The sequence below is a fragment of the Oerskovia sp. USHLN155 genome, from assembly GCF_037145535.1.
Lineage (GTDB): Bacteria > Actinomycetota > Actinomycetes > Actinomycetales > Cellulomonadaceae > Oerskovia > Oerskovia rustica.
In genome coordinates this window covers 571,619-629,289 of sequence record NZ_JBBCXG010000001.1, presented here as the reverse complement: position 1 = coordinate 629,289, position 57,671 = coordinate 571,619, and the positions used below count along the sequence as shown (strand labels likewise).

Genomic DNA, 57,671 nt, shown 5'->3' with positions numbered 1-57,671 from the left:
GGCACGGCGTCCCCGGAGCCGGCCGTGGCGGCTGCCCGCAGCGACGCCGGAGAGTCGTGCGTGACCCGCACGAACGTCCCCGACCACGCGTCGAGCTCGCCGGCCGCGATCGCGACGATCATCTCGACCGTGCGCTCGACGGGCGTCCACTCGGTGCGCCCCACGTGCATGTCCATCGACGCGGTCAGGTCGGTCTGCACCACTCCCGGCGAGACCTCGAACGTCCGCAGCCCGCGGGTCCGGCCCGACAGGTGCAGGTTCGACCCGATGCGCAGCAGCGCGGTCTTGCTCGCGTTGTACGCGGTCGCGCCGTCCATGTCGTGCGACCCTGCGCCCGAGTTCAGGTCGACGACCCGTCCCCCGCCCCGCGCGAGCATCCCGGGGACGACCGCCCGCGCGAGCAGGAACGGCCCGCGCACGTTGGTCTCCATGACGGACCACCACTCGTCCGGGTCGGCCTCCCACAGCGGGACCTCGGCGTCGATGCGCCCGGCGTTGTTGACCAGGAGGTCGATCCCGCCCAGCTGCGCCTCGGCCCGCGCGACGGCCGCGTCCACCGCGGCTGGGTCGCCCACGTCCGCGACCAGGCCCACGGAGCGGCGACCCAGCGCGCGGACCTGCGCGACGACGTCGTCCACGCGGGACGCGTCCCGGCCCAGGACCGCGACGTCGAGGCCCGCACCGGCGAGCCCCAGCACGACCGCGCGGCCGATCCCGCGCGCACCACCCGTGACGAGGGCGGTGCGCGCGGGGACCACGGTGGTGACGTCAGCCACGAAGCTCGGCCCCGACCTTCTCGTGCGCCGCGGCGACCGCCGCGGCGCGCACGGCCGCGGAGTCCTCCGCGGTGAGCGTGCGGTCGGTGCCGCGCAGACGCAGCGAGAACGCGAGGGACTTCTTGCCCTCGCCGACCTGGGGGCCGGTGTAGACGTCGAACAGCGCGAGCTCCTCGAGCAGGTCGCCCGCCCCTTCCTCGATCGCGGCGCGCACGGCCGAGGCCGGCACGGAGGCGTCGACGACGAGCGCCAGGTCCTCCTTCGCGAGCGGGAACGACGAGACGGGCTCCGCCTGGACGGGCTGGCCCGGGGCGGCGGCGATCAGCGCGTCGAGGTCGACCTCGAACGCGACGGTCCGCGCGGGCAGGCCAAGCGTCTCGAGCACCTTGGGGTGCAGCTCACCGGCATGCCCGACGACGGTCCCGTCCGCCAGCTCGAGCCTCGCCGTCCGGCCCGGGTGCCACGGCGCGTGGTCGTGGTCGGCCACCACGCTCACCTGGGCGCCGACGCGCTCGGCCACGAGCCGGGCGGCAGCCAGGGCGTCGGTCCAGTCGGCCGCGCGACCCGCACCCCACCAGCCCGAGGCCACGCGCTGACCGGTCAGGACGCCCGCGACCCGGCGGGGCTGGGGCGGCACCGCGGCCTGCAGGGTCTCGAGGTCCTGCTCGCTCGGGCGGACGCCGCCCGGGAGCTGCGGGGCTGCCGGCGCACCGGCCACGGGGCGTGTCACGAGGCCGATCTCGAAGATCGCGAGGTCCGCGTTCCCGCGCCCCACGTTGCGCTTGAGCGTGCCGAGCAGCGTCGTCAGCAGGTTCGTGCGCATCTCGGGGTGGTCGTCCGCGAGCGGGTTGACGAGCCTCAGCGCACGGCGACGGTCGTCGTCCGCGGGCAGGCGCAGGTCGTCGTGCGACTGGGGGTTCACGAACGGGTAGCTGAGCGTCTCGACGAACCCGGCCTCCGCGAGGGCTCGCGCGACCGAGCGACGCAGCCGCTGCGAGGTCGTCAGCCCGCGACCCGCCGGGGCGGGCGGCAGGATCGACGGGATCTTGTCGTAGCCGACGAGGCGCGCGATCTCCTCGACGAGCTCTGCGGCACCGGTCAGGTCGGGCCGCCAGGTCGGCGGGGTGACCTCGAGGGTCGTGCCACCGTCGAGGTCACGGACCGTGCAGCCGATCTCGGCGAGCACGCCGCGCACCTGCTCCGAGGTGTACGCGACGCCCACGAGGCGCTCGGCCTCGTGTATCGGGAAGACGATCGGTGCGACGGGGGCGACCGCGTTGAGGTCGCTCACGGCGTCGTCCGCCGTGCCGCCACCGAGCTCGACGAGCAGGTCGACGACGCGCTGGGCCGCGACGGGCGGCAGCGCCGGGTCGGCACCGCGCTCGAAGCGCTTGGCCGCCTCGGACGGCAGCTTGTGACGGCGTGCCGAACGGGCCACGGTGATCGGGTCGAAGTGCGCGGCCTCGACCAGGACGTCGGTCGTGGTCTCGCTGACCTCGCTCGAGGCACCGCCCATGACGCCCGCGATCCCGAGCACGCGCGAGCCGCGCGTCCCCTCGGGCGAGTCGGTGATGAGCAGGTCTTCCACGTCGAGGCGACGGTCGACGTCGTCGAGCGTCGTGAGCCGCTCCCCCGGCGTCGCGCGGCGCACGACGATCGGCCCGGCGACCTTGGCGAGGTCGTAGGCGTGCAGGGGCTGACCGAGGTCGAGCATGACGTAGTTCGTGATGTCGACCGCGAGCGAGATGGGTCGCATGCCCGCCTGGGTCAGTCGGCGCTGCATCCACGCCGGGGTCGGCGCCTGCGGGTCGATGCCGCGCACGATCCGCGTGACGAACCGGTCGCAACCGGCCACGCCGTGGATCGGGGCGCCGTCCTCGACCTCGACCGGGAAGCCGTCGGGCGTCACACCGGGCAGGTCGCCCGTCGGGAGCCCGCGGTCCGTGAAGGCCGCACCTGTCGAGTGCGAGAACTCACGGGCCACGCCGCGGTAGGAGAAGCAGTACCCGCGGTCCGGGGTGACGTTGATCTCGAGGACCTCGTCACCCAGGCCCAGGAGCTCGAGCGCGTCCGTGCCAGGCGTCGTGTCGTAGCCCGTCTCCGGGGAGTACCCGTAGCGGTCGAGCACGATGATGCCGTCGTGGTCCTGCCCCAGACCCAGCTCCTTGGCCGAGCAGATCATGCCGTCCGAGACGTGGCCGTAGGTCTTGCGGCTCGCGATGGGGAACGGTCCGGGCAGCACCGCGCCGGGCAGCGCGACGACGACGCGGTCACCCGGACCGAAGTTGTGCGCGCCGCAGATGATGCCCCGCGGGGTCCCGCCCTCGGCGACGGGGACGCCGTCGACGTTGTGCGTCCCGACGTCGACCTGGCACCAGTTGATGACCTTGCCGTTCTTCTGCTCCTCGGGCTGGACCGAGACGACCTGGCCCACGACGAGCGGACCGGTGACGGACGACCCGTGGATCGCCTCCTCCTCCAGCCCTACCTTCACGAGCGCGGCGGCCAGCGTCTCGGCCGTCAGGTCGGCCGGCAGCTCGACGTGCTCGCCGAGCCAGTCGATGACGATGTTCGGCATCAGATCCCCATTCCGAACTGGGTCGAGAAGCGGACGTCGCCCTCCACCATGTCGTGCATGTCAGCAATTCCGTGGCGCAGCATGAGCGTGCGCTCGATGCCCATGCCGAACGCGAAGCCCGAGTAGACCTCGGGGTCGATCCCCGCGGAGCGCAGGACGTTCGGGTTGACCATGCCGCAGCCGCCCCACTCGATCCAGCCGGCCCCGCCCTTCTTCTGGGGGAACCACAGGTCCATCTCGGCGCTGGGCTCGGTGAAGGGGAAGAACGACGGGCGCAGGCGCGTGCGGGCCTCCGGGCCGAACATCGCCCTGGCGAAGTGGTCGAGCGTGCCGAGCAGGTGCGCCATGGTCAGGCCCTTGTCGACCGCGAGGCCCTCGACCTGGTGGAAGACGGGGGTGTGCGTCGCGTCGAGCTCGTCGGTACGGAACACCTTGCCGGGGCACGCGATGTACACGGGCAGCTCGCGCTCGAGGAGTGTGCGTGCCTGCACGGGCGACGTGTGCGTGCGCAGCACGAGGTTCGACGGCTCGCCGGGCTCGCCGTCGGGTCCCGTGGGGGCCTGGAGGAAGAACGTGTCCTGCATCTGCCGGGCCGGGTGGTCAGGACCGAAGTTGAGCGCGTCGAAGTTGAACCACTCGGCCTCGATCTCCGGGCCCTCCGCGATCTCCCAGCCCATGGCCGTGAAGAAGTCGGCGGCGCGCTCCTGGAGCGTCTCGAGCGGGTGACGGGCGCCTGCACGTGCGCGGTCGACGGGGAGCGTCACGTCGACCGACTCCTCGACCAGGACGCGCTCGTCGCGCTCGGCCTCGAGGACCTGGGTGCGCGCGGCGAGCGCCTGGTTGAGGCGGCCGCGGATCGGGCCGAGGAGCTTGCCCGCGGCAGCCTTGTCGGCGGGCGCGAGCTGGCCGATCTGGCGGTTCGCGAGCGCGAGGGCGCTGCGGTCGCCGGTGTGCTCGAGGCGCACCGTCTTGAGCTCGTCGAGGTCGCGGGCGGCCTCGACGGCGGCGAGGGCCTCGGAGAGGACGGCCTCGAGCGCGGGGCCGTCGAGCGGCGAGGGCGCGGCGGGCTGGACCGGATCAGGGGTGGACATGCGTGCCTTCCTGGCGGGATCGGGATCGGACGCGCAGAGGTCACCTCGCGCGTCCAACTGAAGATTCTAGAGCGCCCGCCGGGGCACGACCGGTCGATCCGAGGCCACCGCGCGGTGTCCTGTGGTCGACGTGCGCAGCGTCAGCCGCGCGGCCCTCGAGCGGGCCACGTAAATCGGCGATCATCGCGCTGCATGTCCTCATGGTCCCACATCGCCGCCTCGCGGGCGTGGGAGAGCCTGGGCATCCCGGGCGGACCACCCGGCGTGTCGAACGGTTGCGTCAGCGATGCTCGCCGAGACCGAACGTCCGCACGACCTGGTACAGCGGGCCGCCGCTGCGCCCCGCCCCCGGGGTCGACTCGACGAGGCAGAGCTCGTCCGCGGTGAACCGCGGCCCCTCGTAGACGGCCAGGGCGTGGGCGAGCTCGCCCAGTCCTGGGCCGGTGGGCTGCGGGTCGGACCTGCGACGGCCGGTCCTGCGCGGGCCGGAGGCGCGCGCCACGGTCAGGTGAGCGCGCTGGCGGGGCCTCCGGTCGAGCCGCACCCCGACGTCGGAGGCCGCCTCCGCGGTCGCGGCGCTCAGGCGTCGCAGGGCTTCCGCGTCGCCGCCCACGCCCGCGAACAGGATGCGGTCCTCGAACGTCCCGGCACCGCGCAGGTGCAGCGACAGCGGTTCCGCGTCCCGGGCGACCTCGTCGAGGGCCCCGGCCAGGTCGTCCGCAGCACCCTCCGCCACCTCTCCGAAGAAGGCGACCGTGAGGTGCATGAGGTCGCGAGGGGTCCAGCGCAGCGAGGGCCGCCCGTCGTCGAGGGCGACCGCGCCGAGGGCGGAGAGCGCGAGCCCCAGGTGGTCGAGTGCCTCGTCGGAGGGGTACAGGGCGGCGAACAGTCGCGCCGACCGTCCCCTCACAGGGTCCCGTCCGCGTCGCCGACGGTGGTGGTCGGGGCGGACGTGCCGACACTGCGCGGGCGGTGCGCGCGGCTCGACGCGTACAGGCAGACCGTGGCAGCCGTCGCGAGGTTGAGCGACTCGGCCTGGCCCCGGATCGGGACGCTCACGACCGCGTCGGCGAGCTCGCGGTCCTCGGGCGGGAGGCCCCAGGCCTCGTTGCCGAAGATCCAAGCGGTCGGCCGCGAGAGGTCGGGAGTCTCGCCAGGGGCGCTGCCGGCGACGTCGAGCAGGCCGTCGAGGTCGTGGTCCCCGGCGCCGTCGGCGGCCAGGACGGCCAGCCCGGCGCCGCGCAGCGCGTCGACCGTCTCGGCGAGGCTCACGCCCGTCACGACGGGGACGTGGAACAGCGAGCCCGCCGTCGAGCGCACGACCTTGGGGTTGTGCACGTCGACGCTCTCGCCCGCGAGGACGACCAGGTCGGCGCCGGCGGCGTCAGCGGCACGGATCACCGTGCCCGCGTTGCCGGGGTCGCGGACGGTCGCGAGGACCGCGACGAGCCGCGGCGAGGCGGAGACCGCGTCGTCGAGCGTGAGGTCCTGGGTCCGGACGACCGCGAGGATGCCCTGGGCGTCGGAGCTCATGGCCTCGAACGCGTCGGGCGTCGTGAGGTGCACGTGCAGGCCCTCGGCGAGCGCGTCGTCGACGATCTCCGCGTAGCGGTCGGCGGCCGACGACGTCACGTACACGTCGCGGACGAGGCGCGCGCCGTGCCGGACGGCTTCACGCACCCCCTGCGGTCCCTCCACGAGGAACTGCTGGTGGCGCGAACGCGCCGGACGCCCGGACAGTGCCCGGACCGCCTTGACCCGGTCGCTCCGAGGGTTCGAGACCTCGGGAACGCGACGGAAGAACGGTACGGGGCGACCTGAGGACAGATCGTTCACTGTGCGGGCGTCCGGTGAGAAGAGTCGCTGCTCGATGATCAGGCAGCAGCCTTCGGGGCGTTCACGTCGGCAGGCAGAGCGTCCTTCGCAGCCTGGACGAGCGCGTTGAAGACCGTGACGTCGTTGACCGCGAGGTCAGCGAGGACGCGACGGTCGACCTCGATGCCAGCAGCCTTGAGGCCCTGGATGAGGCGGTTGTACGTCAGGCCCTGCGCGCGGGACGCAGCGTTGATGCGCTGGATCCACAGACGACGGAAGTCGCCCTTGCGCGCCTTGCGGTCGCGGTAGGAGTAGACGAGGGAGTGGGTGACCTGCTCCTTCGCCTTCCGGTAGAGACGCGAACGCTGGCCGCGGTAACCCGCAGCGCGCTCGAGAGTTGTACGGCGCTTCTTCTGGGCGTTGACCGCCCGCTTCACGCGTGCCACGTGATGCTCCTTGCAGTTCGGGGCTCAGGTAGGGACTCAGCGGTGGTCAGCGCCAGGGGCGCGACCACCAGGCAGATCACTTACCGAGCAGCTTCTTGATCTTCTTGACGTCAGCGGGGGCGACGACCTGGTCAGCAGACAGGCGACGCGTGCGGGTGCTCGACTTGTGCTCGAGCAGGTGGCGCTTGTTGGCCTGCTCGCGCATGACCTTGCCGCTGCCGGTGATGCGGAACCGCTTCTTGGCGCCGGAGTGCGTCTTGTTCTTCGGCATGGCTGCCGTTTCTCCTTTGTCTGGTCGAGATCCCGGGAGGGACCCGACGTGTTCGGGCCGTGGCCGGTGGGCCTGGCTCGGTGTCAGTTGGTCAGCTGGGCTTGCCGCCGGGCTTCGGCTTGGCCGCGCTCGGCTTGGGCGCTGCCGGCCGGGGGGCCGGAGGCTTGGGCAGTGCGGCCGGCTTGGGCACCGCGACGGGCTTGGGAGCCGTCGCGGGCTTGGGAGCCGTCGCGGGCTTGGGCGTGGCCGCAGGTGCTGCGGGAGCAGCGGCCTTGGGCGCGGCCTTCGGGGCGGACGCACGGGGTGCGGCCTTGGGGGCGGCAGCCTTGGGCGCTGCTGCCGGAGCAGCGGCGGGGGCCGGCGCGGGCTCGGGAGCGGCAGCAGCCTTGGCCGCGGCAGCGGCCTCGGCCGACGCGACGAGCTCGGCGGCCTCGGCGACCTGCACCTCGAAGGGCACGTCACCGCCGTCCGCGGGCTCCTCGGAGACCTCGACCGGAGCGGACTTGGCGGCCGACTTCGTCGGGCGGGGCTCGGCCTCCTGAGCACGCTTGCGCTGCTCGCTCTTGGCCTCGGCCTTCTTCTTGACCGGGCCGAGCACCATGACCATGTTGCGCCCGTCCTGCTTGGGCATGCTCTCGATGAAACCGAGCTCGGCGACGTCGTCGGCGAGGCGCTGCAGGAGACGGACACCCATCTCCGGGCGCGACTGCTCACGGCCACGGAACATGATCATGACCTTGACCTTGTCGCCCGCGGCGAGGAAGCGCTCGACGTGGCCCTTCTTGGTGCCGTAGTCGTGCGGGTCGATCTTCAGACGGAAACGGATCTCCTTGAGGACCGTGTTCGCCTGGTTCCGGCGAGCCTCACGGGCCTTCATGTCCGACTCGTACTTGAACTTGCCGTAGTCCATGAGCTTGCACACCGGCGGGCGTGCGTCGGGGGCGACCTCCACCAGGTCGAGGTCAGCGTCCTGGGCAAGGCTCAGGGCGACCTCAATGCGGACGACGCCGACCTGCTCCCCACCTGGGCCGACAAGTCGGACCTCGGGGACACGGATCCGATCGTTGATGCGAGGCTCGCTGATGTGATGCTCCTAGGAAGTCGTCGGTAGACCACCAGGAACGGGAAAGGCCCCCGTCCCAGAGCGCAGGGAGGAGGCCATCGATCGGGTCGTCGCGGGTGCGACGAACACACCGTCGCGCCACCGTGAAGAACGGCGACGCTCCGGACCGAGACCCGGCCTCTGTCGTGACGATCGTCAGCAGTTGAAGCTCAGGTGGGATGGAATCCACTTTGCGCACCCGCAGTTCGCTCTCCGAAGCACCTTCTGGAGCCTCGACGAGAACCTACGGGTCGGTCAGCCACCAAGAATAGCACGCACGTCCGGGGAGCTCCGCGCACCCCCGGATCATGCACCGACGGCCGCGGTCGCCGCGCCCGACGCCCGACGCCCGACGCCCGACGCGGCGCACCCTCCCAGCACCCGCCGTCCACCGGCGCGCCACACGCTGGACATCCTCCATCATTGGAACTCTTCCAGAAAATGTGGGTAGAGTGAGGACGTGCCCACCGAGAAGACGGTCCGCCCCGCGGACCACGAGACCGAGCTCCGCGACAGCGGGCTCCGGGTGACCGCCGCCCGCCTCGCGGTCCTCGACGTGGTCACCCGGCAGCAGCACGCCGACGCGGACGACGTGCTGCGGGCGACGCGCGAGGTCCTCGGCACGGTGTCCGTCCAGGCCGTCTACGACGTCCTGAACACCCTCACCGAGCACGGCCTCCTGCGCCGCATCGAACCCGCGGGCCACCCGGCCCGCTACGAGCGACGCCTGGGCGACAACCACCACCACGTGGTGTGCCGCTCGTGCGGCGCCGTCGCGGACATCGACTGCGCGGTCGGGCACGCGCCGTGCCTGACCCCGAGCGGGAACAACGGCTTCACGATCGACACCGCCGAGGTCACGTACTGGGGCCTGTGTCCCGACTGCGCGGACTGACACCGGTCGACCTCGGACCCGGGCGCGTCCCGGCCCGACCTCCTCACCTCCTCACCGCTCCCCCGGAGCACCTGTCCCTACCGCCCCCTACCCACATACAGGCCCCAGGGCGCTCAGAGCCCTCACCTGAAGGAGAAGACGATGACGAACACCCCCTTCACCACGACCCAGACGGGCACCCCCGTCCCGAGCGACGCGCACTCGCTGACGGCGGGCGCAGACGGCGCGACGGCGCTGCACGACCGCTACCTGGTCGAGAAGCTCGCGCAGTTCAACCGCGAGCGCATCCCGGAGCGCATCGTGCACGCCAAGGGCGGCGGCGCGTTCGGTGAGTTCGTCGTCACGGAGGACGTGTCGGCGTACACCCGTGCGGCCGTGTTCCAGCCGGGCGCGCGCACAGAGACGCTGCAGCGCTTCTCGAGCGTCGCGGGCGAGCAGGGCTCCCCCGACACCTGGCGCGACGTGCGCGGGTTCTCGGTGAAGTTCTACACGACCGAGGGCAACTACGACATCGTCGGCAACAACACCCCCGTCTTCTTCATCCGCGACGGCATCAAGTTCCCCGACTTCATCCACTCGCAGAAGCGCCTGCCGGGCTCGGGCCTGCGCGACGCCGACATGCAGTGGGACTTCTGGACCCTGTCCCCCGAGTCCGCGCACCAGGTCACCTACCTCATGGGCGACCGCGGCCTGCCGCGCTCGTGGCGCGAGATGCCGGGCTTCGGCTCGCACACCTACCAGTGGATCAACGCCGCGGGCGAGCGCTTCTGGGTCAAGTACCACTTCACGTCGAACCAGGGCAACGTCGAGATGGAGGGCTCGGAGGCCGAGCTCATCGCGGGCGCCGACGCCGACCACTACCGCCGCGACCTGTACGAGGCCATCGAGGCCGGCGACTTCCCGTCGTGGGACGTGCACGTCCAGGTCATGCCGTACGAGGACGCCAAGACGTACCGCTTCAACCCGTTCGACCTGACGAAGGTCTGGCCGCATGCGGACTACCCGCTCATCAAGGTCGGGACGCACACGCTCAACCGCAACCCGCAGAACTTCTTCGCGGAGATCGAGCAGGCGGCGTTCTCGCCCGCGAACACGGTCCCGGGCATCGACATCAGCCCCGACAAGATGCTCATGGCCCGCGTGTTCTCCTACCCGGACGCGCAGCGCTACCGCGTGGGCACGAACTACCACCAGATCCCGGTCAACGCGCCGCACGCCGCGCCGGTGCACAACTACTCGCAGGACGGCGCGCAGCGTCACGGGTTCAACGCGCCCACGACGCCGGTCTACGCCCCCAACAGCCTGGGCGGCCCCGTGGCCGACGAGGCACGTGCGGGCGTCGGGTCCTGGGAGTCGGACGGTGAGCTGACGCGCGCCGCGGCGACGCTGCATGCCGAGGACGACGACTTCGGCCAGGCCGGCACGCTCTACCGCGAGGTCTTCGACGACGCGGCCAAGGCGCGCTTCCTCGAGACCATCACGGGGGCCGTCGGCGGCGTGCAGAGCATCGCGATCCGCGAGCGTGCGATCCAGTACTGGACCAACGTGGACGCGACCCTGGGCGCCGCTCTGCGCAGCGCCCTCGAGGTCGCCCCGCTCGCGGCCGACGAGCCCGGCGTCACGTCGGAGCCCGCGCACTCCTGACGCCCGCGCTCCTGCCCGGCGCGACGTCGTCGGGCAGGAAGGCCCCGTCGTCGAAGCCCGGAGGCCGGGTCCGCTCCTCGCGGGCCCGGCCTCCGGGCATCTTCGTGACCGCCGCCCGCCCACAGCGCCGGGCGGCGTCGAACGACGTCGCTTGGCACACTATTCGTCTCCCGCTCCTGGCCCGACGCCGAAGCGACCCGTCAGGCCCCGTCGCACCCCGCGTCCGGCCCGGCCGGGCGCCCCGCACAGGTCCCGGGCGCACGTTCCCTCTGGAAGGATGAGCACATGACTACCGAGAACGACCCCATCGCCCAGGACGCCACCCGGGACATCGCCGACGTCGCGGCCGTCGAGGTCATCACCTCCGCCGCCGTCCACCTCATGAGCGCCGCCGCGGTCAAGTGCGGCCTCGCCGAGGACGCCGTCGAGAAGGAGCACCTGGACCTCGACGAGGCGCGCAAGCTCATCAACGCCCTCGCCGCGCTCGTGACCGCCTCCGCCCCCGACATCGGCAACCAGCACGCCCGTTCGCTCCGCGACGGCCTGCGCTCGCTCCAGCTCGCGTTCCGCGAGGCCTCGGTCTACCCCGACGCCCTGGGCGAGGGTCCGGGCGAGAAGTACACGGGCGCGGTCAGTTGAGCACCCCGCCGGGCGGGCAGCCGACGCCTCCCCCGCCGTCCAGCGCGCACGGGGGCGACGGCGTCGTGCCCCCGCCCGGCGGAACTCCCGGCCCGCCGCCCGCTCCGCCGACGTTCACGCCGGGCGCCACGACCTCGCTCCCGCACGGGCCCGCCCCGCAGACGCAGGCCTACCTGTCCGCCGCGGACAGGACGGGACCCGACGCCGGACCCGCACGGCCCCGGCCGGGGCGCGGAAAGACCGTCGCGATCGTCGTGCTCTCTGCGGCACTCGTCGTCGCACTGGGCCTCGCGGCGTACCTCCTGGTCACGACCCTGAGCTGGCAGGACCGCAGCGCGCAGTGGGAGGAGGAGTCCCGTGAGCTCGGCCGGCAGGTCGCCCAGCTCGACGCCGACCTCGACGGCGCGAACGCCGAGCTCGAGTCCGCGCGTTCCCAGCTCACGACGGCCCAGGACCGGATCACCGCGCTCGCGAACGAGAAGGCCCAGCTGGGCGACGAGAACGTGGCCTCGCAGCAGTACCTCGACTACCAGGCACGCATCTCCGAGGCCGCCGGCACCGTCGCCGGTGCCCTCGGCCAGTGCACCACCGCCCAGGACGAGCTCATCGGCTACCTCAACAACCGTGACGCCTACAACCCGGACGACCTCGCGCGCTTCGCGACCCAGGTCGACGACCTGTGCAACGCTGCGACCGCCGCCAACACCGAGCTCCAGAAGGAGCTCGAGAAGTGAGACGCACGCGACGCCACGGGCGCCGGTCGGCCGCCCGCCCGGTGACAGCGGCCGTCACCGTGTCGCTCGTCGCGGCCCTGGCCGGAGGGTGCGGGGTCCTGCCGGAGCTGCCCGAGCCCATGCCGACCTCGGTCGTGCCCAGCGTGGCCCCCCAGGCCGATCCCGTCGGGTCGGAGAACCTGTCCCCCGACGGCTTCGACGCCGTCAAGCGCATGGCGGTGCGCATCCGCAACGTCGGGTGCTCGTCCCTCTCGACCGGTTCGGGCTTCGCGCTCGACGACCGCACGCTCATCACCAACAAGCACGTGGTCGAGGGGTCGAAGTCCCTCCAGGTCCTGACGTACGACGGCCGCGACATCCAGGTCGAGACGGCGAGCGCAGCCGGGCTCGCGGACCTCGCGATCGTGCGCACGAGCGACGACCTCCCCTCGGCCCCGACGCTCGCCGCCGCCGACCCGGCCCAGGGCGACACCGTGACGGTCGTCGGCTACCCCGAGGGTGGTCAGCTCACGGTCACGCAGGGCAAGGTGGTGGGGACCGCCACCGATCCCCTGCACGAGAACCTCGGCCAGGTGCTCGTGACCGACGCGCAGGTCGAGCCCGGCAGCTCGGGCTCGGCCGCGCTCAACGAGGCCGGCGAGGTGATCGGCGTGGTCTACGCGAAGTCGACCGACGCGTCGCTCCTCGTACCCGTCTCGACGCTGCGCGCGATGCTCGACGACTCGTCAGCCTTCGCGACCCTGCCGCCCTGCTCGTAGGCTGCGAGGCATGAGCAGCGACAGCAGCAAGGACGCGGCCGGTCGGCCCGAACCCTCCTTCATCACGCGCGCGGCGAGCGACGCCTTCTCGGTGCGCAAGGTCTTCGGCGACGCCTACGAGCGCGACGGGACCCTCGTGATCCCCGTGGCCAAGGTGTGGGGCGGCACCGGGACGGGCTACGGGTACGGCGTCGGTGCGCTCGACGGGTCCACGGGTCCCTCGGCCGACGACGCCGGGCAGGGCGAGGGCTCGGGAGAGGGAGCCGGGGGCGGCGGGGGCTACGGCGTGCACGTGCGTCCCGTCGGCGTCTACTCCGTGGGCCCCGACGGCACGCGCTGGCACCCCGCCCTCGACCTCAACCGGGTCATCCTGGGGGGCCAGGTCGTGGCCATGGTGGTCGCGCTCGTGGGCGGCTGGGTCCTGGGACGCCGTCGCCGCTGAGGCACCGCGTGCGCGAGCTGCGCAGCGCGAGGCGGGCTTCGTCGTCGGGCGCCCGCGGGGCACGCATGCCCCCGCAAGGCGCCCGACGACGCCACGCCCGCAGGTCAGTCCGCGCGCCCGATGCGCAGCTCGAGCGAGTCGACCCGCTCCGAGACCACGTCGTTGCCCGCGAGGGCCGCGTTGACCTGCGCCAGCACGGCGTCCAGGCCGCGCCGGTCGAGCCCCGAGTCGATCGAGAGCACGACGGCGACCTCGGCGCTGCGACCCGTCTCGGCGCGGACCGCCGCGACGTGCTCGATCCCCGAGACCGCTCCCGCGACCTCCGCCGCGACGTCGGCCGCGACCACGCCGTCCGCGACCGCGGGCGCCCACTGCTTCCCCTGCGCGAGCGCCCACACCGCGGGGCGCGGGACCAGGACCGTGACCGGTCCCGACGGGTCGAGGACAAGCAGGGACCAGTCCTCGCTCACGGCTGACAGGGCGGCGCGTGGCGCGTCGACCGGGACCGGGCGAGCGTCAGGCCGCCAGGCGGCCATGCTCGCGACGCTCGAGAACACCGGGAGCGCCCGCCGTCCGTCGGGAGCCTCGAGCGCCACGACGCCCGCCGAGGCCTCCTTGTCGACCTTCTGCCCGTGCTCGCCGACGCCCGACTTCTCGAGCTCGGCCAGGATGGGGATGAGCAGCCGCGTGCGGCCGAGCCGGGCGACGACCTCGGTGAGGCCCACCGTCCCCGCCGAGAAGTCCGCCAGGACGCTCGTGAGTGCCGGGTCGGCCGAGCCGTCGTCGTCCGAGAAGCCCGAGGACGGAGGCAGCGCCTTGCCCGTCCCCTCGCCCGCCGGGCCCTTCGAGAACGGCGACGCGCCGTGCGCGTGCCCCGCGTGCGGGTCCTCGGGAGCCGGGGAGGGCGAGGTCGACGAGGTCACGGACGGCCTGCAACGTCGAGGGCCTGGGGCAGCGTGAAGGCGCCCGCGTACAGGGCCTTGCCGACGATGGCCCCCTCGACGCCCTCGCCCACGAGCGCGCGCAGCGCCTCCAGGTCCGCGAGGCTCGAGATACCTCCCGACGCGACGACCGGGGCGTCGGTGCGCGAGGCGACCTCGCGCAGCAGGTCGATGTTCGGGCCGCGCAGCGTTCCGTCCTTGGTCACGTCGGTCACCACGTAGCGCGAGCAGCCGGCGGCGTCGAGGCGCTCGAGGACCTCCCACAGGTCCCCGCCCTCCTGCGTCCAGCCGCGGGCCGCGAGCGTCGTGCCGCGCACGTCGAGCCCGACCGCGATCGCGTCGCCGTGCTCGGCGATGACCTTGGCCGTCCACTCGGGGTTCTCGAGGGCCGCGGTGCCGAGGTTCACGCGCGAGCAGCCCGTCGCGAGCGCACGGGCCAGGGACTCGTCGTCCCGGATGCCCCCGGAGAGCTCGACCTTGACGTCGAGGCGCGCCACGACGTCGGCCAGGAGCTCGGCGTTCGAGCCGCGACCGAAGGCCGCGTCGAGGTCCACGAGGTGCACCCACTCGGCGCCGCCGGCCTGCCAGTCGAGCGCCGCCGACAGCGGGTCGCCGTACGAGGTCTCCGAGCCCGCCTCCCCCTGGACGAGGCGCACCGCCTGCCCGGCGGCGACGTCGACGGCGGGCAGCAGGACGAGACGATCGGTCATGAGGTGGTCCTTCCGAGGATTCACGAGTGGGTGGGGCGCGAGCGCTGCGCGCGGGCGCCGGGTGACGCGTTGGAACGGTCGGTCAACGGGCGGGGCCGGCCCCGCCCGCACGGGAGGTCAGAGCGAACGGACCCAGTTCTCCAGGAGTCGGGCACCGGCGTCGCCGGACTTCTCCGGGTGGAACTGCGTCGCGGAGAGCGGACCGTTCTCGACGGCCGCGACAAACCGGCCGCCGTGGGCGGACCACGTGACGAGCGGGGCGCGGAACGCCGCGCCCACGGGCTCGTCGACGCCCAGCGAGAAGTGGCGGGCCGCATAGGAGTGCACGAAGTAGAACCGCTCGTCGGCGACCCCGTCGAACAGCACCGAGCCCTCGGGCACCTCGACCGTGTCCCACCCCATGTGCGGGACCACGGGCGCCTCGAGGCGGTCGACGATGCCCGGCCACTCGCCGAGCCCCTCGGTGAGGGTGCCGTGCTCGTCGCCCTCGTCGAACATGACCTGCATGCCGACGCAGATCCCGAGCACGGGACGGCCGCCCGCGAGGCGGCGCTCGACGATCTGGTCGCCGCGCACGGCCTTGAGCCCCGCCATGACGGCGGCGAAGGCCCCGACGCCGGGCACGACCAGCCCGTCGGCCTCCGACGCGCGCGCACGGTCCGCGGTCAGCTCGACGCGCGCGCCGACCCGCTCGAGCGCGCGCACCGCCGAACGGACGTTGCCGAAACCGTAGTCCAGGACGACGACCGAGGGCCCCTCGCTCACTTCTTGCGCGCCTTGCGGGCGGAGGCCGTCAGCAGGCGCATGGCCTTCCAGCGCGAGATGTCCGAGCTGGGGACGACGCCCTGGAGGTCCGCGACGGTCGCCTGACCCGTGACGAGGTCCTCGAGCTCCTCGGGGGCACCGCCGAGCACGAGGCCGGGGGCGAGGGTGTCGCCCTCGACCCCGTCCTCCCAGCGCGTCGCGGTGAGCTGCTCGCCCCGACGCGTCAGGAGGATCAGGGGCACGCCCTTGACGAGAGTCGAGATCGCGGCCGCCGCCCGCTGCGGGGCGTCGCCCGACAGGTCGCGCAGGACGGCGAGCGCACCGATGCCGGTGGGCACTGCGTCGACCTCGATCTGCGCGATCGAGCACGCCGCGGCGAGCGGCTCGGCGCCCGCGATCTGCGTCACGAGGACCGCAACCTCGGGGTCGGAGGACGGGGTGAGCAGGCTCGAGATGTCGTCCGGGATCTCCAGGTCCAGCTCGGGCTCGTCGGCGGGGTTCTGCGGGGTGGTCATGTCGTCCGTCTCGGTCGTCCGCGGGTCGCGGGGGTGATCGCCGTGCTCAGGCCCGTCGGGCTGAGCGGGGGTGGTCGGCTCGGAGGTCACAGGGCGCCCTTGGTCGACGGGATGCCGTCGACCCGGGCGTCGGGCGCCACGGCGAACCGCAGCGCGCGGGCGAGGGCCTTGAACTGCGCCTCCACGATGTGGTGGGGGTCGCGGCCCGAGAGCACCCGCACGTGGATGCAGATGGCCGCGTGGTGCGCGATGGACTCGAGCACGTGGCGCGTGAGCGACCCCGTGAAGTGGCCACCGATCAGGTGGTACTCCTGCCCCGCGGGCTCGCCCTCGTGCACGAGGTACGGGCGGCCCGACACGTCCACGACCGCGAGCGCGAGCGCCTCGTCGAGCGGGACCATGGCGTCGCCGAAGCGCGAGATCCCGGCCTTGTCGCCCAGCGCGATCCGGAGCGCCTCGCCGATCGTGATCGCGACGTCCTCGACCGTGTGGTGCGCGTCGATGTGCGTGTCACCCGTGGCCTTGACCGTGAGGTCGATGAGCGAGTGCTTGCCGAGGGCCGTCAGCATGTGGTCGTAGAACGGGACGGTCGTCGAGATGTCCGTCTTCCCGGTCCCGTCGAGGTCCAGCTCGACGAGGACGCTCGACTCCGACGTCGCGCGCTCGATGCGCGCGGTGCGCTTCACAGTCCTGCCACCTCCACCAGGGCGTCCTTGAACGCCGTCATCTCCTGCGGCGTGCCGATCGACACCCGCAGCCATCCGTCGGGACCAGTCTCCCGGATGAGGACGCCTCGATCCAACAGGCCCTGCCAGATCGCGTGGCGGTCCGGGAAGGTGCCGAACAGGACGAAGTTCGCGTCGGAGTCGGCGACCCGCAGGGGCGCGCCGCCCAGGGCGGCCGGGCGCTGGGCGCGCAGCCAGGCGACCGTGGCGTCGCGCTCGGCCCGCAGGTCGTCGACCTGGGCCAGCAGGGACGTCGAGTGCTTGAGCGCCGCGCGGGCGACCGCCTGCGTCGCGGCCGACAGGTGGTACGGCAGGCGCACGACGCGCAGCGCGTCCACGAGCGGGCGCGACGCGGCGAGGTAGCCCACGCGGGCCCCGGCCAGCGCGAACGCCTTGGACATGGTGCGCGTGACCGCGAGGTTCGGGTAGCGCTCGAGCAGCTCGAGGGCCGAGGGGACACCGGCGCGACGGAACTCGCCGTACGCCTCGTCGACCACGACGACCGCGGACGTGCCCGGCTCGGCGCCGCGCGGCGTGACCGCGAGCGCCGCCTCGCACACGGCCTCGACGACCTCGCGCGTCAGGGCGGTACCGGTCGGGTTGTTGGGGCTGGCGAGGAGGATCACGGACGGCGCGTGCTCGACGATCGCCGCGCGGGCGGCGTCGGCGTCGAGCGTGAAGTCCTCCTCGCGGCGCCCGGTGACCCAGGCCGTGGAGGTGTCGCGCGCGTACTCGGGGTACATCGAGTAGGTGGGCGCGAAGGACAGCGCGGTGCGGCCCGGTCCGCCGAAGGCCTGGAGCAGGTGGAGCATGATCTCGTTCGAGCCGTTCGCGGCCCAGACCTGCTCGGGAGCCACGCGCACTCCCGACTCCCCTGCGAGGTAGTCGGCGAGGTCCTGGCGGAGCCCCAGGAAGTCGCGGTCCGGGTAGCGGTTGAGGGTCGCGGCAGCAGCGGCGACGTCGGCGGCGATGGTCGCGACGACCTCGGCCGAGGGCGCGTAGGGGTTCTCGTTGACGTTGAGCAGGACGGGGACGTCGAGCTGCGGTGCCCCGTACGGCTCGATCCCCGCGTGCTCGGCCCGTACCGGCAGGTGCACCTCGGAGGCGGCGTGCGCGCGGGGCTGCGAGAAGGAGGCACCCGCCTGGGGTGCGCCGTCCGGGGACTCGAGGAGTGGAGTGGTCACCAGGACAGTCTACGAAGCCGTTCGTGCGGGAGCGGTGGACGTCCGGCAGGCGGGCGGTGAGGCTGCCCGCGGCGGGCGGTCCCGGCGGCCGCGTGACGGGGCGCCGCGGCCGGGGCCAGGAGCGCGTCAGGTCGTGACGACGTCGGTCCCGCTCACCGTGACGGCGAGCCGCGGCAGCGGCGAGGGCGCCGGGCCGCCGAGGACGTCGCCCGTGCTCAGGTCGAAGCGGGACCCGTGGCAGGGGCAGTCGAGCTCGCCGTCCCCCGGCGCGACCGTGCAGCCCTGGTGCGTGCAGATCGCGCTGAAGGCCTCGAACGTCCCCTCCTCGGGCTGGGTCACGAGGTAGGGCGCGCCGTCGACCTGGACCGACGCCGCGCCGCCCACGGGCACGTCGCCCGTGGCGGTGACGACCGTGCCCGACGGCGCCGCGGACGTCGCGCTCGTCGCCCCGCCCTCGCCCGTGGTCCCGGCGGTCCCGCCCCCGCCGCCCGAGCAGGCCGCGAGGACCAGCGCACCCGCGCCCGTGCCCGCGGACACGAGGAGCGAGCGCCGCGAGAGGAGGTCGTGCGGGGGTGTCGCTGCCTGCGGGGGTGTCGCCGCGTGCGCCGAGGTCACCTGCGTGGTCGAGGTCCTCATGGTCACCCTCCGCCGTGCGTCCCGGGTCGATCGGTCCTTCAATTGAAGCATCGGGCTTCGTGCCGCGCGCGAGCGCGGCACCGCCCGCCCGGCACGGGCACCCCGCCCGCGCCGGACCACGCAGCCCACCTGCACCAGAGCACTCGGAGCACCTCATGGACGCGTCCGGACCTCCTCCCGCCGACGGCTCGACCGGTTCGACCGGCTCGACCGCAGGGCGCTCCCCGGCGTCGGGCACGCCTCCCGTGCCTCCGCCGCTGCCGCGCGGCGCGTGGCTGCTGCGCGGCGTGACGGCCGCGGGGCTGCTGCTGTCGGCCGACGTGCACCTGTTCCTCTACGTCCAGGGCTACCAGGACATCGAGGTCGTGGGTCCGTTGTTCCTGCTCAACGCCGTCGCAGGTTTCGCGCTCGGGCTCCTGGTCCTGGTGTGGCGCCACTGGCTGCCGCTCCTGGGGGCGATCGGGTTCTCGGTCGCGACGCTGGGCGCGTTCTACCTGTCGACGACTGTCGGCTTCTTCAGCGTGAACGAGACGGTCGGCGGGGTCCAGCAGGTCACGGCCGCGGTCGCCGAGTGGGTCGCGCTCGTCGGTGCGCTGCTGGCGCTCGTGGTCGAGCGCCGTCGGGCGTCAGGGCGGTCGCGGAAGCATGTCTGACCTGCGCAGACATCGCATGTGACGCTCTTCGCGACCCCGCCGCGCGCGCTCCCCCGCGCTCGCCGCGCACCCGCAGACCCCCTCGGATACGGTCGAGGAGCCGGACATCCTCGGACGCGCAGCGCGTCCCGTCGCGCCTGACGCGCCAGTCGACGGCTCGACCCACCCCCGGTGTCCGCTCCTGGAGGAGAGTCATGAGCACCATGAAGGCAGCCGTCGTCCACACGTTCGCCGCGCCGCTCACGATCGACGACGTCGAGGTCCCCACCCCCGGACCCCACGAAGCGCTCGTCAAGGTCGACTACACCGGCGTGTGCCACACCGACCTGCACGCCGCCCACGGCGACTGGCCGGTCAAGCCGTCCCCGCCGTTCGTGCCCGGCCACGAGGGCGTCGGCACCGTCGTGGCCGTCGGCGACCAGGTCACGCGCGTCGTGGTCGGCGACAAGGTCGGCAACGCCTGGCTCTGGAGCGCGTGCGGCGAGTGCGAGTACTGCGAGACCGGCTGGGAGACCCTCTGCCCGAACCAGAAGAACGGCGGCTACTCGGTCGACGGCTCGTTCGGCCAGTACATGCTCGTCGACTCCCGCTACGCCCCGATCATCCCCGACGGCGTGGACGACTCCGCGGTCGGCCCCATCCTGTGCGCGGGCGTCACGGTCTACAAGGGCCTCAAGCAGACCGACACCCAGCCCGGCGAGTGGGTGCTGATCTCCGGCATCGGCGGTCTGGGGCACATCGCCGTGCAGTACGCCGTGGCCATGGGGCGCCGCGTCGCCGCGGTCGACGTCGACGACGACAAGCTCGCCCTGGCCCGCAAGCACGGTGCCGAGGTCACGGTCAACGCCGCCACCTCGGCCGACGCCGCGGCAGAGATCCAGGAGAGGACCGGCGGCGGCGTGCACGGCGCGCTCGTGACGGCCGTCAACGCCCACGCCTTCCCGCAAGCCGTCGGTGCGCTGCGCCGCGGCGGCACCGTGTCCCTCGTGGGCCTGCCCCCCGAGAAGTTCCCGCTCGACATCTTCACGACGGTCCTGTTCGGGCTCACTGTCCGCGGCTCGATCGTGGGGACCCGCAAGGACATGACCGAAGCGCTGGACTTCTTCGCGCGCGGCAAGATCACCCCGACCTACACCGTCCGGCCGCTGAGCGACGTCAACGACATCTTCAGCGAGATGGAGAAGGGCGCGATCGACGGGCGCGTCGTGATGGACATGCGCTCCTGAGGAGCCCCGGAGAGGGCCGCTGGCGGACCCCCACCCATCGCTGAGGGCCCGGCGCGAACGGCGGACTCCCGTCGGACGCGCCGGGCGCCACCTGTGCACGACCGCGCACTGTCCCACCCAGCGCCTACGATCGCTGGGTGACCTCGTTCCCCCGTGACCAGCACGACCCGTACGCCGATCTCCCTGCCGACTTCGCGTCGGAACCCCCCGCCGACCTCTACGACGAGCCCCCGGTCCCCGACGACGCGGGAGCCGCTCCGGTGCGCCGGCCCGCTGCTCCCGGTGCGGCCCCGGCTCCCTCCGTCGCCCGGTCCGACACGCCCGCGGCGGTGGACGCGGCCGACCCGGCGTCGGCCCCCGATGCCGCCGATGCCGCGCGGCTCGCCAAGGTCGCCATGCTGCGCGGGCTCCTCGAGGGCAAGGACCTGCGCGAGGAGGCCGAGGCCGCGCTCCGCAAGCTCGTGGGCCGTGAGGACGCCGCGCTGCGCGACGACCAGTGGCTCGCGATCGAGGCACTGGTCGCGTTCCGCCGTCGGGCCCTGGTGGTCCAGCGCACCGGCTGGGGCAAGTCCGCGGTCTACTTCGTCGCGACCTCCCTGCTCCGCTCGCGCGGCGCGGGCCCCACGGTCATCGTCTCGCCGCTGCTCGCCCTGATGCGCGACCAGATCTCGGCCGCGGCCCGCGCCGGGATCCGCGCCGTGACGATCAACTCCTCGAACATGACCGAGTGGGACGAGGTGCACGCCGCGATCGCCGCGGGCGAGGTCGACGTGCTGCTCTGCTCGCCCGAGCGGCTCAACAACCCCGGCTTCCGCGACGAGGTGCTCCCCCGGCTCGCGGCCGACGCGGGCCTCGTCGTGATCGACGAGGCGCACTGCATCTCCGACTGGGGCCACGACTTCCGGCCCGACTACCGGCGCATCCGCACCCTGCTCGCGGACCTTCCCCCGGGCATCCCGGTGCTCGCGACGACCGCGACCGCGAACGAGCGTGTCACCGCGGACGTCGCCGAGCAGCTCGGCGTCACGGGGGCGTCGGTCGGCACGGGAGCCGAGGGCACCGTCGCCGGTGCGGCCGGTGGCCCCCGCGAGGACGTTCTCGTGCTGCGCGGCGGCCTCGACCGCGAGTCGCTGCACCTGGCCGTCCTGAACCTGCCGGACCAGCCGAGCCGCATCGCGTGGCTCGCGGAGACCCTCCAGGACGTCGACGGCTCGGGGATCGTCTATTGCCTGACGGTCTCGGCCGCCGAGCAGGTCGCGAGCCAGCTCCGCGCGACAGGCCTGGCCGTGGCCGCGTACACGGGCCAGACGGACACGACCGAGCGCGAGCAGCTCGAGGCCGACCTCAAGGAGAACCGCGTCAAGGCGCTCATCGCGACCTCGGCGCTCGGCATGGGCTTCGACAAGCCGGACCTCGCGTTCGTCGTGCACCTCGGCGCGCCCTCGTCCCCCATCGCGTACTACCAGCAGGTCGGTCGTGCCGGACGTGGCGTCGACAGCGCGGTCGTGGTGCTGCTGCCCGGCGAGGAGGACCGGCGCATCTGGGAGTACTTCGGCTCGCTCGCGTTCCCCGCCGAGCGTCAGGTCCGCGAGACGCTCGCAGCCCTCGAGGCGGGCGGCGGTACGCAGTCGGTCGCGGCCCTCGAGACGCAGGTCGACCTCAAGCGCTCGCGCCTCGAGACCATGCTCAAGGTCCTCGACGTCGACGGCGCGGTGCGCCGCGTCAAGGGCGGCTGGGTCTCTACGGGGCAGCCCTGGGTCTATGACGCCGACCGCTACGCGCGCGTCGAGCAGACCCGGCTGGCCGAGCAGCGCTCCATGATCGACTACGAGGCCACGAGCGGCTGCCGCATGGCGTTCCTGCGCGCGACGCTCGACGACCCCGAGCTCGAGCAGGGCTGGACGTGCGGACGGTGCGACCGCTGCGGCGGCGTCGACCTGCCCGCCGCCCCTGACGCCGAGGCCGTCTCCGCGGCGCGCGCCGACATGGACCGCCCGGGTGTCGAGGTCGTCGCGCGACGCCAGTGGCCCACGGGCCTCGACCGGATGGGGCTCGACCTCAAGGGCCGCCTGTCCCCCGAGGAGCTCGCGTCCCCGGGGCGCGCCGTCGCGCGCCTCGACGGGCTGGGCTGGTCGGGCCCGCTGCGTGAGCTCTTCGCGCCCGGCGTGCCCGACGGCGAGACCCCCGTCGCGCTGCGGCGCGCCGCCGCGCGCGTGCTCGACGAGTGGGACGCGCTGTACGCGGCCGCGCCGACGACCGACGGCGCCGACGTGACCGGGGCGGCCGACGGCGTCGCGGCGGCGGACGGGCCGGCCGACGAGACGGCCCCCGCACGCCGACTCCTGCTCGACGGCGTGGTCTCCGTCCGGTCCGCCACGCGCCCCCACCTGGTCCAGCACCTCGCCGGCGGGCTCGCGCGCTACCTCGACCGCCCGCTCGTCGGGTCGGTCGGTCCTGTGCCGGGCCGCGAGCAGCCCGGCCGGCACGACGTGAACTCGGCAATGCGACTGGCGGGGGTCGTCGAACGGCTGCAGCTCGAGCTGTCCGGGCCCGCGCTGGCCGGGCTCGCGGGGCGCCGGATCCTCCTGGTCGACGACTACACCGACTCGGGCTGGACCCTCACGGTCGCCGCCCGCCTGCTGCGCCAGGCGGGTGCCGCCACGGTCTACCCGTTCGTGCTCGGGGTGCGCTGAGGGCCCTGACGGCACTGCCGACGCCGCACGAGAGCGGGGGGGGGGGGGGGGGGGGGGGGGGGGGGGGGGGGGGGGGCGCGCCCGGGGCGGCGCGCGGGCGGGGCCGGGCGGGGGGGGGGGGGGGGGGGGGGGGGGGCGCCGGCCCCGGCCGCCGCCCGGGCGGGGGGGGGGCCGGCCCCCCCCCCCCCCCCCCCCCCCCCCCCCCCCCCCCCCCGCTCTCATCGCCTCGGGTGGTGCCGCGACTACTGGAAGCGCGCCTTGATCGCCTCGCCGTGCGCGGGCAGGTCCTCGTCGTTCGCGACGGCCACGATGCGGTCGGCCAGCTCCTGGAGCGCGTCGGCCGAGTACTCGACGACCTGCACCGCGCGCAGGAAGCTGTGCACCCCGAGCCCGCTCGAGTAGTGCGCGCACCCGCCGGTCGGCAGGACGTGGTTGGACCCCGCCATGTAGTCGCCCAGCGGGACGGGCGAGTACGGGCCGACGAAGATCGCGCCCGCGCTCTGCACCCGCTCGGCGACGGCGGCGGCGTCGGCCGTCTGGATCTCGAGGTGCTCGGCACCGTACGAGTCGACGACGTCGAGGCCCTGCTCGAGGTCGTCGACCACGATGATCGCGGACTGCGGCCCGGACAGCGCCTGCGCCACGCGTGCCGCGTGCTTGGTCTCGGGGACGAGGTCCACGAGGCGGGCGTCGACCGCCGCGGCCAGCTCGACCGACGGCGTCACGAGGACAGCTGCGGCGTCGGGTGTGTGCTCGCCCTGGCTGATCAGGTCGAGCGCGACGTGCGTCGGGTCCGCGCCGCCGTCCGCGAGGATCGCGATCTCTGTGGGACCAGCCTCGGAGTCGATCCCGACGACACCACGCACGAGGCGCTTGGCGGCCGCGACGTAGATGTTCCCCGGACCCGTGATGACGTCGACGGGCTCGCACAGGAAGTCGCCGTCCTGCGGCTCACTGCCTGTGGCGCCGTACGCGAACATGCCGATCGCCTGCGCACCACCGACCGCATAGACCTCCTCGACACCCAGCAGCGCGCACGCCGCGAGGATCGTGGGGTGCGGCAGGCCGTCGTTCTCGCGCTGCGGAGGCGAGGCCACCGCGAGCTCGCGCACACCGGCCTCCTGGGCCGCGACGACGCTCATGATGACCGACGACGGGTAGACCGCGATCCCGCCGGGCACGTAGAGCCCGACGCGACGCACGGGGATCCAGCGCTGGCGGACCTGCGCCCCGGGGGCCAGGTCGACCGAGAAGGGCTGGGGGCGCTGCGCGGCGTGCACCGTGCGGACACGGCGGATCGCCTCCTCGAGACCGTCGCGCACGAGCGGGTCGAGCGTCTCGAGCGCGGCCGACAGGCGCTCGGTCGGGACCCGCAGGTGGACCGGTCGCACGCCGTCGAACCGCTCCGAGAGGTCCCGCAGCGCGGAGGCGCCGTGCAGGCGGACGTCATGCAGGATCGGGGCGACCTTCTCCGCGGCGTCCTCGACGCCGATCTCCGGACGAGGCAGGATCTCCGTGAGCTCACGGGGAGACAGGGAACGACCACGCAGGTCGATGCGATTGATCACCGACCCATCGTAGGCCGGGCCGCGAACCGACCTCCAGGCCATTCAGCAGGTGGGCAGTTCTCCGGCACGCCCCGGACGCGAGAGAATGGCTCTCATGACCACGACACCCACGGTGGAGATCACCGACGACGTCATCCGCCTCGGCCAGTTCCTCAAGCTCGCGAGCCTCGTCGAGTCCGGCGCCCACGCGCGCGACCTCATCTCCGAGGGAGAGGTCCAGGTCAACGGCGAGGTCGACACGCGTCGTGGGCGCCAGCTGCACAAGGGCGACGTCGTGACGGTCGACGTCCCGACCGGTCAGATCGGCGCGATCGTCGGCTGACCACGGTGCACGGGGCCCCGACCGTCCGCGGCCCGGTCAGAAGGCCATGTAGCTCGAGCTCATGACCTTGTCCGCGACGATCCGCAGGACGACGCGGCGCGGGTTGACGCGCGGCTCCTTGTAGCGCCGCGTGTACCGCCGCACGGCCTCGGCGACCTCGTCGGGGTCGCGCGAGACCGAGACGGTGCCCTCGAGCGTGATCCAGCGCCCGCCCTCGACCTGGCACACCGCGGCCCGGGGGTGGGCGCCGTCGGAGGTGAGGCGCTCTGCGTTGAGGGCCTTGACCGACGTGTCGTTGGTCGTGATGCGCACGACCCCGGTCTCGGGGTCCCACGTGAAGCCCACGGGGACGACGTGCGGGCTGCCGTCCTCCCGCAGGGTGGTCAGGGTCGCCAGGTGGCGCTCGGTCACGAAGACGCGCTGCTCGGGGGTCAGGTGGATCACGACCGCGAGTCTACGTGTCCTCCGGGGCCTCGAAACCGTAGGTCGTGACGGGTGGCACGACGCCTCGCGCGAGAGCGTCGAGCACCACGGCCTCGTGCGGCACGAGGGGCTCGGGCAGGTCCGACAGCGCGAACCAGCGCAGGTCGGCGGCTTTCTCCCGCTCCTCGATCACGGGCTCGCCGGACCACGTGCGGCACGTGAAGAAGAAGTCGACCCGCTGCTCGACCGGTCCCCCGTCCGGGCGCGTACGGTGCATGACCGTGAGCGGCTCGAGGTCCGTCGTCGCGACCTCGATGCCCAGCTCCTCGCGCGCCTCACGCCGGGCAGCCGCCAGCACGCTCTCCCCCTGCTCGACGTGCCCGGCCGCTGCCGCGGCCCAGTGACCGTCCATGTACCCGGTGTTCTGCCGGAGCTGGAGCAGGACCTCGTCGCCGCGGCGCAGCAGCACGTAGGCCGCCGGGACCACCTGGAACCGCCCCGGCGAACCGTCCGCCGCCGGGACGTACCCGCCCGCGTCCTCCCGGCCCACGTCCGGGCTCACACGGTGAGGCACGTCGGGCCGAGCAGCGCCTTGAGGTCGCCGTACAGCGCCGGGCTCTTCGCGACCCGCAGGGTGTCCTCGAGCCGCATGACCTTGGTCCGCCCGGGGCTCGTGAGCTTGAGGTGGACCTCGGTCACCCCCGGGTGCGTCGAGAGGATCTCGCGCAGCTTCTCGACCACGGGCTGGGTGCAGCGAGACTCGGGCAGGCTCACGAGCACCGGCGTCTCGGCGACCGTCGAGATGTCCGGGAGCGAGACCTCCATGGCCTGGAGCTGCATGGTCTCGTCGCGGCGTCGCACCCGCCCGCGCAGCACCACGACCTGGTCCTCGGCGAGGATCGTCGAGTACGCGAGGTAGGTCTCGCCGAAGAACATGACCTCGACGCCTCCCTCGAGGTCCTCGATCGTCACCGCGGCCCACGGGTTGCCGTTCTTGCTCATCTTGCGCTGGAGCGAGGTGATGAGCCCGGCGATGACGACCGTCGAGCCGTCGGGCCTGGCCTCGTCGGCCATGAGGGCCGCGATCGACGTGTCGGCCGCGCGGGTCAGCACGTGCTCGAGCCCCGACAACGGGTGGTCGGACACGTAGAGGCCGAGCATCTCGCGCTCGAAGGCGAGCCGCTGCTTCTTGTCCCAGTCCGGGATGTCGGGCACGTCGACGCTGAAGGACATGGCGGGGTCCTCGCCGCCGAGGTCCGCGAAGAGGTCGAACTGCCCCTTGGCCTCCTCGCGCTTGACGCTGATGACCGAGTCCACGGCCTGCTCGTGGACCACGAGCAGGGCGCGCCGCGCGTGGTCGAGCGAGTCGAACGCCCCCGCCTTGATGAGCGACTCGATGGTCCGCTTGTTGCAGACCACGGCGGGGACCTTGTCGAGGAAGTCGGTGAAGGACGCGAACGTCCCCTTGTCCTCGCGCGTCGCGACGATCGCGTCCACGACGTTCGCGCCCACGTTGCGGACCGCCGTCAGGCCGAAGCGGATGTCCTTGCCGACGGCGGTGAAGTTGGCCGACGACGAGTTCACGTCCGGCGGCAGGACCGTGATCCCCATGCGGCGGCACTCGTTGAGGTAGAGGGCCGACTTGTCCTTGTCGTCGCGCACGCTCGTGAGCAGCGCGGCCATGTACTCGGTCGGGTAGTTGGCCTTGAGGTACGCGGTCCAGTAGGACACCACGCCGTAGGCCGCGGAGTGCGCCTTGTTGAACGCGTAGTCCGAGAACGGCAGCAGGATGTCCCACAGCGTCTTGACCGCGGCCATGGAGAAGCCGCGCTCCTTCATGCCGTTGGAGAAGCCCTCGAACTGCTTGTCCAGCTCGGACTTCTTCTTCTTGCCCATCGCGCGGCGCAGGATGTCGGCCTGGCCGAGCGAGTACCCGGCGACCTTCTGCGCGATGGCCATGACCTGCTCCTGGTACACGATCAGGCCGTACGTGGTCCCCAGGATGTCCTCGAGGGCTTCCTCGAGCTCGGGGTGGATGGGAGTGACCTCCTGCATCCCGTTCTTGCGCAGCGCGTAGTTGGTGTGCGAGTTGGCACCCATGGGGCCGGGGCGGTACAGCGCGCCCACGGCCGAGATGTCCTCGAAGTTGTCGGGGCGCATGAGCTTGAGCAGGGTCCGCATGCCGCCGCCGTCGAGCTGGAACACGCCCAGGGTGTCGCCGCGGCCCAGGAGGTCGTACGTCTTGGGGTCGTCGAGCGTGAGCGCCTCGAGCTCGACCGGGTCCTTGCCGTTCATCACGATGTTCTCGAGCGCGTCGTCGAGGATCGTGAGGTTGCGCAGACCCAGGAAGTCCATCTTGATCAGGCCGAGGCCCTCGCACGTGGGGTAGTCGAACTGCGTGATGACCGCGCCGTCCTGCAGGCGCCGCATGATCGGGATGATGTCGATGAGCGGCTCGCTCGACATGATGACGCCGGCCGCGTGCACGCCCCACTGGCGCTTCAGGCCCTCGATGCCCTTGGCGAGCTCGACGACGCGCTGGGCGTCGGGGTCCGCCGAGTGGATCTGGCGGAACTCGTCGGCCTCGTTGTACCGCTTGTCGTCGGGGTTGAAGATCCCCGTGAGCGAGATGTCCTTGCCCATGATCGCGGGCGGCATGGCCTTGGTGAGCTTCTCCCCCATCGCGAAGGGGAAGCCGAGGAGGCGCGAGGAGTCCTTGAGGGCCTGCTTGGCCTTGATGGTGCCGTAGGTGACGATCTGGGCGACGCGGTCCTCGCCGTACTTCTCCGTGACGTAGCGGATGACCTCACCGCGACGACGCTCGTCGAAGTCGACGTCGAAGTCGGGCATGGACACACGGTCCGGGTTGAGGAAGCGCTCGAAGATCAGGCCGTGCTGCAGCGGGTCGAGGTCCGTGATGCGCATCGCGTACGCGGCCATGGAGCCCGCACCCGAGCCACGTCCCGGCCCCACGCGGATGCCGTTGTCCTTGGCCCAGTTGATGAAGTCGGCGACGACGAGGAAGTAGCCCGGGAAGCCCATCTGCACGATGACCTGGGTCTCGTACTCGGCCTGCTTGCGCACGGCGTCCGAGATGCCGTCCGGGTAGCGGTAGTGCAGCCCCTTCTCGACCTCCTTGATGAACCAGGAGGTCTCGTCCTCGCCCGGAGGGCAGGGATAGTTGGGCATGTAGTTCGCGGACGTGTCGAAGCTGACCTCGCACTGCTCGGCGATGAGCAGCGTGTTGTCACAGGCCTCGGGCAGCTCTTTCCAGATGTGGCGCATCTCGGCGGCGGACTTCACGTAGTAGCCGTCGCCGTCGAACTTGAAGCGGTCCGGGTCCGCGAGCGTGGAGCCGGAGTTGATGCACAGCAGCGCCTCCTGGGAGTGGCTGTCCTCCTTCTTCACGTAGTGCAGGTCGTTCGTCGCGACGAGCGGGGCGCCGATGGTCTCCGAGAGGCGCAGCAGGTCCTTGATGACGCGGCGTTCGATGTCGAGCCCGTGGTCCATGAGCTCGACGTAGAAGTTCTCCTTGCCGAACACGTCCTGGAGCTCGCCGGCGGCCTGCACGGCCGCGTCCCACTGGCCGAGGCGCAGCTTGGTCTGGATCTCGCCCGACGGGCAGCCCGAGGACGCGATCATGCCCTTGCCGTAGCGCTCGAGCAGGTCCCGGTCCATACGGGGCCACTTGCCCATCTGGCCGTCGAGCGAGGCGAGCGAGCTCGCCCGGAAGAGGTTGTGGAGGCCCTCGTTGTTGCGGGCCCACATCGTCAGGTGCGTGTACGCGCCACGGGCCGACACGTCGTCGGACTCCTGGCCCTTCTCGCCGAAGCGCACGCGCGTCTGGTCGAAGCGGCTCGTTCCCGGCGTGACGTACGCCTCGACGCCGATGATGGGCTTGATGCCCGCCTGGGTCGCCTTGGACCAGAAGTCGAACGCCCCGAAGATGTAGCCGTGGTCCGTCGTCGCGATGGCCTTCTGCCCCAGTCGCGCGGTCTCCTCGAAGAGGTCTCCGAGCCGCGCGGCGCCGTCCAGCATCGAGTACTCGGTGTGGACGTGGAGGTGGACGAAGTCGTCGGACTTCTGGGTGCTTCCGGGGGCGACGGCAGACGGCATGCGACGAGTCTAGATCGAGCCACCGACGCCTCTCGGCGTGTCGCCTGCCGACACCGGCGTGTGCCTCGTCTCATGCCCTAGGTCGACGCTCGTCCCCTGCCCGACGGCGCCGCGTGCCTCCGCGGAGCGCCTCGGCGGGCCCGTGGCGATCGGCGCGGCACGCGTCGGGGAACGCCCCTCAGTCGTGCGAGCGCAGGATCCTCGCGGCGTCGCGGTGGTCGATCCCCGCGTCGAGGTAGACGGGCCCGTACACCTGGTAGCCGAGGCGTTCGTAGAAGCCCGTGGCCTGCGTCTGCGCGCTGAGCTCGATCCGGACGCTGCCGTCCGGCGCGTGCTCGGCGAGCGCGATCTCCTCGAGCGCCCGCATGACCGCTGCACCCGCGCCGGTGCCTCGCGCAGCGCGCGCCACCGCGACGCGCCCGACGTGCACCTCGCCCGGGTGGGCGGGATCGGTCAGCAGTCGCCCGGTCCCCACCACGTCCCCCGCAGGGTCCCGGACCACGACGTGCGTCGTGGTCGGCGCGAAGTCGGCGTCGTCGATCTCCTCGGCGAGCGGGACGTGCTGCTCGTCCACGAAGACCGCCAGGCGCAGCGCGTGCGCCTCGGTGAGCTGCTCGGGCGTACGGACCCGTTCTGTCGTCAGCATCGTCGTCCTTCCGTCGGTGGACCGGCGAACCCCGCCGGCCCGGTCAGGAGTACGCCCCGCGCACGACCTCGAGCGCTCGCGCCAGGTCGTCGGGGTACTCGCTCGTGACCTGCGTCCACTGCCCCGTCGCCGGGTGCTCGAAACCGAGCTGCACCGCGTGCAGCCACTGCCGCGTGAGCCCGACCTTCTTGGCCAGCACCGGGTCCGCACCGTACGTCAGGTCCCCCACGCAGGGGTGGCGAAGCGCCGAGAAGTGCACGCGGATCTGGTGCGTGCGGCCGGTCTCGAGGTGCACCTCGACGAGCGAGGCCGCCGGCAGCATCTCGAGGACCTCGTAGTGCGTCACCGAGGGCTTGCCCTCGGCCGTGACCGCGAACTTGTAGTCGGCCGACGGGTGGCGCCCGATGGGCGCGTCGATCGTGCCGGTCGTCGGCTCGGGGTGCCCCTGGACGAGCGCGTGGTAGACCTTCTCGACCGTGCGCTCCTTGAAGGCGCGCTTGAGCACCGAGTACGCGAGCTCGCTCTTGGCCACGACCATGAGCCCGGACGTGCCGACGTCGAGCCGGTGAACGATGCCCTGGCGCTCCGCGGCCCCCGACGTCGAGATGCGGTACCCCGCGGCGATCAGGGCGCCGACGACCGTCGGCCCCGTCCAGCCGGGCGAGGGGTGCGCCGCGACGCCGACGGGCTTGTCGATGACCACCACGTCGTCGTCGTCGTACACGATCTTCATGCCCGGGACGGGCTCGGCGACGATCTGCGGCGTGGACGCCTCGGGCTCGTCGGGGATCTCGACCTCGAGCCAGGCCCCGGCAACCAGGCGGTCGGACTTGCCGAGCTCCCGACCGTCGACGCGCACCCCACCCGCGGCGGCGACCTCGGCCGCACGCGTGCGGGACAGGCCCAGCAGGCGTGCGAGGGCCGCGTCGACCCGTTCGCCGGCCAGCCCGTCCGGGACCGGGAGCGAGCGCACCTGTCCCATCAGGACTCCGTCCCGGCCGTCGGGCCGGACGTGGCCGCCGTGCCCGGCGCGCCGGAACCCTGGGGTCCGGCGCTCGGGGAGGTCTTCGTGGGAGCGCCCGGCTCGGGAGCGTCGGTGGTCCGCTCGGCGGCGCCCCCCTCCTCGTCGGCGTCGTCCTTCGCCTGCTCCTGCTCCTGCTCCTGGTCGACGTGGCGCTGCCCGTCGATGCCGATCCCCTGGACCGACAGGATCGCGATCATCACCGCGGCCGCCACGACCGCGATGTCCGCGACGTTCCCGATGAACAGGTCCCCGTACCCGATGAAGTCGACCACGTGGCCCTGCGCGAAGCCCGGCTCGCGGAAGATCCGGTCGATGAGGTTGCCCAGCGCCCCACCGAGCAGCAGCCCGAGGGCGACGGCCCAGCCGCGTGACCCGATCTTGCGCATGCTGCGCAGGATGAACACGATCACGACCGTGACGACGATCGTCAGGATCCAGGTGTAGCCCGAGCCGATCCCGAGCGCCGCCCCTTCGTTGCGGATGAACGTCAGGTGGAGCCACTCGCCGAGGAGCTCGATGGTCTCGCGACCCTCGAGCTCTGCGACGGCCCAGATCTTGGTGACCTGGTCGACCAGGATCACGAGGGCCGCGAGCACCACGACCCACAGGACGAGGCGCCGCGGGGCCACGGTCGTGCGCGGCCGGACGTCCGTGGTGGGGGCCGCGGACACGACCTCGGTGCCACCCGCGGACGGGTCGGCGGGCACGGGCTGCTGGGGAGAGGGAGTCGATGGCATCGGCGGCAAGTCTGCCATGTCCAGCCGCTGGTCAACGATCCGGGACGGCGAAGGCCACCGTCCCCGGTGGGGACGGCGGCCTCCTCGCGTGCGCCGGGCGGTCGCGTCAGCGACGTTCCTCGCGCTGCTTCGCCTCGACGGACAGGTTCGCCCGCGGGTAGGCCTGCAGGCGCGCCTTGCCGATCGGGAGCCCGGTCGCCTCGCACGTCGCGTAGGTCCCGGCCGCGATGCGGTCGAGCGCGTGCTTGGTCTGCTCGAGCAGGTCCCTCATGTTGTTGACGAGGGTGAGCTCCTGCTCACGTTCGAGCGCGCTGGACCCGGAGTCCGCCTGGTCGTCGCCCGCACCGTCCCCCGAGTTGCGCAGGAGCTCCGAGAGCTCCTGGTCGGCCTCGGTCAGCTCTCGCTCGAGGCGCTCGCGCTCCTCCAGCAGGGTCGCTGCCTGCTCCTCCGCCTCCTTGAGCGTCCACGGCTCCTCGCCGTCACGCACGGGGAAGGACTTGACGTCGCGAGCTAGGTTCGGGAACTGCTGTCGTACGACCGCGCGCGTCGCGGTGCTGAGCTTGGTCATGTCGCCCCTCCGGTTCGAGTTGCGGTGAGAGTAGACGCCGCCTGCCGGTACGCACAACGCACCACGCCGGATGGACCGGTGTGGTGCGTCGTCACGGACCGACCGGCGGCGAACCCTGTGGTCCGCACGCCTGGTGTGATCGTCTGCCAGGTGGCAGGTGGACTAGATGCCCGCGCTGAGGTCGCTCGAGCGACCCGCGCCGGAACCGCTGCGGGGCGGGAGAGCGCTGCCGCGGTTGTCGAGGTCCCCCATGAGGTTCTGCAGGTAGCTCTTGAGGCGCGTGCGGTAGTCCCGCTCGAAGAGACGGAGCTCGTCGATCTTGCGCTCGAGGAGCGAACGCTCCTGCTCGAGCTGGGAGAGCGTGCGGTGCGAGGTCTCCTCGGCCTCCTGCACGATCCGGGTCCCCTCCTCCTTCGCTTCCGCGATGAGGCGGTCGCCCTCCTGCTGGCCCGAGCGCACGTAGTCGTCGTGCAGCTTCTGGGCGAGCTGGAGCATGCCGGTGGCGGACTCCGGCTCGGCCGTCGGCTTGCCCAGGGCGGGCGCGACGCTCGCCACGACGGGTGCGGGCTCCGGCGCGGACGGGGTCTCGACCACGGCCGGCTTGGACGGCGCCGAGGCGTCGGCCCGGCTGAGCTCGGCGACGCGTCGCTCCGCTGCGGCCAGCTTGGTCTTGAGGTCGTCGTTCTCCTCCTGCACGGAGTTGAGCGTCCTCACCACCTCGTCCAGGAAGTCATCGACCTCTTCGACGTCGTATCCCTCGCGGAACTTCGTCGCGGAGAACTTCTTGTTCAGGATGTCCTCTGCTGTCAGCAGTGCCATCGTCTCACCTCAATGCGTTTGCGCCGTCAGTCCGGGCGATCTCGAGATCGCCACAGTCCAAAGTAGCGGAGATTGTCAGCGGAGGCGGCCTCCGACCGGGGACCCTTGAGGGGCCACCGGCCGAGAGATCGCCGGGTTGTCAGGATTTCTACACGTTTAGATCGAGCCGAGGATCTGTGCAGCGAACGACACTGCGAGGAAGAGCACGATGAAGCCGAGGTCGATCCGCACCTGACCGAGGGTCAGGGGCGGGATGACCTTGCGCAGCGCTCGGAGCGGCGGGTCGGTCAGGGTGTAGATGGCCTCCGCCAGCACGAGCATGACACCGCGCGGGCGCCAGTCCCGGGCGAAGACCTGCACCCAGTCGAAGACCACCCGTCCGATGAGCACCACGAGGTAGAGGCCGAGGACGAATGCCAGCAGATCGAAGACGAAATTCACAGGGTCAACTGTGCCAGAGTCCGCGGTCAGCTCTGGTTGAAGAAGCCGGCCCGGCTCACCGGAGGCTCGGGAGCCTGCTCCTCACCGGTGATCTCGACGTGCTCGGGAGAGAGCAGGAAGACCTTGTTGGTGACTCGCTCGATGGCTCCGTGCAGCCCGAAGATGAGGCCCGCGGAGAAGTCGACGAGCCGCTTGGCGTCCGCGTCGTCCATGTCGGAGAGGTTCATGATGACGGGGGTGCCGCCACGGAACGCCTCCCCGATGACGCGGGCGTCGTTGTAGGAGCGCGGGTGCACGGTGGTGATCCGGCGGAGCTCGGCTGCTGACATGCTCGTCTGGGGTACCTCTCGTGGGGCGACCGTCCGGTGCAGCGGGGTCACCTGAGCCTGGTAGTCGGTCGGCACGTCGGCCCCCAAGTCGTCGTACTCGTCGATGAACTCTTCCTGGTCGCCCTCGCCTCGATCATCAGCGAGGCCCAGGTAAAGCATGGTCTTGCGAAGTGCTCCGGCCATCGCCCTCTCTCCGTCCTCATGTCGACTGCTGGTTCCGTGCTTTGCACGCTAACCCAGCCCCGGACACGCGCGTGATGCGACACGCCCAGGAACCGACAACGGGCCGGGGGGTGAGAAACGGCACGCCGAGGCCCGGCGTCCGGTCACTCGAGGGCTATGACGCCCGCGAACCGCCCCGTCGTGGTGCCGCCGCGGGTCGCGAGACGGTGGGAGTAGAAGCGCTCGTCCTCGAGGGTGCAGATCCCGGTCTCGACGACGGTGCGCACGCCGGCGGCGCGCAGCTCCGCGACGACCCCTGCGGGCAGGTCGAGCGCCGGGGTCCCCCAGCTCGTGGTCGACGACGTGCCGGGACGGACCGCGGCGACCTCGTCGCGCATCTGCTCGGGCACCTCGTAGCACCGCCCGCAGGCAGCGGGCCCGACGACGGCGCGCACCTGGTCCACGCGTGCACCTTGGGCGACGAGCGCCTCGAGCGCCGCACCGACGACCCCGTCGAGCAGGCCCTGGCGCCCCGCGTGGGCGACCCCGACGACCCGGGCGTCCGGGTCCGCGAGCAGGACCGGGACGCAGTCCGCGACCAGGACCCCGAGGCCGAGCCCCGGCTGGGCCGTCACGAGAGCGTCCTGCTCGCCGCACGTGGCGGCGCCCGTCCCTGCCTCGACCCGCGCCAGCCTGTCGGCCGCCGAGAGCACGCGGACGTCGGCGCCGTGCACCTGGGTGCCGAAGACCAGTGGCGCGCCGAGCCACCGGCCGACCGCGTCACGGTGTGCGAGGACGCGCTCGGCGTCGTCGTCCACCCCCAGCCCGAGGTTGAGCCCGGACCAGGGTCCGGGCGAGGACCCACCGGCACGGCCCGTGAACGCAGCACGCACCCCCGGCCCGAGGTCGACCTCGAGAACCGGGGGTGCGGGGAGTGCAGGATCGAGCACGGGCTACTTCAGGAAGTCGGGGACGTCGAGGTCCTCGACCTTGCGCCGGACGGGCTCCTCGTCGTACAGGCGGGGAACCTCGACCTGGGCGGACCGCTCGGCCGCCGACTGCTCGGCGTTGACGTTCTCCTCGGTCGGGACGACGCTGAACGTCGGGATCGGCGCGTAGCCGGCCGAGACCGTCGCCGCACCGCCCCCGAAGGTCACCGGGACGTCGTCGGGCTCCGAGGTGATCGGGACCACCGGGCGCGGGAGCGTGTGGCTTCCCGTGGCCGTCGGCACCGCCGCGGGCAGCGGTGCCGGTGCGGGCGGGGCCGCGGGCGTGCCGGCGACCTGGCCCAGCGCGCGGGCGTCCTTGCGGATCTGGGGCGTGCCGCCGTCGAACCCGGCCGCGATGACCGTCACGCGGACCTCGTCACCCAGAGCGTCGTCGATCACCGCACCGAAGATGATGTTCGCCTCGGTGTGCGCCGCCTCGTGGACGAGCCGTGCGGCCTCGTTGATCTCGAAGAGCCCGAGGTCGGAGCCACCCTGGATCGACAGCAGGACTCCGTGCGCGCCGTCGATGCTCGCCTCGAGCAGCGGGGAGGAGATCGCGAGCTCGGCGGCCTGGACGGCCCGGTCCTCGCCCCGCGCGGACCCGATGCCCATGAGGGCGCTGCCCGCCCCCTGCATGACCGACTTCACGTCGGCGAAGTCGAGGTTGATCAGGCCCGGGGTCGTGATGAGGTCCGTGATGCCCTGGACACCCGAGAGCAGGACCTGGTCTGCCGAGTGGAACGCGTCGAGCGCCGAGACGTTGCGGTCCGACATCGACAGGAGCCGGTCGTTGGGGATGACGATGAGGGTGTCGACCTCGTTGCGCAGGGCCTCGATCCCCTGGTCCGCCTGGACGGACCGACGACGCCCCTCGAACGTGAAGGGTCGCGTGACGACACCGACGGTCAGGGCGCCGAGCGAGCGGGCGATGCGGGCGACGACGGGCGCTCCACCGGTCCCGGTGCCACCGCCCTCGCCCGCCGTGACGAAGACCATGTCGGCGCCCCGCAGGACGTCCTCGATCTCCTCGGCGTGGTCCTCGGCCGCCTTCTTGCCCACCTCCGGGTCGGCACCCGCCCCGAGGCCGCGCGTGAGCTCGCGCCCGACGTCGAGCTTGACGTCCGCGTCGGACATCAGCAGCGCCTGCGCGTCGGTGTTGATGGCGATGAACTCGACGCCCTTGAGACCGACCTCGATCATCCGGTTGACGGCGTTCACGCCACCACCGCCGATGCCGACCACCTTGATCACTGCTAGGTAGTTCTGCGGAGTTGCCACGTCAATGCCTCTCGATCCTGTAGCCCTCAACCTTCACCCTCAACTAGAGGGTTATAGTTATGTCAGGTTGTGCTGTGTCGACGGTAGGTGCCCGTCCCTGCCGTATCAACGACCCGCCCGCGCGTGTCGGCGAAAACCTGCGCCATGGTCCATGTCACACCGTCCCCGACCGCTCACCGACTGATCGGCATCGTGGGGGCCGACACGTCGAAGAGCGTGACCCCCTGGTTCTCCGGCAAAGCCCGCAGCGCCTGGAGCACCCGGACCTTGAGCGCCGCATCCTCCTCGTTGCCCCACTCGACGACCGCGCCGTCGCGCAGCGTCATGGTGACCGCGTCCTGCGTCGGAGCCGTGACCTCGGCGACCTCGGCGCGCAGCTCCGGAGGGAGCGCGTTGAGCACGATACGAGCCGCACGCAACGACCGCGCACCCTGCTCGTCGAGCGTCACACCGATCTCCGGCAAGCCTTCCGGCACCGCGTCGACCGTACCGACCTGGACCCCGTCGCGGTCCAGCAGGGCGAAGGCGCCCTCGTGAGGGACGGCTGCCACGGGCTCCCTCGACTCGAGGGTCACGCTCAGCCCGTCGGGCCAGACCCGCAGGATGCGCGCGTCGCGCACACCGTTGAGGTCGAGGATCGCGTCCCGCAGACCGATCGTGTCCACCCGGGGCAACGGGACCTCCGAGACCCGCGCCACGACCTGCTCGACCTGGGCGACGTCGATCACCGTCCCCTCCCCCGAGATCTCGACCTTGGCCGGGTCCGTCCCGAGCAGCGGCGAGAAGAGCACGACCCACACCCCGACCGCGACCGCGAGCACCGCCGCGGCCCACCCCAGGACCCGGTTCCTGAGCCGGTGCCGACGCATCGCGGCCTTCTCGGCCAGACGGTCCGCCATCCCGGTCGAGACGACCCGGTCGACCGGTCGGCTCCCCTGCCCGCCGACCGCCCTGACGAAGGGGACGGGGGCCGACGCCGGACGCTCCCGTCCTGCGGTCCGTCCCGGAGGCTCGGCACGTGCGAGCTCGCTGCCGCGGAGCACGAGCGGCTGCGTCGCGACGTCGTCGTCCGTCCCCACCGTACTCGCGGAGCGACGAGTGCCCGAGGCTCCGCCGGTCGTCCCCACGTCGTCCCAGCCCTGTGCCTCGGTCGCCTCGACGGGCCGTGCGGGTCCGCCCGCACCACGGTCAGCGAGAGGCCCTGCCGGCTGCGTCGGCCGAGGCTGCGCAGGACGCGCGGCCGGACGAGGCGCGGCGGGCCGGGGACGGGACGGCGGACGCATCAGTCGTCGCCCTCCCCCGCGGGCGCGGCGGACTCCTGCCCCGAGAGCGCGTCGAGCACCACCGCGCCGAGCTCGGTCACGTCCCCCGCCCCCACCGTGAGCAGCAGGTCGCCGGGACGCGCCGAGGCGGCGATCGTGCGAGCCGCCTCGAACCGGTCCTCGACGCCCCGGGCCGACCCGTCGGCCATGAGGTCGGTGATGGTCCACGAACCTGTGGTCGGGTCGGGGTCCTCCCGCGCCGCGTACACGCCCGTGACGACGACCTCGTCGGCCAGGGACAGCGCGTCGGCGAACTCCCGTGCGAAGGTACGCGTGCGGGAGAACAGGTGCGGCTGGAAGAGCACGAGCACCCGACCACCGGCCGCCACGGGCCGAGCCGCGGCCAGGAGCGCTGCGACCTCGGTGGGGTGGTGCGCGTAGTCGTCGACCACCCGCACGCCGCCAGCCTCGCCCCGCGCCTCGAAGCGTCGACCGGTCCCCAGGAACTCCCCGACGCCCGACACCGCCCGCTCGGCGCTCACGCCCAGCAGGATCGCGGTCGCGACCGCCGCGGCAGCGTTGAGCGCGTTGTGCGCACCGGGCACCTGCAGGCGCAGGTCGAGGCCCAGGCTCGCGTCCCCGTCCGGCGCACCGGCGAGCGGTCGGGCGGCCCCGCCCTCTGCGTCACGGGCGACGGTGAGCCGCGCGGCCACCCCCGCGGCGCCGTCGGGCCGGACGTCCGACAGCCGCACGTCGCTGCCCGGCGACGTGCCGTACGTGACGACCCGGCCGCCTGCCGCGTGGTGCGCGTCGGCCAGGGCTCGAGCGCCCTGGTCGTCCGCGCACGCGACGAGGAACCCGCCCGGCGCGATGCGCTGCGCGAAGGCGACGAACGCCTGCTCGAACGCCTCGCGCGAGCCGTAGTGGTCCAGATGGTCGGGCTCGACGTTCAGCACGACCGCGATGGTCGGGGCGTAGTTCAGGAACGAGCCGTCCGACTCGTCGGCCTCCGCGACCACGACGTCGCCTGCACCCAGGTGCCCGCCGGGGATCGCGCCGTCGCTCGTGATGACCGAGCCCCCGATCGCGAAGGACGGGTCGAGACCCGCCGACCGCAGGGTCGTCGCGACCATGGCCGACGTCGTGGTCTTGCCGTGCGCGCCCGCGACCGCCACCGAGCGCCCCCGCGCCATGAGCGCGGCGAGCGCCTCCGAACGGTGCAGCACGCGCAGACCCGCGGCTCGCGCCGCGACCAGCTCGGGGTTGTCGGGGCGCACCGCGCTCGACAGCACGAGCGTGTCGGCCCCGGTGACGTTGCCCGCCTCGTGCCCCACGTGGACGGTGACGCCGTCCGCGCGCAGCGCCTCGACCACGGCGCTGTCCTTGGCGTCCGACCCCTGGACCCGCACCCCGCGCGCGACGAGCAGGCGGGCCACGACGGACATGCCCGCGCCGCCGATACCGACCAGGTGGACGGTCCCCAGGTCCTCGAGCGCCGGAGGTGCCACCGCGGGCCGGCCGCCGCCCGGGCCCGTCATCGCGAGCTCCCTGCTGCCTTCACGACCAGGTCGGCGACCCGTGCCGTCGCGTCCTGGACCCCGGCACGCGAGGCGAGCGAGGCCATGGTGCGCAGGCGGTCGCCGTCGGTGACCAGCGCCGGGACGTTCACGGCCACCCACTGCGCGGTGAACGCCTCGTCCTCGACGAGGATGCCGCCCCCGGCCCGCACGAGCGGCCCGGCGTTGAGCCGTTGCTCGCCGTTCCCGATGGGCAGCGGCACGTAGACCGCGGGGATGCCCAGGGCGGCGAGCTCGCTGACGGTCCCCGCACCCGAGCGGCAGACCACGAGGTCCGCGACCGCGTACGCGAGGTGCATCTCCGCGAGGTACTCGCGCACGTCATAGCCCTCCAGCCCCGCCACCGCGGCACGCACCGCGTCCGCCTTGCCCCGGCCGGTCAGGTGCAGGACCTGCGCCCCCGTCGCGAGGATCTCGCGTGCCGCGCCCGACACCGCCTCGTTGAGGCTCTGCGCGCCGAGCGAACCACCCGTGACGACCACGGTCGGGCGCGCCGGGTCCAGGCCCAACGACGCCGCGGCGTTCGCACGGACCGTCGGGGCGTCGACCCCGCGGTCGCGGATCAGGTCGGCGATCTCCCAGCGCAGCGGCAGCCCCGTGACGACGCCGCCCTTGAGCGGGGTCCCCTCGAACGTGAGCGCGACCGACGTCGCCCAGCGGGCCCCCGCCCGGTTCGCCAGACCCGGGCGCGCGTTCTGCTCGTGGATCACGATCGGGACGCCACGGCGGTGCGCCGCGATGTACGCGGGGGTCGAGACGTAGCCGCCGAAGCCCACCACGACCTCGGCCCGGGTCTCGTCGATCACGGCCCCCGCGGCCTCGACCGCGGCCTTGAGCCTGCCCGGCAGGGCGACCCACTCGCCGCTGGGACGGCGCGGCAGCGGCACCTTGGGCACGAAGCGCAGCGGGTACCCGCGCGCCGGCACCAGGTCCGCCTCGAGCCCGCTCTCCGTCCCGAGCACGGTCAGGACCGCCTCGGGGTTGCGTGCGCGCAGCTCGTCCGCGACCGCGAGCAGCGGGTTGACGTGCCCCGCCGTCCCGCCGCCTGCGAGCACCACCGAGCCGACTGAAGAGCTCACCACGTACCTGTCACCTGTCCTTGCTGTCGCTGCTGCTGTCTGTCCCGGGAAGGCCCGGAGTCCTGAGGGTAGCCGTGCGCACCGGCCGAGAGCCCCGGTGCCCGGGCGCCGCGCCCGTGCCGGCCCGGGTCATCGCTGCTGGGAGCGTCGGTGCGGAAGGGCGCGTCGCCCGGCGTGCCCGACGACGGCGAGCGACCTGCGCACGACGCTCCCCCGGGCGCTGAGCGCCTCGCGCGCCCCCGGCTCGTCGCGCGCGAACGAGATGACGACGCCGAGCGCGGCCATGGTCGTGATGAGTGCCGAGCCGCCCGAGGAGACCAGGGGCAGCGGGACGCCGATCACGGGGACGATGCCGATCACGACCCCGATGTTGATGAACGCCTGCCCGACGATCCAGCACGCGATGCCCGCGGTCGTGATCTTCACGAACGGGTCCGGGTGCCGGCGGATCACGCGGCTCATCGCGAGCCCGAGGACCGCGAAGAGCGCGAGGACGAGGAGCGTGCCGAGCAGGCCCAGCTCCTCGCCGATCACACCGAAGATGAAGTCGTTGTGCGCCTCGGGGAGATAGCTCCACTTCTCGCGGCTCGCCCCCAGGCCCACGCCGCCGAACCCGCCGGTGCCGAGGGCCCACAGTCCGTGGACCGACTGGTAGCACCCCGTGCCCACGTTCGCGTCGGTGGTGTCGCAGACGCCCGCGTAGGTCGCGAGGAACCGGCTCGTGCGGTTGGAGCTCTCCTGCATGGCCACGAACCCGACGCCGACCACCAGCGCGGCGATTCCTCCCGCCGTCGCCAGGAGCCTCCAGTCGACACCGGCGACGAAGAACGCGCCCGCGACGAGCAGCAGGATCACGAGCATGGTGCCCAGGTCGTGGCCCGCCAGGACCAGGCCCATGACCAGCAGCGCGCCCGGGACCGCCGGGACGATCGCGTGCTTCCACGAGCCCAGCAGCCGCTGCTTGCGGCCGAGCACCACCCCGAGCCACACCGCGAGCGCGAGCTTGGCCGGCTCCGAGGGCTGGACGTAGAACGAGCCGAAGTTCAGCCAGTTCAGGTTGCCGTTGACCTCCTTGCCGAGCGGGCTGAAGATCAGGACCTGGAGGAGCAGGCTGACACCCAGGAGCGGCCAGGCGGCGTGCCGGTAGAAGCTCGTGGGCAACCGGGTCGCGACCAGCAGCACGGGCAGGCCCATGAGGGCGAACCGCGCCTGGGTGAAGAACGCCTCGTACGGCGAGCGGCCCGCGGCGATCTCCGTGACCGCCGAGCTCGACAGCACCATGACCAGGCCGATGATCGCGAGCAGGGTCGTCGCGCCGACCAGCAGGTAGTAGCTCGTCACCGCGCTGTCCCACTGACCGAGCCAGGCGCGCTCCTGCACGGTCGTTCTCCTGGTCGCCCGCGTCCGCCGACGGGGGGTGCCCGCCTTCGCCGTCGTGGCGTCCTTGCGTCGCCCGAGCAGCCCCGTCGCGGCCGTGCCCGTCGCGCGAGCCGAGGGCCTGGCCCTGGCGGAGGTCCTGGTGGTGCCGGTCGGCTTGCCGGTCCCGGCGGTCCGGGGCGTCCCGGAGCCGCCGGTGCCCGCCTTCGGGCGGGTCCTGGTGGCTCCCCCCGTCTCGCTCCCCTTGGCGCGGACCGGGTTCGAAGGCGCAGGCTTCCCGGCCTGGCGAGCGGTCGCCGGCCGGGCGTCGCCCGGGGCCGGAGGCTTCGGCGTGGAGCGGCCCGCGGCCGAGCGGGACGCAGGCCCGCGCCCACTCGTCGTCTGGGCCACTGGGCTACCCCTCCAGCTCGGTCTCGGAACCTGTCAGGTCGTGGACAGCGCGCACGAACGCGTCGCCGCGGGCCGCGTAGGACGCGAACTGGTCCATCGACGCGCACGCGGGCGCGAGCAGGACCGTGTCCCCGGGGACGGCGAGTCCGCGGGCGCTGGACACCGCGCGTTGCATCACCGTCCCAGTGTCACCGGGATCGACACGGACCACGGGGACATCGGGTGCGTGTCGGGCCAGTGCACCCGCCAGAGGCTCGGGATCGACCCCGATCAGCACGACCGCGCGCAGCCTCGACAGGCGGACGCGCACCAGCTCGTCGAACGTCGCCCCCTTGGCCAGTCCGCCCGCGACCCAGACCACGGACCCGGGCGCGAAGGCGCCGAGCGCCGCGGCGGCGGCGTGCGCGTTCGTCGCCTTCGAGTCGTCGACGTACGAGACGCCGTCGACCGTCGCGACGTGCGCGATCCGGTGGGCGCCCGGGCTGAACGAGCGCAGGCCGTCCCGGACGGCACGTGCGTCGACCCCGTGCGCCCGGGCGAGCGCGGCGGCCGCGAGGGCGTTGGCGACGACGTGCACGGGCACCACGCCGTCGGGGCCTGCGAGGTGCGCGAGGTCCGCGAACGTCGCGAGCTCCTGCGCGCTGCGGTGCCGCGCAGGGTCGTCCGGCGCCGTGTGGAACGCACGGTCCACGAGGACGTCCTCGATCACGCCGAGCTGTGCGCGCGCGGGCGCCCCGACCGTGAACCCGACCGCCCGGGCTCCCTCCTCGACGTCGGCCTCCCGGACGAGGTGCTCGGTCCGGGGGTCCGCCACGTTGTACACGCAGGCCACCTGGGCACGCTCGTAGATGCGGCCCTTGTCGCCCGCGTAGGCGTCGAGCGAGCCGTGCCAGTCGATGTGGTCGGGCGCGACGTTGAGCACGGCCGCGGCCCGGGCCGACATGCTGTGCGTGAAGTGGAGCTGGAAGCTCGAGAGCTCGACCGCGAGCACGTCGATGTCGGGGTCGAGCGCGGCGGTCACGACCGGCGTGCCGACGTTCCCCACCGCTGCGGCGCGCAGCCCCGCGGCGGACAGGATCGACGTGAGCATCTCGACCGTGGTCGTCTTGCCGTTCGTCCCCGTGACCGCGAGCCACGGCGCGTACGACCCGTCGGCGCGCGGGGTGCGCAGCTGCCACGCGAGCTCGACCTCGCTCCAGACGGGCACACCGGCCTCCCGGGCAGCGACCAGCAGGCCCGACGACGGCGCCCACCCCGGCGACGCGACCACCAGGTCGATCGTCGACAGGTCGACGCGTGCGGCGTCCTGCACGTCGGCGTCGGGCGCCGCGCGGTCCACCGTGACGACCGAGGCCGCTCGAGGCGTCAGCGCGGCGAGCGCGGCACGCCCCGAGACACCGAGCCCGGCGACCAGGACGCGTGCCCGCTCCCACGGGACCCGCAGCGCATGGGCGGCGTCGGACACTAGCTGACCACCCACTCGGCGTAGAAGATCCCGAGGCCCAGGCCCGCGAACAGCCCCGCGATCAACCAGAACCGGATGACGATCGTCACCTCGCCCCAGCCGGACAGCTCGAAGTGGTGGTGCAGCGGTGCCATCTTGAAGACGCGCTTGCCGGTCATCTTGAAGTACCCGATCTGGATGACGTCGGAGAGCACGATGATGACGAACAGGCCACCGATGATCACCGCGAGCACCTCGGTGCGGGACAGGATCGTCAGGCCGGCCAGCGCACCGCCGAGAGCGAGCGAACCGGTGTCCCCCATGAAGATCTTCGCGGGGCTCGCGTTCCACCACAGGAAGCCCACGCAGGCGCCCATGATGGCGGCGGCGACGATCGCCAGGTCCTGCGGGTCACGGACCTCGTAGCAGCGCGGCCCGGCGGCGTCGAGGATCTGGCAGCTCTGGTTGAGCTGCCAGATGCTCACGAGGATGTAGCTGCCGAACACGATCACGGACACGCCCGTGGCCAGGCCGTCGAGCCCGTCCGTCAGGTTCACCGCGTTGGACCACGCCGTGATGAGGAAGTTGGCCCACAGGACGAACAGGACGAGGCCGACCGTGGCCCCCGCGAACGCGAGGTCGAGGTTCGTGTCCCGCAGGAACGAGATGTGCGTCGAGGCCGGGGTCCGGAAGTTCTCGTTGGGGAACTGGAGGGCCAGGACCGCGAACGTGATACCCACGACCCCCTGGCCGACGATCTTGGCCCGCGGGGACAGGCCCAGGCTGCGCTGCTTGCGGATCTTCGTGAAGTCGTCGAAGAAGCCGACCAGCCCCAGCCCTGTCATGAGGAACAGCACGAGGAGGGAGGACACGCTCGGCGTCCTCGGCGTGTCCGAGACGATCGACGACACGACGTAGGACATCGCCCAGCCGATCAAGGTCGCCCCGATGATGACGACCCCGCCCATGGTGGGCGTACCACGCTTGGTGAAGTGCGCCGTCGGGCCGTCCTGGCGGACGAACTGGCCGTAGTTGCGGTGGATCAGGAACTTGATGAAGAGCGGGGTGCCCAGGAGGGCCACGAGCAGCGAGACGCACGCGGAGACGAGGATCGCGATCATGCGCGCACCTCACCCGCGAGCTCGTCGCCCAGGCGCCACAGGCCCGAGCCGTTCGAGGACTTCACCAGGACCACGTCGCCCGGCAGCAGCTCGTCGCGCAGCAGCGCGGACGCGGCCTCGACGTCAGGCACGAACCGAGTCTCATCGCCCCAGGACCCCTCTTGGGTGGCGCCGTCGTGGATACCGCCGGCACCGTCACCGACCACGACGAGCAGCTTGATGTTCAATCGGACCACGAGACGGCCGATCTCGTCGTGAGCGGCGCGCGAGTCGGGCCCGAGTTCTCGCATCTCGCCCAGGACCGCGACCGACCTGCGCTCGCGCCCTGCCATGACCGCGAGGGCCTTGAGGGCCGCACGCATCGAGTCGGGGTTCGCGTTGTACGAGTCGTCGATCACCGTGATGCCGTCGGCGCGCTGCGTGACGGCCATGCGGTGCGGGCTGATCGCGGTCGCCTCAGCCAGGCCCGCAGCCACGAGCCGGGGGTCGAGACCGAGCCGGATCGCCGCGGCGGCGGCCGCGAGCGCGTTGGCGACGTGGTGCTCGCCCACGAGCCGGAGCTGGACCGGGAAGGTCTCCTCGGTGCCGCGCACGCGCAGGTCGAACGACGCGCACCCGGCACGGTCCATCCCGATGTTCTCGGCGCGCACGTCGGCCGCAGGGATGGTCCCGAACGTCACGACGGGCCCGGGCGCGACGCCCGCCATCGCGACGACGCGCAGGTCGTCCGCGTTGAGCACGGCCGTCCCTCCCGGGGCGAGGCCCGTGACGATCTCGGCCTTGGCGGTGGCCACGGCCTCGATCCCGCCGAACTCCCCCAGGTGGGCGCTGCCCACCGCCAGGACCACGGACACGTCCGGGGGCGCGATCCGGGTCAGGTAGGTCAGGTGACCGATTCCGCTCGCGCCCATCTCCAGGACCAGGTAGCGGGTCGAGGGGTCGGCCTCGAGCACGGTCAGCGGCAGACCGATCTCGTTGTTGAACGATCCCCTCGGGACGACCGTGCGCCCGTGGGGCGTCAGGAGCTGGCCCAGGAGGTCCTTCGTGGTCGTCTTGCCCACCGACCCGGTGATCCCGACGACCTGGAGGTCGCCCGCGGCACGCAGGCGCCGCAGCACCTCGCGCGCCAGGGCCCCGAGCGCGGTCTGCACGTCCTCGACCACGACCGCGGGCGCGTCGACGTCGCGCGCGGCCAGGACGAGCGCCGCCCCCTTGTCGACCGCGACCGGCACGAAGTCGTGCCCGTCGACGTGCTCACCGGGGAGCGCCACGAAGAGCGACCCCGTGCGCACCAGGCGGGAGTCGACGACGACCGAGCCGGTCACCCTCACGTCCGGGTCGGCGGCCAGCCGCCCACCGGTCGCTGCGGCGACCTCCGCCGCAGTCAGCTCGATCATTCTCCGTGCTCCTTCGTCGTCTCGTGGCGCGCAGCCAGTGCGGCACGCGCCTCCACCCTGTCGTCCAGGGCGTGGTCCACCCCGGCGATCTCCTGCCAGACCTCGTGGCCTCGGCCCGCGACCAGGACCGTGTCCTGGGGGGCGGCCTCACGGATCGTGTCACGGATCGCGGTGGCCCGCGGCGCGACCTCGACCACGGTGTGCGCGCGAGGCGCTCCCCCGTGCCCGACGCCGTCGCGCGCCCCGGCGACCTGGTCCACCTCGGCGGCCTGCTGTGCCGCCCTCGCCCCGGCGAGCACCTCGGCGCGGATCGCGGCGGGGTCCTCCCCGTGCGGGTCGTCGTCCGTGATCACGACCACGTCGGCGCCCTCGACCGCGACCGCGCCCATGCTGGGTCGCTTGCCCTTGTCCCGGTCGCCGGTCGCGCCGAAGACCACGACGAGGCGTCCCGTCGTCGTCGGGCGCAGGGCGGCCAGGGCGAGCGAGAGCGCGTCCGTGTTGTGCGCGAAGTCGACCACGACGCGGGGCGCGGTGCCCACGACCTCCATGCGCCCGGGGACCTGGGCGCTCACGCCGCCCGCCCCTTCGAGCGCCGCAGCGACGTCGCGCGGGTCAGCGCCCGCCTCGAGGACCATCGCCAGCGCGAGCGCCGCGTTGGCCACGTTGAACCCGCCGGGCAGCGTGGTCGAGGTCCGCAGCTCGCGACCGTCGCGGTGGCGCAGCACGAACGTGCTGCCCGTCCCTGCGGCCGCGTCGACGGCACGTACGTCGGACACGGTCCAGTCCGCCCCAGCCCCCGCGCCGTCGGCAGTGTCGGTACCGCCGGTGACGGCGAGCGTCGAGACCGGGATCGTCGCGACCTCGGCCAGGCGCCGGCCCCAGGCGTCGTCGACCACGACCACGCCCCGACGGGCGTGCTGCGGGGTGAAGAGCGCGGCCTTGGCCTCGAAGTACTCCTGGAGGTCTCCGTGGAAGTCGAGGTGGTCCTGGCTCAGGTTCGTGAAGCCCGCCACGTCGAACACGATGCCGTCCACGCGGTGCAGCGACAGCGCGTGCGAGGACACCTCCATCGCGAGGGTCCCGACCCCGTCCTCGCGCATCGTGGCGAGCAGGGCCTGCAGGTCGGCCGCCTCGGGCGTCGTCAGGCGGCTCGGCAGGACCCGGTCGCCCGAGCGCATCTCGACCGTGCCGATCAGTCCACCCTTCCAGCCGAGCGTGCGCAGGACGTGGTCCAGCAGGTACGTCGTGGTCGTCTTGCCGTTGGTGCCCGTCACGGCGAACGTCGTCAGCTGCGTCGCGGGCTCCCCGTACACCCAGGCCGCGACGCGCCCCAGGACGGCGCGGGGGTCCTCGGTCACGAGGACCGGCACACGCTTCTCCCCCGCGTCGGCGAGCAGTCGCGCTCCCTGCGGGTCCGTCAGCACGACCCGTGCGCCACGGGAGATCGCGTCGCTCGCGAACCTCGCACCGTGCGTGCCCGCGCCGGGCAGGGCGACGAAGAGGTCGCCGTCGGCGACGACACGGTTGTCCGAGGCCACGGACCAGATCTCGGCCGCACCGAGGGCGTCCGGTCCCTGGTCCGACGCCGTCCCCCCAGCGGCGGCGGCAAGGCCGAAGGTGGTCGCGAGCTCCCGGGCCGTGCGGTGCACGGACGTGGCGGGACGAAGGCGGTCGATCGGGGATGTCACGAGTAGAACCTACCGTGCGTCGGGGTCTCGCCCGGTCGGCGAGGACGCCCGGACCGGGTACTTCACGGGACCTTCACGCGCGCCGGGCGTCCTCGGCGCACACCGGGGCCGCCCGTGTGGGAACCCCCACAGGGCGGTCCCGCGAAACCCGCGCACGGACCGCGCGGCCGAGGGCCCGTGGGTGGCGGGCCGGTCCTACGTCCCACCCTCTCCCCCGGCCTCGCGACCCGACGACGGAGCCGCCCGCCGACCGGTCGCCATGCTCACCACTCGGTCGCGTAGGGCTCCTCGACCTTCGAGCTCGGCGGGACGTTCATGTGCTGGAGCGTGAAGCCCATCACGTCCTTGAACACCGGGGCCGCGACGAGCCCGCCGTAGATCGTCGTGCGGGGGTTCTTGAGGAAGACCGCGACCGTGTACTGCGGGTCGTCCGCGGGGGCCACGCCGATGAACGACGCCATGATGTCCGTGAGCCGGCCGTCCGCACCGACCTCCTCCGCCGTGCCCGTCTTGCCCGCGACCCGGTAGCCGTCGATCGCCGCCGCAGCACCCGAGCCGTCCTGGACCACGGCCTCCATCATGTGCAGGACCTGGTCCGCGGTCGACTCCGACACGACCTGGGTCGTCTCTCGCGGTGGGGCCGGGGTGAAGACCCCGTCCGGACCGGTCGTGCCCTTGAGGAGGGTCGGGGCCACGCGCGTGCCGCCGTTCGCGATCGTCGAGAAGACGCTCGTGGCCTGGACCGCGTTGACCGCCAAGCCCTGACCGAACAGGACCGCGTACTCGGTGCGCCCGTCCCACTTCTCGGCCGGGGCCAGCAGGCCAGCGGACTCGCCCGGGAGTCCGAGACCGGTCTTCGACCCGAACCCGAACTCCCTCAGATAGTCCTCGCGGACCGACTTGGGCAGGTCCTGGCCGACCATCACGGTCCCCGTGTTCGACGACTGTGCGAGGATCCCCGCGAGCGTCAGCTTCTCGACGCCGTGCTGGTGCGAGTCCTTGAAGGTCTCGCCGTTCGCCGTCGTGTAGGTGTACCCGACCTCGTACTGGCTCGCGGGGGTCGCGAGCCCCTCCTCGATCACGGCCGCCATCGTGACGACCTTGCCCGTCGAGCCCGGGGCGAAGACGTCCTTGACCGCACGGCTGCCGTCCGCGACGCGTGAGCTGGACCGGTCGTTCGGGTCGATCGCCCCCGAGTCCGCCAGGGCGAGGACCTCCTGGGTCCTGACGTCCTGGACGACCGCGATCCCGTAGTCGGCCCCCGTCTCGGCGACCGCCTTGTCGATCGAGTCCTGCGCCTTCCACCCGATGTCGCGCACGAGGGTCAGGGCCACCGACTCTCCCGGCACGGCCTCGACGCTCTCCCGGGTGCTGCCCGGGATGCGCACGCCGCCCGCGCCGCCCGCCCGCTGGAAGAGCTCGGTGCCCGGGGTCCCCGTGAGGAGGTCGTCGTAGGTCGCCTCGATCCCCCCGAGCCCCACGACCTGCTCGGTCGTGCCGTCCTCCGACGGCTTGGCGCCGACGTACCCGACGATGTTCCCCGCCGTGGTTCCCGCCGGATAGGTGCGCTCCGTGGTGAGCTTCGTGCTGATGTAGGCCGAGACGCCGAGCTCGACGATCTGGCGCTGGACCTCCGGGACCACGTCCTTCTTGAGGACCACGTTGCGGTTGACCCGACCGTTCGTCCCGCTGAGCTGGGCCGCGAGCTCCGGCGCCGAGCGGTCGAGGATGGGAGCGAGCAGCCTGGCGAGCGCGACCGCTCCCTTGCCCTCGACCTGCTTCCCGTCCACCGTGTGCCGTGCCGACGGTTCGAAGTCCGGGATCGTCTTCTGGTCCGCCGAGACCGTGTACCGGTCGATCGACGTGGCCAGCACGACGCCGTCGGCGTCCGTGATGTCTCCTCGGTGCGCCATCGTCACGTGCGACTGCGTGCGCTGGTTCTCCGCGGCCTGGGCGAGGCTCGGACCGATCACGACCTGGACGTACACCAGGCGGACCGTGAAGACCAGCAGGACGGCCAGCGCGATGCCCATGATCCAGCGCTGGCGATGCTCCGGACGGCCCGGGGCGGGCACGGCTGCGGCGGCGGGTCGACCGAGACCCGTACCGCGTCCCGAACCGGAGTGCCCCACGGCCGAGCCCTGCGTGCCGGTCGCACCGCGCGCGGGCGACGACTTCCGCACGGCCCGGCCGGGCTTGCGCGGCGCCTCCCCCGTCGACGGTCGCGGGGTGCCGCCTCGGCCCGTTGCCGCGCCCGACGACCGGGTCGACGCGCTCGTGCGGGACGAACCGACCCGGCGCGGCTGCTCGCCGCGCCCCTGCCGGTCCGCCCCACCGGTCACGGGGTGCTCCCTGCCTCCGGCGCTCCCACGATCGCGCCGTCGGACAGGCGCAGCATCGTCGGCGCATCGGACTCGACCATGCCCAGCGCGGCGGCCCGGCCGGGGAGCGACGTCGCCGCGGCCTGCAGCTGCGAGTGCAGCGACTGCGTGTCCTGCTCGAGCACGCCCGCCCTGGTCCGCAGGTCCGAGAGCTGGTAGGACCCCTTGGCCATCGTCGTGTTGAGCAGCAGCGCACCCAGGAGCGCCGCCCCGAGGATCGACATGCACAGGACCAGGAAGGGAACCCGCGAGCGCACCTGCAACGGGGCGCGGACGGCTTCGAGCCGAGGGCGGTGGGACCGACCCGCGGCACCCCCCGGCAGGGCGGTGAGCGACGGCCTGCGGGCAGGGGCCGGGCTGGTCGACGTCAGAGGCCGAGCGGTGGCCTGTCGTGGGCTCATGGCTTGTTCTCCCCTCGCGGGCGGTGGCGTAGGTGGTCGGGTGTGGGGCGCAGCCTCTCGGCGGCGCGCAGTCGTACCGAGGCCGAGCGCGGGTTGCGCTCGAGCTCCTCCGGCGGCGCCTCCTCGGCACCGCGGACGAGCAGCTTGAGATAGGGCTTGTGGGTCTCGGGCTCGACGGGCAGCCCGGCGGGCGCGCTCGACGTCGCACCGCGAGCGAGCTCCCGCTTGACGATGCGGTCCTCGAGCGACTGGTAGGACTCGACGACGATCCGGCCGCCGACCGCCAGGGCGTCGACGGCCGCCGGGACCGCACGCCCGAGCACCTCGAGCTCGCCGTTGACCTCGATCCGCAGCGCCTGGAAGGTGCGCTTGGCAGGGTTGCCCCCGGTCTTGCGCGTGGCGGCAGGGATGTTGGCCCGCACGAGGTCCACGAGCGCGGCGCTGCGCGTCCAGGGCTCGACCTCCCGACGACGCACCACGGCCCGCGCGATGCGCTGCGCGAAGCGCTCCTCCCCGTACTCACGCAGGATCCTGGTCAGGTCGCGCTCGTCATAGGTGTTGAGGACGTCCGCAGCGGTCAGTCCCGTCGTCGTGTCCATGCGCATGTCGAGCGGCGCGTCCTGGGCGTAGGAGAACCCGCGCTCCGACTCGTCGATCTGCAGCGACGAGACGCCGAGGTCCATCAGGACGCCCTGGACGGCAGGAAGGCCCAGGTTCGCGAGGACCTCCCCGATCTCGTCGTACACGGCGTGCACGGCCTGGAACCGCTCACCGAACCGGGCGAGCCGCTCGGAGGCGAGCGCGATGGCCTGCGGGTCTCGGTCGATCCCCACCACGCGCGCGGTGGGTACCTGCTCGAGCACCGCCTCGGTGTGGCCGCCCATCCCGAGGGTGCAGTCGACGAGCACCGAGCCGGGCTCGGCGAGGGCGGGGGCGAGGAGGTCCACGCACCGTTGCAGGAGGACCGGGACGTGGCGGTCCTCCGCTCCTGTTCCTGACGTGCTGCGAGGTGTGGTCATGACGCCTCCTTCCTGGTGGGTCCTCGTCGGGTCGATGAGGGGTGGAGCATGTGGTGCGGGCCTGTCTGTCGTGCGGTCTGCCAGCAATCTGTCGCTGCTGTCCTTGCGGTGCTGCCGGGGAACGCCGTCCTGCTGTCTCGCGGTCCCGCCCGATCAGGTCTCCCTCCGCGTCCTTTCTGGCGCCGGGGAAGTGCGCCAGACCGGGCGGGAGGAGGCCTCATCGTGCGGAGCCTCGTCACCTGCTGCTCGTGCTGTCCGTGCTCGGTGTCTCGTGCCGGGCGGACCCCGGGGGCCCTGGGCTCAGAAGCGCAACGCTGGAAGCACCTCCTCGGCCGTCGCCGCGTACTCGGCCTCCTGGTCGGCGAGGTACGCCTCCCAGGCCGCGGCGTCCCAGATCTCGACACGGGTGCCGGCGCCGATCACGGCGACGTCGCGGTCGAGGCCTGCATACGTCCGCAGCGCGGCAGGGATCGAGATCCTGCCCTGCTTGTCCGGGATCTCGTCGCTGGCCCCCGAGAGGAACACACGGAGGTAGTCCCGCGCCTGCTTGCTGGTGACGGGGGCCTGGCGGATCTGGTCGTACATCCGACGGAACTCGTCCATCGGCAGGAGGAACAAGCACCGCTCCTGCCCCCTGGTCATGACCAGCCCGGAGGCGAGCTGACCGCGGAACTTCGCAGGCAGGATGAGCCGCCCCTTGTCGTCCAGCCGAGGGGTGTACGTCCCGAGGAGCAGGCTCGGAGAACCGCCGAACGACTCGTTCACCAGACTCCACCTCCCCTCCCGCTCCCTCGTCCTCCACAGTACTCCACAAGCCTCCACCAGGCCCGAGATATGGAGCCCATTTCACCCCTCTTCGCAGAATCTCCGCAGGTCAGGACGCATGGACCGATGTGGAGCGCGACGCGCCGCGCGCCGCGACCGCACGGGGGCTTCGCGCAGTACGCCCGGCTCGTCCCCCTGCCGCGCACCCCTGGCGCAGGTCCCGGGATCCGGACGTGGGGGGAAGTGGGGAGAATGGTCAACTAGGCTCGACCTTCCAGACGCCAGGCGTGACCAACGGAGGTTCTCGTGCTCACCGACTACTCCACCGCGCCACGGCGCGACGGGATCGATCCTCTCGGGGAGCTCGTCGAGGCGACAGGGCGGATCCGGACCCGGATCGAGTCGGTGATCTCCGGGCGACCCGAGCTCGTCCACCTCACCGTGGCCGTCCTCCTCGCCGAGGGACACCTCCTCCTCGAAGACGTCCCCGGTGTCGGCAAGACGACCCTCGCCAAGGCGCTCGCGCGGACCATCGACTGCCAGGTCGGGCGCATCCAGTTCACCCCGGACCTGCTCCCCAGCGACCTCACCGGGGTCAACATCTTCCGCACGGAGACCCACGACTTCGAGTTCCGCCGGGGTCCGGTGTTCTCCAACATCGTCATCGGTGACGAGATCAACCGCGCATCGCCCAAGACGCAGTCCGCACTGCTCGAGTGCATGGAGGAAGGTCAGACGACGGTGGACGGGACCACCCACCGGCTCCCTCGCCCGTTCCTCGTCGTCGCCACGCAGAACCCGGTCGAGATGGAGGGCACCTACCCCCTTCCCGAGGCGCAGCGCGACCGCTTCATGGCCCGGCTCACCGTCGGCTACCCGGACCTCGACGCCGAGCTCGAGATGCTCGACCGCCAGGAGTCCGACACCCCCCTCGAGCACATCGAACCGGTCGTCGACGGCTCGACGGTCCTGCGCTTCGCCCAGGTCGTGCGGTCGGTCTACGCCTCGCTCGCCGTCAAGCGCTACGTCCTGGAGCTGGTGACCCAGACCAGGGAGCACCCGGGCCTCAAGCTCGGTGCGTCGCCCCGCACCTCGCTCCAGCTGCTGCGGGCCGCGAAGTCGGTCGCGGCGATGGCGGGCCGCGACCACGTCCTGCCCGACGACGTCCAGCTGCTCGCGCAGCCCGTGCTCGCGCACCGCCTGATCCTGTCGACCGAGTCCCGGCTCGCGGGGCGCACGACCGAGCAGGTCGTCCGCGGGATCGTCGAGGCGACCCCGATCCCCGCCCACTCGACGACGGAACGTCGCTGACGTGTCCGGCTCACGGCGTCCGCTACCGCGCCGGGGAAGGGCCGCGCAGGTCCGGCCCACCGCCCGAGGGACCGCCGTCCTCGCGGCGAGCCTCGTGCTCGTCGGCACGGGCACGGCGCTCGGCCTGACCGACGTCGTCGGGCTTGGCGCCGCGGGTCTGCTCGTCGTCGCGACGGCGTGGGCCTGGATGGTGCTGCGCCGGATCGATCGCGGCCGGGGTGCCCTGCGCGTCTCTCGCCGGATCGAACCGGATCCCGCGGTCCGCGGCACCCAGGTCACCACCCGGCTCCTCGTCTCCCCCGTCTCGCCGAACGCGACGTCCCTCGGCCGGCTCGCCCGGCTGCAGATCAGCGAGCAGGCCGCCGCCGAGCTCTGCGAGCACGACGCTCTGCGCGCACAGGTCGTCTCCCATCCCGACCGGATCGCCGTCCGCTACCGGATCCGTCCCGAGCACCGGGGCCGCTGGCCCCTCGGCCCGGTGCTCACCAGCAGGGTGGACCTCTTCGGCCTCGTCCGCGCAGGGCAGCCCCTCGGAGAGGCGAGCACCGTCTCGGTCCGTCCCCGCACGACCGAGCTGGCGGTACGAGGATCGCGAGCCTTCGGCGACCTCGCCCGGTCCAGGAACGGCGCACGGACCTCGTCGAGCGACGACAGCGTCCTGCGGGAGTACGTCGCGGGCGACGACCCGCGTCGCGTCCACTGGGCCACGGCCGCCCGGCGTGGGCAGCTCATGGTGAGGACCGACGAGAACGCGGGCATGGCGTCGGTCACGGTGCTCCTCGACCGTGGTGTCCTCCCGCCGCCCGACACGGACCGGTCCTCGATGGCGGCCCAGGACGGCGAGTGGGCGGTCGAGGCCGCGGCGTCCGTCGCCGTCACGCTCCTGGGGGCGGGGCACCCGGTCCGCCTCGTCGCGTCGTCGGCGGCCCCGACCCTCGACGCCTACCCCTACTCCACCGGACGCACGAGCGACGGCGCGGCCCAGATCCTCGACGACACGATCGACCTCGGTGGGCACGCGAACCCGCGCGACGCCGAGCGCGCACTCGCCGCGACCGCCGACGCCCTGCGGGCCTCCCGTCGCCCCGGCGAGCTCACGGTCGCCGTGCTGGGCCCCCTCGGGGCGATCTCCGGTCCGTCCGTCGCCCCGCTGGCGGGCGACGGCAACCACTGGGCGTTCGTCGTCGCGCCGGACGGGGACGGCCTGGGCAGCGCCGTCCAGGACACGCTGTCCATGCTGCGCGCGATCGGCTGGCTCGCCGTCTCCGTCGACCCGCGCGAGACCACGGTCGGCGCAGCATGGAACCGACTCATGGAGGAGCACCGGTGACCGCCACGCCCACCCCAGCGACGAGCGCGGTCTCCCGCGACGTCGTCCTGCGGATCGTCGCCACCTCCGTCCTCGTCGCCGTCGCCACGCTCGCCTCGTTCCGAGCGCTCACCGTGCTCATCGGACCAGGGCAGTGGACCCGGACGGGCACGCTGTTCGTGCTGGCGCTCACCCTCGTGACCGGGGGCACCCGACTCCTGCTGGAACGTGGCCACGAAGCCCGGCCCGGACGCCACGACATCGGGTTCCGCGGCGTCGTCCCGACGCTCGTGGGCCTGGTCGTCGGCGCCTGGGGGCTCCTGGCCGTGTTCGGCGGACCCACCTCGCGCGGCATCGACCTGGCGATCAGCGGCGCGAGCATCGACCGGCTGCTCGCACGCCTCGGCGCAGGGCAACGGCTGGTCGCCGAGGAGGTCGCCCCGATCGACCCCTCGTTCCCGCTCGCCCTGATCGCGGTGGCCGGGACGATCCTCGTCCTCCTCGCCACCGACCTCGTCGTGGCCGGCCTCCGCTTCCCGGCCGCGGCCGCGCTGCCGCTCCTGGCCCTGTGGATCCCTCCGCTGGTCATCGAGGGCTCGATCCCGCCGCCGGTCTTCGTCGTGACGGTCGTCGCGCTCCTCCTGCTGGTCGCGGTCGACAACCCGCACCGTGTGGCCCGTCGCCGAGGCGCCGTGCCCGCACCCGTCGGGCCCGCCGCGCGGACCTTGCGCGCTGGCGGGATCCTTGGTGCCACTGCTGCGATCGCCGTGCTGGCCCTGGTCGCGGGTACCGCGGCCGGCGCGATCCCCCAGGTCCTGAGCTCGCCGTGGTCGTCCTTCTTCACGAGCGCCGGCCCGACCGTGCGCCTGGCCAGCGACCTCGACATGGAGGAGAACCTCGGCGCCCGCTCACAGGAGGTCGCGCTGACGTACGAGTTCCCGCAGGAGATCGACGAGGGAGGCGCGAGCACCGGCATCGGCCCCCTGCGCATGTTCACGCTCACCGGCTTCGACGGGAAGAGCTGGCGCCGCGGCGACTCGCGGCAAGGGCCCCCGGTCGACGCCGGGCAGGTCCTGTGGCCCGACGACTCCGGGGCCGGGCCGACCGAACCCAGGACGGTCGCCGTCACGCTCCGGACCCTGCGCGACGAGAAGCTCGTCCTTCCGACCGAGCCCCGGTCCGTCGACGTCGACGGCGAGTGGTTCTACGACGACTCTCGTGACGAGGTGACGGGCAACTCAGCGACGACGCCCGGCATGACCTACTCGTTCGAGGTCTTCGCCCGCGACCTCACCGCTGACGCCCTGCGCGCCAGCACCGGCGACGACCTCGACGACCCGAACGTCGTCGAGGTGCCCGAGAGCGCGCACCGGGACGACGTCCGCGCCCTCGCCGAGGAGATCGTGGCGGGCACGACGACCCGCTACGACGCCGCGGTCGCCCTGCAGTCCTACTTCCGCGACGGGAGCAACTTCACCTACTCCACCGAGGTCCCCGAGGGCGCGACCGACGACACGGTCTGGAACTTCCTCCAGGACCGGGAGGGGTACTGCGTCCAGTTCGCCACGTCCATGACGATGATGGCCCGAGCCGTCGGGATCCCGGCCCGCCTGGCCGTGGGCTTCCTGCCCGGCGAACGGGCGAGCGACAACGTCTTCCAGGTGACCGGCAAGGACTCGCACGCGTGGCCGGAGCTGTACTTCCCCGGTCAGGGGTGGGTCCGGTTCGAACCGACGCCCGCGGTACAGGCCGGGCCGGTGCCCGCATGGGCCGACCCGTTGCTCGGACCCTCGAGCGACGACTCGACCGCGGTACCGGGTGACGCGGCGACGAGCCAGGCCGGGCCGAACGCGACGCCGGGAGCGGTCCAGTCCACGGCGCCGGCCCCGGGGGTCGGTTCCGGCTCGCTCGGCGACGAGGCGTCCTCTGGACGCGGCTGGAGCATGGGCCTGCTCGCCCTCGTGGCCGTCCTCGTCCTGTCGGGGCTGGGGTGGCTCGTGGCGCGCCGCCGCGGCGGGGCTTCGGCGGAGCCCGACGTCGAGTCGACGTGGACGGACCTCGTCCGGCAGCTCGACGACCTGGGCATCAGCTGGCACGACTCCGTGACGCTTCGCCGGGTTCCTGCCGTCGTGGCGGCTCAGGTTGCTGAGAGGACGGGCCGACACCTGCCGGACGCGACGACCGACGCCCTCGTCGCCCTGGCCGCAGAGGTGGAGCTGGAGCGCTACGCGCGCACCTGGTCACCTCCGCCGCCGGGCGACCTCGCCGCTCTGCGGGACAAGGTGGTCGCGGGAGTCCGGGACGAGCTCAGCGACCGCCCTGCTCGCGTCGACGGTCCCAACGCTCTTCCAGTCGGTTGAGGAAGCCCTGACGGGGCGCCCCGCTCTTCCCGCTCTTCGCGGAGGCCTTGGGTGGCGTGACCTTGCCGTGCTCGTCCACGACCCCGACCGGTCCGGTCGTCGACTTGCGAGGCGCGGAGAACGCGAACG

54 protein-coding genes (2 of these 54 running past the window's edge) are annotated in these 57,671 nt (G+C 72.8%); 13 read left to right on the top strand and 41 right to left on the bottom strand.

Going from position 1 to position 57,671, the window contains the following annotated elements:
* The 8 genes from WFH32_RS02795 to infC all read right to left on the bottom strand — a co-directional run.
* Positions 1-776 carry the 5' portion of an SDR family NAD(P)-dependent oxidoreductase gene (locus WFH32_RS02795; RefSeq protein WP_191797369.1) on the bottom strand. Its footprint begins 79 nt before the window's first position, so 776 of the gene's 855 nt are visible here — the first part of the coding sequence; the start codon lies at positions 774-776; the stop codon falls past the left edge of the window.
* Positions 769-3,354 carry a phenylalanine--tRNA ligase subunit beta gene (pheT, locus tag WFH32_RS02790; RefSeq protein WP_336706150.1) on the bottom strand — a complete coding sequence of 862 codons (2,586 nt, stop codon included), beginning with the start codon at positions 3,352-3,354 and terminating at the stop codon, positions 769-771. Before pheT ends, WFH32_RS02795 begins: the two co-directional genes overlap by 8 nt.
* Positions 3,354-4,445: a phenylalanine--tRNA ligase subunit alpha gene (gene pheS, locus WFH32_RS02785; RefSeq protein ID WP_191797373.1), complete on the bottom strand. Its 1,092-nt coding sequence runs from the start codon at positions 4,443-4,445 to the stop codon at positions 3,354-3,356. Before pheS ends, pheT begins: the two co-directional genes overlap by 1 nt.
* 280 nt (positions 4,446-4,725) lie before the next feature.
* Positions 4,726-5,355 carry an RNA 2',3'-cyclic phosphodiesterase gene (gene thpR, locus WFH32_RS02780; RefSeq protein ID WP_336706149.1) on the bottom strand — a complete coding sequence of 210 codons (630 nt, stop codon included), beginning with the start codon at positions 5,353-5,355 and terminating at the stop codon, positions 4,726-4,728.
* Positions 5,352-6,272, bottom strand: a complete 921-nt coding sequence (locus WFH32_RS02775; RefSeq protein ID WP_336706179.1) for a TrmH family RNA methyltransferase — start codon at positions 6,270-6,272, stop codon at positions 5,352-5,354. Before WFH32_RS02775 ends, thpR begins: the two co-directional genes overlap by 4 nt.
* Before the next feature lie 47 nt (positions 6,273-6,319).
* A complete protein-coding gene (gene rplT, locus WFH32_RS02770; RefSeq protein WP_030150471.1) occupies positions 6,320-6,706 on the bottom strand; it encodes a 50S ribosomal protein L20 in 387 nt (128 codons plus the stop codon).
* Positions 6,707-6,782: 76 nt separating this feature from the next.
* A complete protein-coding gene (gene rpmI, locus WFH32_RS02765) occupies positions 6,783-6,977 on the bottom strand; it encodes a 50S ribosomal protein L35 (RefSeq protein WP_030150472.1) in 195 nt (64 codons plus the stop codon).
* A gap of 91 nt (positions 6,978-7,068) precedes the next feature.
* Complete coding sequence (gene infC, locus WFH32_RS02760) at positions 7,069-8,034, bottom strand: translation initiation factor IF-3 (protein ID WP_336706178.1); 966 nt, start codon at positions 8,032-8,034, stop codon at positions 7,069-7,071.
* A 505-nt stretch (positions 8,035-8,539) separates the two neighbouring features.
* Here infC and WFH32_RS02755 point away from each other — a divergent pair.
* The 6 genes from WFH32_RS02755 to WFH32_RS02730 all read left to right on the top strand — a co-directional run bounded on the left by WFH32_RS02755 (position 8,540) and on the right by WFH32_RS02730 (position 13,191).
* Positions 8,540-8,974: a Fur family transcriptional regulator gene (locus WFH32_RS02755; RefSeq protein ID WP_191797377.1), complete on the top strand. Its 435-nt coding sequence runs from the start codon at positions 8,540-8,542 to the stop codon at positions 8,972-8,974.
* 141 nt (positions 8,975-9,115) lie between these two features.
* Entirely contained in the window at positions 9,116-10,618 is a 1,503-nt protein-coding gene (locus WFH32_RS02750) for a catalase (protein ID WP_191797379.1), read from the top strand.
* Positions 10,619-10,903: 285 nt separating this feature from the next.
* The gene (locus WFH32_RS02745; RefSeq protein WP_030150476.1) at positions 10,904-11,257 is read left to right on the top strand and encodes a DUF1844 domain-containing protein; all 354 of its coding nucleotides are present in this window, start codon (positions 10,904-10,906) and stop codon (positions 11,255-11,257) included.
* Positions 11,254-11,991 (top strand): hypothetical protein, encoded by a 738-nt coding sequence (locus WFH32_RS02740; RefSeq protein ID WP_336706148.1) that lies wholly within the window; start codon positions 11,254-11,256, stop codon positions 11,989-11,991. The genes WFH32_RS02745 and WFH32_RS02740 overlap by 4 nt, the downstream gene beginning before the upstream one ends.
* Positions 11,988-12,749 carry a S1C family serine protease gene (locus tag WFH32_RS02735; RefSeq protein ID WP_318244223.1) on the top strand — a complete coding sequence of 254 codons (762 nt, stop codon included), beginning with the start codon at positions 11,988-11,990 and terminating at the stop codon, positions 12,747-12,749. The genes WFH32_RS02740 and WFH32_RS02735 overlap by 4 nt, the downstream gene beginning before the upstream one ends.
* Before the next feature lie 10 nt (positions 12,750-12,759).
* Complete coding sequence (locus WFH32_RS02730) at positions 12,760-13,191, top strand: spore germination protein GerW family protein (RefSeq protein ID WP_191797381.1); 432 nt, start codon at positions 12,760-12,762, stop codon at positions 13,189-13,191.
* A 104-nt stretch (positions 13,192-13,295) separates the two neighbouring features.
* On the opposite strand, the gene WFH32_RS02725 is transcribed toward WFH32_RS02730, so the two are convergent.
* From WFH32_RS02725 to WFH32_RS02695, 7 genes are all read right to left on the bottom strand, one after another.
* Complete coding sequence (locus tag WFH32_RS02725) at positions 13,296-14,114, bottom strand: SseB family protein (RefSeq protein WP_336706147.1); 819 nt, start codon at positions 14,112-14,114, stop codon at positions 13,296-13,298.
* Positions 14,111-14,842, bottom strand: a complete 732-nt coding sequence (gene priA, locus WFH32_RS02720) for a bifunctional 1-(5-phosphoribosyl)-5-((5-phosphoribosylamino)methylideneamino)imidazole-4-carboxamide isomerase/phosphoribosylanthranilate isomerase PriA (protein ID WP_191790686.1) — start codon at positions 14,840-14,842, stop codon at positions 14,111-14,113. Before priA ends, WFH32_RS02725 begins: the two co-directional genes overlap by 4 nt.
* A 117-nt stretch (positions 14,843-14,959) precedes the next feature.
* On the bottom strand, positions 14,960-15,607 hold the full coding sequence (gene hisH / locus WFH32_RS02715) for an imidazole glycerol phosphate synthase subunit HisH (RefSeq protein ID WP_191795679.1): 648 nt from the start codon (positions 15,605-15,607) through the stop codon (positions 14,960-14,962).
* On the bottom strand, positions 15,604-16,122 hold the full coding sequence (locus tag WFH32_RS02710; RefSeq protein ID WP_191795678.1) for a hypothetical protein: 519 nt from the start codon (positions 16,120-16,122) through the stop codon (positions 15,604-15,606). The genes hisH and WFH32_RS02710 overlap by 4 nt, the downstream gene beginning before the upstream one ends.
* Positions 16,123-16,208: 86 nt before the next feature.
* Positions 16,209-16,808, bottom strand: a complete 600-nt coding sequence (hisB, locus tag WFH32_RS02705) for an imidazoleglycerol-phosphate dehydratase HisB (protein ID WP_191790683.1) — start codon at positions 16,806-16,808, stop codon at positions 16,209-16,211.
* Positions 16,805-17,944 (bottom strand): histidinol-phosphate transaminase, encoded by a 1,140-nt coding sequence (locus WFH32_RS02700; protein ID WP_191795702.1) that lies wholly within the window; start codon positions 17,942-17,944, stop codon positions 16,805-16,807. Before WFH32_RS02700 ends, hisB begins: the two co-directional genes overlap by 4 nt.
* A gap of 213 nt (positions 17,945-18,157) precedes the next feature.
* Positions 18,158-18,667 carry a Rieske (2Fe-2S) protein gene (locus tag WFH32_RS02695; protein ID WP_336706146.1) on the bottom strand — a complete coding sequence of 170 codons (510 nt, stop codon included), beginning with the start codon at positions 18,665-18,667 and terminating at the stop codon, positions 18,158-18,160.
* A gap of 155 nt (positions 18,668-18,822) precedes the next feature.
* Between WFH32_RS02695 and WFH32_RS02690 the strand changes: the two genes are divergently transcribed.
* From WFH32_RS02690 to WFH32_RS02680, 3 genes are all read left to right on the top strand, one after another.
* Positions 18,823-19,320 carry a hypothetical protein gene (locus WFH32_RS02690; RefSeq protein WP_336706145.1) on the top strand — a complete coding sequence of 166 codons (498 nt, stop codon included), beginning with the start codon at positions 18,823-18,825 and terminating at the stop codon, positions 19,318-19,320.
* 194 nt (positions 19,321-19,514) lie between these two features.
* Positions 19,515-20,546, top strand: a complete 1,032-nt coding sequence (adhP, locus tag WFH32_RS02685) for an alcohol dehydrogenase AdhP (RefSeq protein WP_336706144.1) — start codon at positions 19,515-19,517, stop codon at positions 20,544-20,546.
* 395 nt (positions 20,547-20,941) lie between these two features.
* Entirely contained in the window at positions 20,942-23,239 is a 2,298-nt protein-coding gene (locus WFH32_RS02680; RefSeq protein ID WP_191795700.1) for a DEAD/DEAH box helicase, read from the top strand.
* Positions 23,240-23,481: 242 nt separating this feature from the next.
* On the opposite strand, the gene hisD is transcribed toward WFH32_RS02680, so the two are convergent.
* Positions 23,482-24,807 carry a histidinol dehydrogenase gene (hisD, locus tag WFH32_RS02675; RefSeq protein WP_191795675.1) on the bottom strand — a complete coding sequence of 442 codons (1,326 nt, stop codon included), beginning with the start codon at positions 24,805-24,807 and terminating at the stop codon, positions 23,482-23,484.
* Between the two features lie 94 nt (positions 24,808-24,901).
* On the opposite strand from hisD, the gene WFH32_RS02670 reads away from it, so the two are divergent.
* Complete coding sequence (locus tag WFH32_RS02670) at positions 24,902-25,129, top strand: RNA-binding S4 domain-containing protein (RefSeq protein ID WP_138824712.1); 228 nt, start codon at positions 24,902-24,904, stop codon at positions 25,127-25,129.
* A gap of 36 nt (positions 25,130-25,165) precedes the next feature.
* Here the strand turns inward: WFH32_RS02670 and WFH32_RS02665 are convergent, their stop codons facing one another.
* From WFH32_RS02665 to mraZ, 24 genes are all read right to left on the bottom strand, one after another.
* A complete protein-coding gene (locus tag WFH32_RS02665) occupies positions 25,166-25,573 on the bottom strand; it encodes a pyridoxamine 5'-phosphate oxidase family protein (protein WP_191795674.1) in 408 nt (135 codons plus the stop codon).
* Positions 25,574-25,583: 10 nt separating this feature from the next.
* On the bottom strand, positions 25,584-26,114 hold the full coding sequence (locus WFH32_RS02660; protein ID WP_336706143.1) for an NUDIX domain-containing protein: 531 nt from the start codon (positions 26,112-26,114) through the stop codon (positions 25,584-25,586).
* Entirely contained in the window at positions 26,111-29,668 is a 3,558-nt protein-coding gene (gene dnaE / locus WFH32_RS02655) for a DNA polymerase III subunit alpha (RefSeq protein WP_191795673.1), read from the bottom strand. Before dnaE ends, WFH32_RS02660 begins: the two co-directional genes overlap by 4 nt.
* 178 nt (positions 29,669-29,846) lie before the next feature.
* On the bottom strand, positions 29,847-30,314 hold the full coding sequence (locus WFH32_RS02650) for a GNAT family N-acetyltransferase (RefSeq protein ID WP_191795672.1): 468 nt from the start codon (positions 30,312-30,314) through the stop codon (positions 29,847-29,849).
* A gap of 43 nt (positions 30,315-30,357) precedes the next feature.
* Positions 30,358-31,296 carry an RluA family pseudouridine synthase gene (locus WFH32_RS02645; RefSeq protein WP_191795671.1) on the bottom strand — a complete coding sequence of 313 codons (939 nt, stop codon included), beginning with the start codon at positions 31,294-31,296 and terminating at the stop codon, positions 30,358-30,360.
* A complete protein-coding gene (locus tag WFH32_RS02640; protein WP_336706142.1) occupies positions 31,296-32,075 on the bottom strand; it encodes a signal peptidase II in 780 nt (259 codons plus the stop codon). Before WFH32_RS02640 ends, WFH32_RS02645 begins: the two co-directional genes overlap by 1 nt.
* A 106-nt stretch (positions 32,076-32,181) precedes the next feature.
* Complete coding sequence (locus tag WFH32_RS02635; protein ID WP_138824718.1) at positions 32,182-32,643, bottom strand: TraR/DksA family transcriptional regulator; 462 nt, start codon at positions 32,641-32,643, stop codon at positions 32,182-32,184.
* Positions 32,644-32,805: 162 nt separating this feature from the next.
* Complete coding sequence (locus WFH32_RS02630) at positions 32,806-33,462, bottom strand: DivIVA domain-containing protein (RefSeq protein ID WP_138824719.1); 657 nt, start codon at positions 33,460-33,462, stop codon at positions 32,806-32,808.
* Between the two features lie 156 nt (positions 33,463-33,618).
* Entirely contained in the window at positions 33,619-33,903 is a 285-nt protein-coding gene (locus WFH32_RS02625) for a YggT family protein (protein ID WP_191795669.1), read from the bottom strand.
* A gap of 26 nt (positions 33,904-33,929) precedes the next feature.
* Entirely contained in the window at positions 33,930-34,415 is a 486-nt protein-coding gene (locus WFH32_RS02620; protein WP_030150500.1) for a cell division protein SepF, read from the bottom strand.
* A gap of 143 nt (positions 34,416-34,558) precedes the next feature.
* Positions 34,559-35,344, bottom strand: a complete 786-nt coding sequence (locus WFH32_RS02615) for a polyphenol oxidase family protein (protein WP_336706140.1) — start codon at positions 35,342-35,344, stop codon at positions 34,559-34,561.
* A 3-nt stretch (positions 35,345-35,347) separates the two neighbouring features.
* Positions 35,348-36,661: a cell division protein FtsZ gene (ftsZ, locus tag WFH32_RS02610; RefSeq protein ID WP_138824721.1), complete on the bottom strand. Its 1,314-nt coding sequence runs from the start codon at positions 36,659-36,661 to the stop codon at positions 35,348-35,350.
* 173 nt (positions 36,662-36,834) lie between these two features.
* Complete coding sequence (locus WFH32_RS02605; protein ID WP_336706138.1) at positions 36,835-37,740, bottom strand: cell division protein FtsQ/DivIB; 906 nt, start codon at positions 37,738-37,740, stop codon at positions 36,835-36,837.
* 203 nt (positions 37,741-37,943) lie between these two features.
* Positions 37,944-39,461, bottom strand: a complete 1,518-nt coding sequence (gene murC, locus WFH32_RS02600; protein ID WP_336706137.1) for a UDP-N-acetylmuramate--L-alanine ligase — start codon at positions 39,459-39,461, stop codon at positions 37,944-37,946.
* On the bottom strand, positions 39,458-40,582 hold the full coding sequence (murG, locus tag WFH32_RS02595; RefSeq protein ID WP_191795666.1) for an undecaprenyldiphospho-muramoylpentapeptide beta-N-acetylglucosaminyltransferase: 1,125 nt from the start codon (positions 40,580-40,582) through the stop codon (positions 39,458-39,460). The genes murC and murG overlap by 4 nt, the downstream gene beginning before the upstream one ends.
* A 126-nt stretch (positions 40,583-40,708) precedes the next feature.
* The gene (locus WFH32_RS02590; RefSeq protein WP_191795665.1) at positions 40,709-41,959 is read right to left on the bottom strand and encodes an FtsW/RodA/SpoVE family cell cycle protein; all 1,251 of its coding nucleotides are present in this window, start codon (positions 41,957-41,959) and stop codon (positions 40,709-40,711) included.
* A 391-nt stretch (positions 41,960-42,350) separates the two neighbouring features.
* Positions 42,351-43,811 carry a UDP-N-acetylmuramoyl-L-alanine--D-glutamate ligase gene (murD, locus tag WFH32_RS02585; protein ID WP_336706134.1) on the bottom strand — a complete coding sequence of 487 codons (1,461 nt, stop codon included), beginning with the start codon at positions 43,809-43,811 and terminating at the stop codon, positions 42,351-42,353.
* Positions 43,811-44,911 (bottom strand): phospho-N-acetylmuramoyl-pentapeptide-transferase, encoded by a 1,101-nt coding sequence (mraY, locus tag WFH32_RS02580; RefSeq protein WP_191795663.1) that lies wholly within the window; start codon positions 44,909-44,911, stop codon positions 43,811-43,813. The genes murD and mraY overlap by 1 nt, the downstream gene beginning before the upstream one ends.
* Complete coding sequence (locus tag WFH32_RS02575; RefSeq protein ID WP_191795662.1) at positions 44,908-46,308, bottom strand: UDP-N-acetylmuramoyl-tripeptide--D-alanyl-D-alanine ligase; 1,401 nt, start codon at positions 46,306-46,308, stop codon at positions 44,908-44,910. Before WFH32_RS02575 ends, mraY begins: the two co-directional genes overlap by 4 nt.
* Positions 46,305-47,996 (bottom strand): UDP-N-acetylmuramoyl-L-alanyl-D-glutamate--2,6-diaminopimelate ligase, encoded by a 1,692-nt coding sequence (locus WFH32_RS02570; protein WP_191795661.1) that lies wholly within the window; start codon positions 47,994-47,996, stop codon positions 46,305-46,307. The genes WFH32_RS02575 and WFH32_RS02570 overlap by 4 nt, the downstream gene beginning before the upstream one ends.
* Before the next feature lie 263 nt (positions 47,997-48,259).
* Positions 48,260-50,338 carry a peptidoglycan D,D-transpeptidase FtsI family protein gene (locus WFH32_RS02565; protein ID WP_336706131.1) on the bottom strand — a complete coding sequence of 693 codons (2,079 nt, stop codon included), beginning with the start codon at positions 50,336-50,338 and terminating at the stop codon, positions 48,260-48,262.
* Positions 50,335-50,601, bottom strand: coding sequence for a hypothetical protein (locus WFH32_RS02560; protein WP_225227870.1), 267 nt, complete (start codon positions 50,599-50,601; stop codon positions 50,335-50,337). Before WFH32_RS02560 ends, WFH32_RS02565 begins: the two co-directional genes overlap by 4 nt.
* Positions 50,602-50,774: 173 nt before the next feature.
* A complete protein-coding gene (gene rsmH, locus WFH32_RS02555; protein ID WP_191795659.1) occupies positions 50,775-51,797 on the bottom strand; it encodes a 16S rRNA (cytosine(1402)-N(4))-methyltransferase RsmH in 1,023 nt (340 codons plus the stop codon).
* A 300-nt stretch (positions 51,798-52,097) separates the two neighbouring features.
* A complete protein-coding gene (gene mraZ, locus WFH32_RS02550; protein WP_191795696.1) occupies positions 52,098-52,532 on the bottom strand; it encodes a division/cell wall cluster transcriptional repressor MraZ in 435 nt (144 codons plus the stop codon).
* 336 nt (positions 52,533-52,868) lie between these two features.
* Here mraZ and WFH32_RS02545 point away from each other — a divergent pair, with 336 nt between their 5' ends.
* Genes WFH32_RS02545 through WFH32_RS02535 form a run of 3 tightly spaced genes read left to right on the top strand, consistent with a single transcriptional unit; the run spans position 52,869 to position 57,542 of the window.
* The gene (locus tag WFH32_RS02545; protein WP_318244026.1) at positions 52,869-53,873 is read left to right on the top strand and encodes an AAA family ATPase; all 1,005 of its coding nucleotides are present in this window, start codon (positions 52,869-52,871) and stop codon (positions 53,871-53,873) included.
* 1 nt (position 53,874) lies between these two features.
* Positions 53,875-55,203, top strand: coding sequence for a DUF58 domain-containing protein (locus tag WFH32_RS02540; RefSeq protein ID WP_191795658.1), 1,329 nt, complete (start codon positions 53,875-53,877; stop codon positions 55,201-55,203).
* Complete coding sequence (locus WFH32_RS02535; protein WP_336706128.1) at positions 55,200-57,542, top strand: transglutaminase family protein; 2,343 nt, start codon at positions 55,200-55,202, stop codon at positions 57,540-57,542. The genes WFH32_RS02540 and WFH32_RS02535 overlap by 4 nt, the downstream gene beginning before the upstream one ends.
* On the opposite strand, the gene WFH32_RS02530 is transcribed toward WFH32_RS02535, so the two are convergent.
* A protein-coding gene (locus WFH32_RS02530) for a DUF3040 domain-containing protein (RefSeq protein WP_138824735.1) crosses the window boundary here: on the bottom strand, positions 57,490-57,671 show its 3' end. The gene runs 232 nt beyond the window's last position; only the last 182 of its 414 coding nucleotides appear in the window; its start codon lies beyond the right edge, outside the window; the stop codon is at positions 57,490-57,492. The two genes, WFH32_RS02535 and WFH32_RS02530, sit on opposite strands and share 53 nt — an antisense overlap.

Coding starts and splice junctions, on each gene's coding strand:
- pheT (WP_336706150.1), bottom strand. CDS start 3,354: ATGCCGAACATCGTCATCGACTGGCTCGGCGAGCACGTCGAGCTGCCG.
- pheS (WP_191797373.1), bottom strand. CDS start 4,445: ATGTCCACCCCTGATCCGGTCCAGCCCGCCGCGCCCTCGCCGCTCGAC.
- rpmI (WP_030150472.1), bottom strand. CDS start 6,977: ATGCCGAAGAACAAGACGCACTCCGGCGCCAAGAAGCGGTTCCGCATC.
- WFH32_RS02750 (WP_191797379.1), top strand. CDS start 9,116: ATGACGAACACCCCCTTCACCACGACCCAGACGGGCACCCCCGTCCCG.
- WFH32_RS02745 (WP_030150476.1), top strand. CDS start 10,904: ATGACTACCGAGAACGACCCCATCGCCCAGGACGCCACCCGGGACATC.
- WFH32_RS02730 (WP_191797381.1), top strand. CDS start 12,760: ATGAGCAGCGACAGCAGCAAGGACGCGGCCGGTCGGCCCGAACCCTCC.
- priA (WP_191790686.1), bottom strand. CDS start 14,842: ATGACCGATCGTCTCGTCCTGCTGCCCGCCGTCGACGTCGCCGCCGGG.
- WFH32_RS02710 (WP_191795678.1), bottom strand. CDS start 16,122: ATGACCACCCCGCAGAACCCCGCCGACGAGCCCGAGCTGGACCTGGAG.
- WFH32_RS02695 (WP_336706146.1), bottom strand. CDS start 18,667: ATGAGGACCTCGACCACGCAGGTGACCTCGGCGCACGCGGCGACACCC.
- WFH32_RS02690 (WP_336706145.1), top strand. CDS start 18,823: ATGGACGCGTCCGGACCTCCTCCCGCCGACGGCTCGACCGGTTCGACC.
- adhP (WP_336706144.1), top strand. CDS start 19,515: ATGAGCACCATGAAGGCAGCCGTCGTCCACACGTTCGCCGCGCCGCTC.
- WFH32_RS02680 (WP_191795700.1), top strand. CDS start 20,942: ATGCTGCGCGGGCTCCTCGAGGGCAAGGACCTGCGCGAGGAGGCCGAG.
- WFH32_RS02670 (WP_138824712.1), top strand. CDS start 24,902: ATGACCACGACACCCACGGTGGAGATCACCGACGACGTCATCCGCCTC.
- dnaE (WP_191795673.1), bottom strand. CDS start 29,668: ATGCCGTCTGCCGTCGCCCCCGGAAGCACCCAGAAGTCCGACGACTTC.
- WFH32_RS02650 (WP_191795672.1), bottom strand. CDS start 30,314: ATGCTGACGACAGAACGGGTCCGTACGCCCGAGCAGCTCACCGAGGCG.
- WFH32_RS02645 (WP_191795671.1), bottom strand. CDS start 31,296: ATGGGACAGGTGCGCTCGCTCCCGGTCCCGGACGGGCTGGCCGGCGAA.
- WFH32_RS02640 (WP_336706142.1), bottom strand. CDS start 32,075: ATGCCATCGACTCCCTCTCCCCAGCAGCCCGTGCCCGCCGACCCGTCC.
- WFH32_RS02635 (WP_138824718.1), bottom strand. CDS start 32,643: ATGACCAAGCTCAGCACCGCGACGCGCGCGGTCGTACGACAGCAGTTC.
- WFH32_RS02630 (WP_138824719.1), bottom strand. CDS start 33,462: ATGGCACTGCTGACAGCAGAGGACATCCTGAACAAGAAGTTCTCCGCG.
- WFH32_RS02620 (WP_030150500.1), bottom strand. CDS start 34,415: ATGGCCGGAGCACTTCGCAAGACCATGCTTTACCTGGGCCTCGCTGAT.
- murC (WP_336706137.1), bottom strand. CDS start 39,461: ATGACGGGCCCGGGCGGCGGCCGGCCCGCGGTGGCACCTCCGGCGCTC.
- mraY (WP_191795663.1), bottom strand. CDS start 44,911: ATGATCGCGATCCTCGTCTCCGCGTGCGTCTCGCTGCTCGTGGCCCTC.
- WFH32_RS02575 (WP_191795662.1), bottom strand. CDS start 46,308: ATGATCGAGCTGACTGCGGCGGAGGTCGCCGCAGCGACCGGTGGGCGG.
- WFH32_RS02560 (WP_225227870.1), bottom strand. CDS start 50,601: ATGTCGATCCTCGGGGCGGCGCTCCTGGGTGCGCTGCTGCTCAACACG.
- rsmH (WP_191795659.1), bottom strand. CDS start 51,797: ATGACCACACCTCGCAGCACGTCAGGAACAGGAGCGGAGGACCGCCAC.